Origin of the sequence: Sphingomonas sp. 2378, assembly GCF_038084995.1 — a bacterium.
GTDB lineage: Bacteria > Pseudomonadota > Alphaproteobacteria > Sphingomonadales > Sphingomonadaceae > Sphingomonas.
The window spans coordinates 1-56334 of sequence record NZ_JAXCMJ010000018.1; the positions used below are offsets into that span (position 1 = coordinate 1).

A 56334-nucleotide genomic window follows, 5' to 3' on the forward strand; every position below is an offset into this window, starting at 1 on the left:
CGCCCCCACCCCAAACGAAAAGGGCCCCGACTTCCGTCGAGACCCTCCCCAAAGACCCGGAAGCGATCACGCCGTCGCGTCGGCATCCTGGACCGCGGCCTGTTTCGACCGAGACCGCTCGGTGAACCAGATACCGATGATCGCCAGCTCGTACAGGATGATCAGCGGCACCGCGAGCAGCACCTGCGACATCAGGTCGGGCGGGGTCAGCACCGCCGCGACCGCCGTCGCCGCGACGATCGCATAGCGCCGCGCACCGATCAGTTGCTTGCGCGTCACGATCCCCGCGCGCTCCAACAGCATCAGCAGCACCGGCAGCAGGAACGCCAGGCCGAAGGCGAACAGGAACTGCATGATGAAGGACAGGTAATTGCCGATCGCGGGCAAGGCCTCCCGCCGCACGCCGCCGACCACGCCGTCAAAGCCCAGCAGGAAGTGCAGCGCCATCGGGATGGCGATGTAATAGGCCATCGCCGCGCCCATCAGGAACAGCACCGGCGTCGCCAGCAGGAAGGGCAACAGCGCGCGCTTTTCCTTGCGATACAGCCCCGGTGCCACGAACTGCCAAAGCTGGTTCGCGATCACCGGAAAGGCGATCATCACCGAGGCGAAGAAGGCGACCTTCACCTGGACGAAAAACGCCTCGAAAATCTCGGTATAGACCAGCTTGCCCTGCCCCGCCGCCAAGAGCGGCTTGGCCAGGAAGCCGAAGATCGATTCCGAAAAATACATCGACACGCCGAAGCCCAGCGCGATCGCGATGATGCAATAGAGCAGGCGGCGGCGCAGCTCGATCAGATGTTCGAGCAGGGGCGCGCGGCTGGCGTCGATCTCGTCATGATCCTCGCTCATGACGCCGCCCCCTCATTGGGACGCGGGCCATGAGGCGCGGGCTCGGCGGGTGCGGGAGCGACGACCGGCTTTTGGACCATGACCGGCTGGTCGCTATGGTCCTGATCCTGATGCCCCGCCTGGTCCCCGCCCGCCGCATGGGCCGCGGGTTCGGAACCGGCATGGGGGGCGTCGAGCGCAGGAGCGGGCGGCGCGTCGGCGGCATGTTCGCGCATGATGCGCTCATTCTCCGCCGCCCAGCGCTTCTCCATTTCCTCCAGCTCGGCTTCGCGCACCATATTGTCGAAGCCCTGCCGGAACTGGCGCGACACGCCACGCGCCTTGCCCACCCAATAGCCGACGACACGCATCGCCTTGGGCAAATCCTTGGGACCGATCACGACCAGCGCCACGATGGCGACCAGCAGGAACTCGCTCGAGTCGATGTTGAACATGGAAATCCGGTGTTAGAAGGCGAACCGGATCAACGATCGTCGCGCACGCGCTCGCCATCGCGGTCGAAGGCGGGCTCGGCGGACTTTTGCGCCTCGATCCGCGCCGACGGCTTGGCGGGCTTCTCGTCTTCCTCGGCCATGCCCTTCTTGAAGTTCTTCACACCCTTGGCGACGTCGCCCATCAGGTTGGAGAAGCGGCCACCGCCGAGCAGAAGGATCGCGACGATCGCGAGGACGAGAAGGTGAATCGGGCTGAAGCTGCCCATGGCACGTCTCCTAGGAATCTATCATCTATCTAGGCCTTGGCATCGCCAGCGGCAATGGTCGAGCGATGCGAACGGCACGATGAGGATGAGGTGGTGCCGTGGCGGAGCATTGTGACGCGGCCATGACGCAAAGGAAAGCGATCAATCGTCCTGGCCGTCATCGTCGCGCGCATCGGCGGGCCTGTCGTCCTCGCCCATCCGCTCCAGCGCCAGATCGACCGGATCGAGCAGCCCGGCGGCGCGCAGATCCTCGATCCCGGGCAGGTCGCGCCGGCTGGTCAGCCCGAAATGCTGGAGGAAGGCTGGCGTCGTCGCATAGAGGAGCGGCCGCCCCGGCACCTCGCGCCGCCCGGCGGGGCGGACCCAGCCCGCCTCCATCAGCACGTCGAGCGTTCCCTTGGAAATGGCGACGCCGCGAATCGCCTCGATCTCCGCGCGGCTGACGGGTTCGTGATAGGCGATGATCGCCAGCGTCTCGATCCCGGCACGAGACAGTCGCCGCGCCTCCTCGCGGTCGCGGCGGAGCAGATGCGCCAGATCGGGCGCGGTCTGGAAATGCCAGCGGTCGCCGCGACGGACCAACGTGATCCCCCGCCCGCGATACTGTTCTTCCAGCGTATCGAGCGCGGATCGGATGTCGCCGCCCTTGCCGGTGCCGACATAGGCGCGGATCGAATCGAGGCTCATCGGCTCGGGCGAGGCGAACAGCACCGCCTCCACCGCGCGGACGACCGGGTCGATCGGGCTCATGCGGGCTGACGGATCAGCAGCGGCGCGAAGGGGGCGGCCTGGCGCAGTTCGACCTTGCCCTGCCGCGCCAGTTCCAGAACCGCCAGGAAGCTCGACGCCAGCGCCGACCGACGCAGCCGCTCGCTGCCGTCCGGCAGGAAGGTCTCGATCGCCGACCAGTCGATGCGGCTGCCGACCAGCATCGACACCCGCTCCAGCGCGGCCTCCAGCGTCATCACCTGCCGGTCGGCGACGACATGCATCACCGGGCGGGTGCGGGCGTTGATCCGGCCATAGGCGGCAATCAGGTCATAGAGTTCGGCCTGCCACATCGCCTTGCGCTGCACCGCCAGCCCTTCGGGCGCGCCGCGCGGGAAGACGTCGCGGCCCAGCCGATCGCGCGCCATCAATCGCGCGCCCGCCTCGCGCATCGCCGCCAGCCGTTCGAGCCGGAGTTGCAGGCGCAGCGCCATCTCCTCGGGATCGGGCTCCTCTTCGGGCTGGCGCGGCAGCAGCAGCGCGGATTTGAGATAGGCGAGCCACGCCGCCATCACCAGATAATCGGCGGCCAGTTCCAGCTGCATCCGCCCCGCCCGATCGACGAAGCGCAGAAATTGCTCGACCAAGGCGAGGATGGAAATCTGTCGCAGATCGACCTTTTGCGACCGCGCGAGCGACAGCAACAGGTCCAACGGCCCTTCCCACCCGTCCAGATCGAGCGTCAGCTGTTCCCCCGTCATCGAACCGAACCTTAGCTCGGGCTGACCCTATTGGCGAGCCATGGTCGCTCCTTCCCTCTCCCCTGGATAGGGGAGAGGGAAAAGAAGGACCTATCTGAATGTCGATCGCTGCTAGTTGACGAGGGCCAAGAGCGCGTCGCGGCGGGCGATCAGCTCGTCGAAATCACCCTCGCCCGGTCCGACGCTCGCCATTGCGCGGTCCAGCCGGGCGCGGGCCTGTTCGGTGATCGGGGGCACGCGGCCCGCAATCTCGACCATCTCGTCCATCCGCGCCCAGCAATCCAGGACCAGATCGCACCCCGCCGACAGGGCTCCCGCCGCCTTCTCGCCTGCGGTGCCGGACAGCGCCTTCATGTCGATATCGTCGGTCATCAGCAGTCCGTCGAAACCGATCCGCTGGCGAATGACCTGCTCGACGATGACCGGCGACAGGGTCGCGGGGCGCTCGGCATCCCATGCCTGAAAGACGATATGGCTGGTCATGCCCATCGGCGCGGCGTTCAGGGTGCGGAAGGGTTCCAGATCGGCCTCCAGTTCCGTCTCGCTGGCGGTGACGGTGGGGAGCAGATGGTGGGAATCGACCAGCGCGCGGCCATGGCCCGGCATGTGCTTGACCACGCCGACCACGCCCCCCGCCGCCAGCCCCTCCAGCATCGCCCGGCCCAGCGCGGCGACCTGCATCGGCTCGGCCCCATAAGCGCGGCAGGCGATCGCCTCGGTCGTGTCGGCTTGCGCGACGTCGAGCAAGGGTGCGCAATCGACGGTGATCCCGACTTCGCGCAGCATTACGCCCAGTGCCTGGCCATTGGCGCGCATCGCCTGGATCGCCGACATGGGCGCGGTGCCATAGAGTCTGGCGAAGGCCGGTCCCGCCGGGAAAGCGGGCCATTCGGGCGGCCCCATCCGGGCGACGCGGCCCCCTTCCTGATCGATCAGGATCGCCAGATCCTCCCGTCCCGCCAGCACGCGCAGATCGTCGGTCAGCGCGCGGACCTGTGCGCGATCGACGATATTACGCTTGAACAGAATATAGCCCGCCGGTTCGGCCGAGGCAAAGAAGGCGCGCTCGTCGGGGGTCAGCACCGGGCCCGACAGGCCGAAGATAACGGGGATCATGGCAACAGGCTCCGGCCCCCCGCCCGGCATGGCGGGCGGAGGGCGTGATCGATCAGCTGGCGACGAAGCAGCTTTCGCCCGCCACGCGAAGGCGGCCGCAGATATTGGCGGCCTGGTTGGCCGAACCGGCATTCACCCGCAGACGGTACAGCGTCTTGCCGTTCGACTCGACGGGCTGGACCACCTTGCCCAGCGCCGCGACATAGGAGAAGCGCTTCGAGAAGCGGTCCCAGGCGGCGTTGGCCGAGGACTCGTTGGGATAGGCGCCCAGTTGCACCATCGCGCCGTTGGCGGTCGGTGCGGCGGCGGGGGCGCGGGCGGCGGTGACCGGCGCGGGGGCGACCAGCTTGCCGCCCGATTCGGGCACCTGTGCCACGGCATTGCGACCGCCATTGGGCTCGGCGGGCTTCTGGACGACGCGGGTGCCGTTCATCGGTGCCTCGGGCACGGCGCGCAAATCGATCGCCCCGTTGCCACCGGGCTTGCCCGCGCTGGTCGCGATGGCGGTATTGCCCTCGCCCTTCACCTTCAGCCCGCCCGGATCGGCCGGACGCACCTTGTAATCGCCCTCCGGCGCGGCGATCAGCGCACCGCCGCCGTCCGCCGCCGCGCTATGCGCCTGCCAATTGTACAGCCCGAAGCCGACCGCCGCGAGGAAGGCGAGGCCCAGTATGACCAGCGCCACCACCTTGCCGATGCCGACTCCCTCGGGCTCGTCCGGCTCGACGGTTTCCAGCCAGGGAAGGCGATCCTCTTCCCGGTCGCCGCCGCGCAGGTTCATCTCGTTCGCCATCACTTCATCTCCGAAACCGCTTCGACACCCATGAGCGCCAAACCGTTACGAATGATTTGCCCGATCCCGTCGCTGAGGAAAAGACGCGCGCGCGTGACCTCGGCATTCTCGGCGATCAGGAAGCGGCGATCGGGACGGTCGTTGCCGACATTCCACGCCGCATGGAAAGCCGCCGCCAGATCATAGAGGTAAAAGGCGATCCGGTGCGGCTCGCGCGCCGCCGCCGCCGTTTCGACGATGCGCGGGAACTGCGCCGCCAGCTTCACCAGCGCCAGGTCCTCCGTATCAAGCAGGGACAGGTCCGCCGAACCGCCCGCGATACCCGCCTCCACCGCGCGCCGCTTCAGCGAGGCGATGCGGGCATGGGCATATTGCACGTAGAAGACAGGATTGTCCTTCGACGCCTCGACCACCTTGGCGAAGTCGAAATCCATCTGCGCGTCCGAGCGCCGGGTCAGCATGGTGAAGCGCACCACGTCCTTGCCGACCTCGCGCACGACATCGGCGAGCGTCACGAAATTGCCCGCGCGCTTCGACATCTTCACCGGCTCGCCACCGCGCAGCAGGCGGACCATCTGGACCAGCTTCACGTCGAACTTGGTCTTGCCGCCGGTCAGCGCCTCGACCGCCGCCACGATCCGCTTGACGGTGCCCGCATGGTCCGCGCCCCAAATGTCGATCAACTGATCGGCCGTCTGCGCCTTCTGGTAATGATAGGCGAGATCGGCGCCGAAATAGGTCCATGCGCCGTTCGACTTCTTGATCGGGCGATCCTGATCGTCGCCGAACTGGCTGGAGCGGAACAGCGGCAGTTCGACCGGCTCCCAATCCTCGGGCGTCTCGCCCTTGGGAGCCTCCAGCACGCCGTCATAGACCAGGCCGCGCGCACGCAATTCGGCCTCGGCGGCTTCGGGCTTGCCCGCCGCCTGCAACTCTGCCTCGGAGGAAAACAGGTCGTGGTGGATGCCGAGCAGCGCCAGATCCTCGCGGATCATCCCCATCATCGCCGCCACCGCACGGGTGCGGAACAGGACCAGCCATTCGCTTTCCGGTGCGGAGACGTATTTCTCGCCGAACTCGGCGGCGAGCGCCTGACCCACCGGCTTCAGATATTCGCCCGGATAGAGGCCCTCGGGAATCTCGATCGTCTCGCCCAGCGCCTCGCGGTAACGCAGATGCGCCGAGCGGGCGAGAACGTCGACCTGCCCGCCCGCATCGTTGACATAATATTCGCGGATGACCTTGTGCCCCGCAAACTCCAGCAGGGTGGCGAGCGCGTCGCCCACCACCGCGCCGCGGCAATGGCCCATATGCATCGGGCCGGTCGGATTGGCCGAGACATATTCGATATTGACGGTCACGCCAGCCCCGCGCGTCGATCGGCCATAGTCGGCCCCCGCCTGCGGGATCGCAGCCAGCTCGTCGCGCCATGCCGCATCGGTCAGTCGCATGTTGAGAAAGCCCGGCCCCGCGACCGAGACGCTGTCCACTTCGTCCAGCTTGCCCAGTTCGGCCGCGATGGCCTCCGCCAGCGCGCGGGGGTTGGTTCCGGCAGGCTTGGCGAGCACCATCGCGGCGTTGGTGGCGAGGTCGCCATGGCTCGCGTCGCGCGGCGGCTCGACCGTGACGTTGCGGCGATCCAGCCCGCCGGGCAACGTGCCGGCGGCGACCAGCGTGTCCAGCGCCGCATCGATATGCGCGGCAAAGCGGGTGTAGAGCGTCATCACATCGTCCGATCGGGGTAGCAAAGCGTTGCGCTCTAGCGAAATCGGAGCCCGGCTTCAAATCATGCCTTGATGGCCTGATCGGACGATTGCATTTAGTGCATTCGAGCGGAAACCCTTTGCAGTTGCCGTCCATGCTGCAACGCAATATTTCGGTATACGAAAGTTAAGCGCGAAAACGCGCGAGAGGACCTGATCCGGCTCAACGCAAGCAAGCGGGAGTTTCGATCATGCGCAAGACCATCCTGACCCTGGCCGCCATCGCCGCGACCGCCATCCCCACCGTCGGTGCCGTCGCCGCCGAGGGCGAGAAGTCGTTCGTCCATGAAGGCAGCACCTATGTCTACACCCGCACCAACGAGAACGGCCAGGCCGTGATCGAAGGCCGCCGCTATCCGGGCAACGAGCCGTTCCGCTTCGTCGTCAAGGGCCACCGCGTGACCGGCACGACCGGCAACACCCAGGTTTCGTTCACCACCGACGAAGCCCGTGGCGCACTCGGCTCGGGCGTCGAGACCAGCGCTCGCTGATCCGACTTCCCTTTCTTGGGGAACGGCCCGCGTATCCGATGGGATGCGTGGGCCGTTTTCGTTTTAGGCTGCTTGCTTCCTTCTCGCCTCGATCAGGAAGGAAGACTGGGGGAGCCCGACAGGGTTCCGATCCAAGGGGGATCAGCATTCGTCAGCGTGAAGCTTCAAGCGAAGACGCCAACTTTTTTGCGCGCAGAGGCGCAGAGGACGCAGAGAAATCAGGCAGGCGCGGCACCGCGCCTCACTATTCGTCGTATGGCAAAGAAAATGGACTGCCATCGCCCCGGGCACCACATCTCTGCGCCCTCCGCGCCTCCGCGCGAACACATTCTTCGCGTCTTCGCGTCTTCGCGCGAAAATGAATGTCGATCCGCCTTAAAACCAGCTTCCGAAACGCTTCCAAAGCCGAGGGTAGCGCTTGGCGAGTTCCGCCGAATCCTCGCGAAACGGCTCGCCGACCGGCTGGCTCGGGTATGACCGGCCCTCCGCCCCCGGCATGCGCGTGACCGCCTGCCCGGTCTTTGCCGACCAGACCTCCCCCGCGACATAGGCGAAGGATTCGAACTCCAGATCGTCATCCACGTCCGGGATCGCCAGTTCGGCCAATCCATCGGGATCGGCGAGAACCTTGACATAGGCGCTGTGCCCCTGTGCGATCAGCCAGCTTCGGAAATATTCGAACCCGTCATCCGACGCCCCGCCCTTGGCGACATAGGCGGCACCCCATAGGTCCCAGCGATAGGCCCCGATCATCGCCTCGTCGAAATATCCCTGAAACGCGACGATCTGGGCAGGGGTCAGCCGATTGAGCGAGGCGCGAAGGTCCGACAGTTGCGCGTCCGCATCCGCGCCCCAACTGGCGGAGTGATCGACCAACGCCCAGAAATCGTCGCGGCTCAATGGTCCGGCGCCGATGCTGACGGGGCTGGGCTTGCCGCTTTTCGCCGCACGGGCGCCGCCTGCATAAGCGAAGAGCATCGCCAGCGCCGCTGCCACGATGCCCAAGACAAGAATTTCTCTCACCCCCATTACCCTGATCCACTCCCCGATACGCCCGTGATCGCGGCGTCAGAATCCCTCCGGCAGGTCGATGTCGCCCACCATCTGCTGATAGCATCGCACGGCATAGCGATCGGTCATGCCCGCAATGAAATCCGCGATATGCCGACTGCGCGCGGGCTCTTCCTCGGGCAAGCGCTCCCGCCATTCCTCGGGAAGTTGGGACGGGTCGGCGCGATAGGCCGCGAACAGCCCCTTCACGATGCCATGCGCCGCATCCGCCGCCGCCAACTGGCGCGGGTGGTGATAGAGATTGGCGTACATGAAGCGCTTCAGGTCGCGCTCCTCGACCCGCATCGCGTCGGAAAAGCCGACCAGCGCCCGGCCCGCCGCGCGAACGTCCGCCACGTCCCCCACCCCGCTCTCGGCGATGCGGGTGCGCGTTTCGGCCACCAGATCGTTGACCATCACCCCGATCTGCGACCGGATGAGTTCGCTCGCCAGTCGCTTGGGCGCGACATCGGGGAATTGCGCCCGCGCCGAATCCCAGCCACGCGCGACCAGGGGCACCGCCAGCAACTGGTCGAGCGTCAACAGCCCCGCGCGCAAGCCGTCATCGATATCGTGATTGTCATAGGCAATGTCGTCGGCCAGCGCCGCGACCTGCGCCTCCAGCGAGGCATGGCTTTCCAGATCGAGCGGAAAGCCCGCATCCGCCTCACGGAGTGCCCAGCCGGGATGGCGCACCGGGCCGTTATGCTTGGCCAACCCCTCCAGCGTCTCCCAACTGAGGTTCAGTCCATCCCAGCGCGGATAGGGCCGCTCGATCTCGGTCAGGGTGCGCAGCGTATGGCCGTTATGATCGAAGCCGCCATGATCGGCCAATGCCGCCTTCAACGCATCCTCACCCGCATGGCCGAAGGGCGGATGGCCGATATCATGCGCCAGGCATAGCGCCTCGGTCAGATCCTCGTTCAGCCCCAGGGTGCGGGCGATGGTGCGCCCGATCTGCGCCACCTCCAGGCTGTGGGTGAGGCGGACGCGGAAATGATCGCCATCGGGGGCCATGAACACCTGCGTCTTGTGGCGCAGGCGTCGAAAGCTGATCGAATGGATGATCCGGTCGCGGTCGCGCTGAAAGGCATCGCGCGGCCCGCGTTCCAGCCCTTGGGCCTCGCCATGGCGACGCCCCCGGCTCTGGTCGGGATAGGAGGCCCAGGGGGCGAAGCGGGTCATGACGATGCTTATTTCGCGTCGAGCCGAGTGACCGCCTGCCCCGCCTCGCTGGTCACCGGGAAGGCCGACACACCCTTTTTCGCCAGTTGGTTGACGAAGGCGCGGGCTTCCTCATCCGTCTTGAACGGTCCCGTCAGCACGCGGTGGGTGGCGCGAAGCGGGGTCTTGTACCCCTGTCGCCCGGCAAAGACGGTCGGCGCCTTTGCCTTGGTCGCAGCCCAGGCCTTGGGCAGGTCATCCTCATTCGCGCCGCCCGCGACCTGCACCCAGATCCGCTCGGGATTGGCACGCGCGCGCTTCTTCTCCTCCGCCTCGGCCTTGTCGGCGAGCGCCTTCTTGGCGGCTTCGGCCTTTTTGGCGGCCAGCGCCTTTTTATCGGCCGCGGCCTTGGCGACGGCGGCCTTGCGCTCGGCGGCGGTCGGCGTGCGGGGGGCCGGGTCGATGGTTTCGGCGGCCTTTTCGCGCGCCGCCTCGTCCCGTTCGGCCTTGGCCCGCGCCTCCGCCAGAACGCGCTGCGAGCCGCTGTTCAGCGGCACATTGGCGGCGACGGCGGCGGGACGCTCGGGCCCTTCCACACCGAGTTCGGACGCCGGGATGGACAGATTGGCGACGATCCGCGCCAGGACCGAATCCTCGCGGACCGCATGCGCCGCGGCGAGAGACGGGCGGCGGGTCGCGGTGCGCGTCGGACGCGGGGCGGGCGTGACGGTCTTTTCCGGTTCCGCCGCCGCGACGGCCACCGGCGCCGGGGTCGGCTCGCGGACGGCCACCGGCTCCGGCGCGGGCGACGCGGCTTCCGCCATGCGCACGGGTGCGGGGGTTTCGACCGTCGCGGGCAAGGGCTGCACCATAGCGGTCGAGCCACTGGTCGAGGGCGCCACGGTCGGCTGCGCAGCGGGCAGCGGCTGGATCACCCCACGCGGCGGCGTATTCGACGCCACGGTGACAGGCGGGCGATTCCCTGCGGTACCGCTAGGCGAAGGCGTGGTGGGCAGGGTGCTGACGAAGCCGGGCAAGGGCTGAACCATCTGCCTCGGTGGCGTCGCCGCGACCATGCGGGGTTCCGAAGTCGGCACGGGAGTGGGATTGGCCGCCGCCGGAGCCGGCAGCGCCGCCACCTGCGTGGGGGTCGCTGTCACGGACGGAGTCGGCGTCTGACTGGCCGTGACGGGGGTCGTGGGCTGCGGGGTTGCCGCCGCCATCGCGACGCCACGATTGCCGCGCGACGATCGCCCGCCCCGCCGCCGCTCTTCGCGCGTCGTCACGGGTGCCGCGACCGTTACCGGTGCCGCCGTCCGGGCCGATGCCAGCGCGACGGGTTCGGGGGTCAGCGCGGGCAGATTGGGGGCCAGCTTTGCATCCGCCAGCCGCTCCGGCGTGGCGCGGGTTTCGCCGAAATGCACGGCGAAGGCGCGATCGACGGCGGGCAGGCTCGGCAGGCGCTGGAAAAAGGGTTGCAGCCCCTGCGCGAGTTGCGGGGGCATCATGGTGCTGGCGATCCGCGTCGCTTCGGGCAGGTCGCCGCCCATCGCCAGGATGAAGGCACGTGCCCGCCATGCCGCGCGGTCGGTCTTGCGCAGCAGCGGATCGAGTTGTTCCAACGCCTGTTCGCGCTGCCCCGAAATACCCAACGACAGGGCATAGCGACGAATCACCTCATCATTCGCGCCATTGGCCAGCGCCAGCCGATAATCGCGCTGCGCCCGCCCCTGATCGCCGATCAGGTCATAGGCAAGGCCGCGGTCGGCGGCGAACTTCGCTGGCGCAAGCCCCGCCGCCTCCGCCTGGGCGAAATAGCGCAGCGCCTCGCCCGGTCGTTCCGACCGCACCAGGATCGAGGCCATGCCCGCCTTCACGCGCGGATCGCGAGCATCGACCTTCTCGGCGCGCGCCAGCAGGGACGCCGCGCCGGACAGGTCGTCGAGATGGATAGACAGCTCGGCCGCCTCGACCAGCGCATCGACATTGCGGGGGTTCTGCGCGACACGGCGCATCACGTCCCCCAGCTTGTCGGCATCGGTGGTGCCGGGGAGTGGCTGAACCACCTCCTGCGCGAGGAGGGGCGCGGGCGCGGCGGCAATGGCCAGCGCGAGCGCGAGCGAGGCGCGGGGAAAGATTGCGAACGTCATGGGACCATCACCCATAAAGCGCGTTTTCCCGCGCGCGGCAATGCCCATCGCATACCCCGCGCGCCCGAGCGCTCCGGGCAGTCGACCAACAGGCGGACCGGGTGGCAGACGGTTTGGGGCACGGACTGGCGATCGTCGGGATCATGGTCCGTTTCGAGTAGGCTGCGGTGCCGAGCGCCCCTTGGTCGTTGGTTCGATCGACGTTCGTGCCCTTCCCGCGCAAAACTGCCGCGACCGGGTCAGGTTGAATCGACATTCATCGCTCTGGAAACCCAAGCGAAGACGCCAAGCCCTTTTTTTGCGCGCAGAGGCGCGGAGAACGCGGAGAACGCGGAGAAAATCATGCTCGCGCGGCAGCGCGCCTCGTTAATGCTCAAGTGGTCAGGATGGACCACCGTAGCGTCGGGCCAGACACCTCTGCGTCCTCCGCGCCTCCGCGCGAACATATTCTTCGCGTCTTCGCGTGAGAATAAATGTCGATCCGCTTCGAAATTTTGGAGAACGTCCCCGATCTTAGGAATGCCTGTTCCAACGACCGGGACACCCCTCCGTCAGGCCTTCGGCCTGCCACCTTCCCTTCCAGGGGAGCAATGGGATGGTGTCGTGCGCGACGGATCACGACATTTGCGACGACAGCTTATTGGACCGCGTCCGTCCCAAGACAAACGAAGGGCCCGCGCGATCCGGTCGCGCGGGCCCCTGTCCGTCGTCCCTGCCCCCTCGCGGGTGCCGGGCAAGATCTTACTGGTTGTTCTGCCGATGCAGGAAGCGCGGAATGTCGAGCGACGAGTCCGAGCCGCCCTGGGCATTGTCATCCCGCTGCGCGCCGCGTGCGGCGTTCGACATACGCTCGAACAGCGTGCCGCCCAGTTTCACGCGCGGGGCGGGCTGCGCCGGAGCCTCGCCCGCTTCGCTGCCCGGAGCCAGCCAGCGACGGCGAGCCTCTTCGCTGCCCGGCGCGGGTTCGGCCGGAGCCTGGACCGGGGCCTCAGGCGCCTGCGCGGGAGCGGCGGGGACGATCGTGTCGGCGCCCAGCACCAGTTCGTCATCCTCGCTCGGGGCCGGAGCGGGCGCGGGCTTGGGCGCGGCGGCGGCCAGCGACGAAGCGATGGGCGCGACCAGCGGTGCGGACGGCGCCGGAGCGGCACCCTGCTCGACCGGCGCGGCGGGCGCCGGAGCCGGGGGCGTCACCGCCGCCGGTTCGCTGGGACGATAGCTGGGCGTCTCGTCCGCCTTGCGCGCCATGCCGCCCATGCTGAAGCTGCTGCGCTGCGTCTCGGTCGGGGCAGCGGCACCGGGCTTCACATCGGCGTCGATGCCGGTGGCGACCACCGACACGCGGATGCGGCCTTCCAGCTCGGGATTGAACGCCGAACCCCAGATTATGTTGGCGTCGGGATCGACCAGTTCGCGAATGTGATTCGCCGCCTCGTCCACTTCGAGCAGGCGCATGTCGTCGCCGCCGGTGATCGAGATGATGACGCCCTTTGCCCCCTGCATCGACACGCCGTCGAGCAGCGGGTTGGCGATCGCCTTCTGCGCCGCCTCGATCGCGCGATTGTCGCCGGTGGCTTCACCGGTGCCCATCATCGCCTTGCCCATCTCCTGCATCACCGAGCGGACGTCGGCGAAGTCGAGGTTGATCAGGCCCGGCATGACCATCAGGTCGGTGATGCCGCGCACGCCCTGCTGCAACACCTCGTCCGCCATCGCGAACGCTTCCTTGAAGGTGGTGTTGGCGTTGGCGATCAGGAACAGATTCTGGTTGGGGATGACGATCAGCGTATCGACGTACTTCTGCAACTCCTCGATGCCGCCGTCCGCCGACTTGGCGCGACGATTGCCCTCGAAGGCGAAGGGCTTGGTCACCACGCCGACGGTCAGGATGCCCATGTCGCGCGCCGCCTTGGCGATGACCGGGGCCGCACCGGTGCCGGTGCCGCCACCCATGCCCGCCGCGATGAAGCACATATGGCTGCCCTCGAGCAGGCGCGACAGATCCTCGATCGTCTCTTCCGCCGCCGCACGGCCGATTTCCGGACGGCTACCCGCGCCCAGCCCTTGCGTGATCTTGGCACCCAACTGGATACGCTGCGGCGCGATCGACTGTTTCAGCGCCTGCGCGTCGGTATTGGCGACGAGGAAATCCACGCCCTGCACCTCGGCGCGCATCATGTTCGCGATCGCGTTGCCGCCGGCACCGCCGACGCCGATCACCGCGATACGCGGCGTCAGTTCGTCGACCTCGGGTGCGATGAATTCGATGCTCATCCCAATTCTACTCCGCCGTTCCCGGTCGATACGCTAAGACCGGGCCCCTGAATGACTGTTAGTGCACCAGTCAAAGCCCTGGTGCCAACCCAAAACCGTCGAACATACGACGCTTTCGCTTAATAATTCGCCTTCGCCGCCTGAATCAGCCGCCGAAACAGCCCCATGCCGCTGGGCCGGTGGACCGTCTGGTTGGTCGGCGCGATGCTGCGCAGGTCGATCGGATCGGTCGCGGCATAGAATGCCAGCCCCGCCAGCGTCGCGAAAGCCGGGCCGCCATGCGCATCGGGCAGGCCGGACAGCCCGCGCGGTCGCCCGATCCGAACCGAGCGGCCCAGTGCCTGCTGTGCATAGTCGGCGATCCCCTTCAACTCCGCGCCGCCGCCGGTCAGCACCACCTGGCGCCCCACCGGCCCCTCGAACTTCAGATGCTGGAGCGCCTTGCGGATCTCACCCATCTGATGCTCCAGCCGCTGGCGGATCACGCCGATCAGTTGCGCCTTGGTGATCTGCATCGTGTCGCCACCATCCTCGGCAGAGATCGGCGTCACCTGTAGCATGTCGTGATTGTCGCGCGGGGAGGCGTTGGCCGAGCCGTGGAAGCACTTCATCCGCTCGGCCATCTGCCGCCGCGTTCCGAAGGCCGAGGCCACGTCGTCGGTGATGTCCGCCGCGCCCATCGGCAGCGAGCAGAGCCCGACCAGCATCCCGCCCGCGAACAGCGAGACATTGGTGATCCCCGCCCCCATCTCGACCAGCGCCACGCCCAGTTCGCGCTCCTCGTCGGACAGACAGGCCAGGCCCGTGGCGACGGGTGCCGCGATGATCGACTTCACCTCCAGATGCGCCGAGCGGACGCACAGATCGAGGTTGCGGACCGGCGATCCGTCGGCGGCGACGACATGGATATGGACGCCCAGCCGATCGGCATGGAGGCCCAGCGGCTTCTTGACCCCTGTCAGCCCGTCGAGCGTGTAGAGCGCAGGCTGCGCGTGCAGCACCATCCGCCCCTGCGGATCGATCGAGTTGCGCCCCGCCGCCAGCAGCGCGTCGATATCGCCCTGCTCGACCTGATGGCCGCCCAGCTCGAACTCGACCTCGGCCACGTCGGACACCAGGCCACCGGCGGAAAAGCCGACCCAGACATTCTCGATGTTCAGGCCCGCAATCCGCTCGGCCTGTTCGACCGCCTCGCGCACCGCCGCCTCCGTCGCGCCCATGTCGGCGATATAGCCGCGCTTGACGCCCCGGCTCTCGCGCTGGCCCGTGCCCAGCACGATCAGTTCGCCGCCATCGCCCTTGCGCGCGATCAGGGCGGACACCTTGGACGATCCGATGTCCAGGGCGGTGATCAGCCCTTCGGGTGCAATCTTTGCCATGCTCTTGCTACCCCTGTGATTCCCCGTCGTTGCGCGGCCCCTCCGCGCCACCGTCCGTTACAGGCTCGCCGGTTGCGGCTGCGCCCGCCTGTGCCGGTTCGGCCAGAGCGTGATTCTGATTCAATCCTGGCTTGCGCGCAACCAGCTTCGCGGGATCGCGCATGTCGAAGCGCAGCCAGCCGCGCCCCAATAGCGGGCGCGAACCGTCCATCGCCGCGAACTTCATCAACGCCGCCCCTGCCCCATCCTCCGGCAAGGCCAGCGTCTCGCCGCTGTCGAAGGTCAGGTCCCAGCGGCGATTGCCGATCCAGGTCGCCGCCTTCACGCGCGGCTTCAACGCGGGCGCGGCGGACAACAACGCCTGATAGGCGGGCTCCTGCAAATTCGCGCCCGGCCCGATGATCAGCGGCAGGTCGGGCATCGCCTCGGGCTGCACCGGCTCCAGCAACACGCCGCCCGCGTCGATCAGGGTGAGGTGGCCATTATCCTGCCACACCGCCGCCGGGGTCCGCTCCTCGATATCGACCAACAGCGTGTCGGGCAGGCGACGCGAGACATGCGCGTCCTTGATCCAGCCGTACCGCAGCAGCTTGGCGCGGACATCCTCCAGATTGACCAGCGGCATCGCCCGGCTCTGCTGGTCGAGCGCGACGGCATAGACGGTCATCCGGTCCATGCGCTTCAGGCCGGTCACTTCGATCTGCTGGACGCGAAAACCGGCATGGCCCGCCTGCTCGGCGATCGCCGTGCCGATCATGCCGGGCACGCCGACATAGGTCGCGACCGCCAGCGCCGCCGCGCCCGCGCCGCCCAATATGGCCCAGGTGACCGCCTTCTTGACCGCCTCCTCGCTGACCGGCAGCTTGGCCAGCACCCGTTCGGACAGCGTCGCGCGCTTCACCGGCTGGCGGCGGCGCGGCACCGGGCGGCGGGGGGACGGCCCGCGCTTGATCGTGCGGCTCATCCGGCGCGTTCCCGTTCGATCGGGTTGGCCTTATACCATTCGACCGCCTCATCGACGATGGCCTGGACCAACCTGTCGTAATCCATGCCGACATGACGCCCCTGTTCGGGCACCAGGCTGAGCGGGGTCATGCCCGGCTGGGTGTTGATCTCCAACAGGAACAGCCCGTCCACGCCGCGCTCATCGTCCCAGCGAAAGTCGGAGCGCGACGCGCCACGGCAACCGAGAATGCGGTGCGCCTCCAGCGCCAGCGACTTGCACGCCTCGGCGATGACGTCCGGGATCTGCGCGGGGCAGACATGCTCGGTCAGGCCGTCGGTATATTTGGCGTCGAAGTCGTACCAGCCGTTCTTGGGCTTGAGTTCGGTAACGCCCAGCGCACGACCGCCCAGCACGGCGGTGGTCAGTTCGCGGCCCCGGATATAGGGCTCGGCCAGCAGTTCCTCGAACTCCCCCCAGGGGCCCGCCGCATCGCGCGCGATCGGGTTGCCGTGGTTGCTGGTGTCGGTGACGATGGCCACGCCGACCGACGAGCCCTCGTTGACGGGCTTGAGCACATAGGGGCGCGGCAAGGGGTCGGCGGCGAACAAATCCTCCGACTTCACGATGCGACCGCCGGGCATGGGGATGCCGTGCGGGACCAAAGCCTGCTTGGTCAGCACCTTGTCGATCGCGATGACCGAGGTGGCGAGCCCCGAATGGGTGTACGCAATCCCCATCAGGTCGAGCATCCCCTGCACGGTGCCGTCCTCTCCGGGGGAGCCGTGCAGCGCGTTGAAGACGATATCGGGCTTGGCCGCGACCAGCTTGGCCGCGACGTCGCGGTCCATGTCGATCCGGGTGACGCGGTGGCCGTTCCGTTCCAGCGCATCGGCGACGCCCGCGCCCGACATCAGCGACACCGGCCGCTCCGCCGACCAGCCGCCCATCAGTACCGCGATATGCATCACCCGATCCTTGTTGTTTGCGTGGGGACCTTCTCAATCCTCCCCAAGCTCTGCTTGGGGAGGGGGACCATGGCGATAGCCATGGTGGAGGGGCAAGCCCCTCGCCCCTCCACCACCGCTTCGCCGCGGTCCCCCTCCCCATCGAAGATGGGGAGGAATGGGGAAGCGGCGCTCACTTCGCCACTCCGACGCGCTGGATTTCCCATTCGAGCGTCACGCCCGACTGGGCCTTTACCTTGTCCCGCACTTCCTCGCCCAGCGCCTCGATCTCCGCCGCCGTGGCGTTGCCCAGATTGAGGAGGAAATTACAATGTTTCTCCGACACCTGCGCATCGCCCAGCGTCAGCCCGCGACAGCCCGCCGCATCGACCAAGGCCCAGGCCTTGTGCCCCTCGGGGTTCTTGAAGGTCGAACCGCCGGTCTTCGAGCGCAACGGCTGCGACGCCTCGCGCGCGGCGGCGATTCGGTCCATCTCGGCCTGGATCACTTGCGGTTCGGCGGCATGGCCCCGGAAGACCGCCTCGACCACCACCGTCCCGTCGGTCAGGTTGGAGTGGCGATAGCTATAGTCGAGATCGGCGACGCCCAGCGTCTCGACCGTGCCGTCCCGGCGAACGACGGTGGCGGACACCAGCACATCGGCCACCTCACGCCCATAGGCCCCGCCATTCATCCGCACGAACCCGCCGACCGTACCGGGGATCGAACGCAGAAACTCCAGCCCACCGATCCCCGCATCGCGCGCATTGGATGACGCCAGAATGCCCGAAGTCCCGCCGCCGCAGGTGACGAGGTGCCCTTCCCCCGCCCGCGCATAGGAAAAGGGCTTGCCCAGCCGCACGACGACACCCGGCACGCCGCCGTCCCGCACGATCAGGTTGGAACCGAGGCCCAGCGCCATGACGGGCACGTCGGCTCCCAGCCTCTTCAGGAACGCCGACAGGTCGTCCACGTCCCTGGGCTCGAGCAGATATTCGGCCGGTCCGCCCGCCTTGAACCACACGAGCGGCGCCAGCGGCGCGTCCGGGGTCAATCGGCCGGCGGTGTCGGGCAAGGTCATCGGCGCGCCTCGATGGCGCTTGCCAGGCCCGCCGCCCATTTGGTGATGTCGCCCGCGCCCAGGCACACGACCATGTCGTCCGCGCGGATCGACCCCGCCAGTTCCTCGGCCAGCGTATCGGCGTCGGCGACCGTTGCGGTCGAGCGGTGCCCGCGCCGCTTCAGCCCCTCGACCAGCGCATCGGCATCGACACCCTCGATCGGCTGTTCGCCCGCCGCATAGACCGGCGTCACCAGCACGCGGTCGGCGTCGTTGAAGGCGGTCTGGAACTCCTCCATCAAATTGCCGAGCCGGGTGTAGCGATGCGGCTGCACCACCGCGATCACGCGACCGCGCGCGCCTTCGCGGGCGGCGGCCAGCACCGCGCGGATTTCGACCGGGTGGTGGCCGTAATCGTCGATGACGGTTGCCGTGCCGCCGTCCACCGCGATCTCGCCGACCTTGGTGAAGCGGCGCTTGACCCCGCCGAACTGGCCGAAGCCCTGCTGGATGGTCGCATCGTCGATGCCCAGTTCCAGCGCCACGCCGATAGCGGCCAGCGCGTTCTGGACATTGTGGCGGCCGGGCATGGGCAGTTCGATCCCCTCGATCGAGCGAACCGTGCCGTCGCGGTGACGGATGATCGCCTCGAACCGGTTGCCGCCGGGGATGGGCGTGACGTTGACGCCGCGCACGTCCGCCTGCGCGGAAAAGCCATAGGTCACGACACGCCGGTCGCGAACGCGCGGCAGGATATTCTGAACCTCGGGATGGTCGAGGCAGAGCAAAGCCGCGCCGTAGAAGGGCACATTCTCGACGAACTCGACAAAGGCGTCCTTCACCCGGTCGAACGAGCCGTAATGGTCCAGATGCTCAGGGTCGATATTGGTGACGACCGCGATCGTGCCGTCCAGCCGCAGGAAGCTGCCGTCGCTCTCGTCCGCCTCGACCACCATCCAGTCGCTCGCACCCAGACGCGCGTTGGAGCCATAGCTGTTGATGATGCCGCCGTTGATGACGGTCGGGTCCACCCCGCCCGCATCCAGCAGCGCCGCGACCATCGAGGTGGTCGTGGTCTTGCCATGCGTGCCCGCCACCGCGACGGTGGACTTGAGCCGCATCAACTCGGCCAGCATCTCGGCCCGGCGCACCACGGGGATGCGGCGTTCCAGCGCGGCTTCGACTTCGGGGTTGGACCGGGTGATCGCGGTCGAGGTGACGACCACCGCCGCATCGCCCAGATTGTCGGCGGCATGGCCGATCGCGACCGGAATGCCCTTGTCGCGCAGGCCCTGCACGACATAGCCCTCGGCCACATCGGAGCCTTGGACGCGGTAGCCGAGATTCTTCATCACCTCGGCAATGCCCGACATGCCGATGCCGCCGATGCCGACGAAGTGGATCGTGCCGATATCCGTGGCGACGCCCTTCATGCGCCTGCTCCCGCCAAATTCTGTCCCTTTCGTGCCGTCCCGACCGGCAAGACCATGCGCGGCGCATCCAGACTCTCGACCAGATCGGCGAGGTCGCTCGCCGCCTCGGGCCGTCCGCAGCCGCGCGCGCGTCCCGCCGCATTCTCCAGCGCCGCCGGGTCGAGGCCCAGCTTCTGCATCTGCTTGGCGAGTTCGACGGGCGTGAAATCCTTCTGCGCGATCGTCCGCGCGCCGCCCGCCCGGGTCATCTCGCGCGCGTTCACCGTCTGGTGATCGTCGGTCGCGGAGGGCAGCGGCACGAGGATCGCGGGCCGTCCCGCCACCGTCAATTCTGCCAGCGTCGAAGCCCCCGCCCGCGCAATCACCAGATGCGCCCAGGCCAGTTGCTCGGGCAGATCGGGGAGATAGGTGGCGAGTTCGGCCGGAATCTCATGCTCGGCATATTTGGCGCGGACTTCGTCGATATCCTCGATCCGCGCCTGATGCGTCACCTGCAACCGCCGCCGGAAGGTGATGGGCAACATGGCGAGGCCGTCGGGCACCACCTTGGACAAGATGCTCGCCCCCTGGCTGCCGCCGGTCACGAGGACGCGGAAGATGCCGTCCTCCTCCAGCAGCGGATAGGGGCGTGCACGAAGCGCCAGCACCTGATCGCGCACCGGATTGCCGATCAGCCGCGTCTTGTCGGCATGTTTGGCGCTCAGCCGCTGCGTATCCTCATAGGATAGCGCGATCGCATCGACCTTGCCCGCGACCAGCCGGTTCACCCGGCCCAGCACGGCATTCTGTTCGTGGATCGCGGTCGGGATGCCTTCCGCGAACGCCGCCAGCAGCGCGGGCATGGCGGGATAGCCACCGAAACCGATGACGGCAGCGGGGCGGAAGGTCTTGTAGAGTTCGCGCGCCATCGCCCGGCCGCGCCACATCTCACGCAACGCCTTGGCCCAGCCCATCGGCCCGCCCGCAAAACGCCCGGCGGGCAGGACATGGGTCTGGATATCCTCGAACAGCCCCGGAAAGCGCACGCCGCGCGCATCCGATACCAGCGCGACCCGGTGGCCGCGCCGGGTCAGCTCGGCCGCCAGCGCGGCGGCGGGGACCATATGGCCGCCGGTTCCTCCGGCGGCGAGGACGAAGTGACGGCTCATTGCCCGCTCCACCTGACTATATAGGGGCTGCGCGTCAGGAACGGGTTGCGCCGGGTGAACGCCAGCAACAACCCCATCCCGATCGACAGCGCGATCATCGACGAGCCGCCATAGCTGATGAACGGCAGGGTCATCCCCTTGGACGGGGCCAGCCCCGTGTTCACCGCCATCGAGATCAACGCCTGCGCGCCGAACTGCACGGCCAGCCCCGAGGCGGCGTAGAGCTTGAACTCGTCCTGTTCGTCAAGCAGCTTCACGAACACCCGCACCACGATCGCCAGGAAAACCAGCGCGATGATCGAACAGGCGATCAGCCCGAACTCTTCGCCGATCACCGAGAAGATATAGTCGGTATGCGCCTCGGGCAGTCCGAACTTGGCCGATCCCCCGCCGGGCCCGGTGCCGGTCCATCCACCCGCCGTCAGCGTGTTGTGCGCGGCATTGACCTGGAAATGGTCGGCCGCGCCCTCGCCATCGACATCGGGAAACAGGAAGGCGTTGATGCGGCTCCGCGCCACGCCATAGAACATATAGGCGGCGGTCAGCCCCACCGGCACCATCGCCGCCAGCCCCAGCAGAACGCGCATCGGCGTCCCCGAAATCATCAGCAGCGCCGCCCACACCATACAGAAGACGATGGTTTGCCCGAAATCGGGTTGCAGCATCAGCAGACCGGCCACCAACCCGGTCATCCCCATGGTGATGAGCGTCGCGGGCAGATCGCGCTCCTTGGCCTTGAGCGACAATATCCATGCGGTGGTGACGATGAACATCGGCTTCAGGAATTCGGACGGCTGGAACTGCGCGATGCCGAAGCCGATCCAGCGCCGCGCGCCATTGATCTCCACCCCGACAAAGGGCGTGACCGCCAGGATCGCGATCAGGATCCCCGTGCCCAGCACCGCCATCCGCCGCGCGGTGACGACCGGCAGCATCGAGACGACGAACAACACGGGCAGCGACACACCCACCCACATCACCTGTCGCCAGAAATAATAGAGCGGCGCGAACTTCCGATGCTCGCCGGAATAGCGCATGGCGGTGGCCGGGCTGGCGGCGGCGACCGCGATCAGGCCGATCGCGATCAGGAACAGGGTGAGCAACAGCAGCACCCGGTCGATATCCCAGAACCAGGTGCCCAGCGGCGAGCGGTCGCCACGCCCGCCACGTCCCTTGATCGATCCGATCAGGCCGGGACGCGGGCCGGGCTTTGCAGTGCGATCGTTCACGCCAGAGCCTCCACCGCCGCGCGAAAGGCATCGCCCCGCGCTTCATAATCGCGAAACTGGTCGAAGCTGGCACAGGCGGGCGACAGCAGCACCGTGTCCCCCGTCCGCGCCGCCGCCGCCGCATGGGCGACCGCCGCCTCCAGCGTGCCGGATTGCTCGACCACGGGCACCTTGTCCTTCAACAGGTCGAAGAACAACGGTGCCGCCTCACCGATGGTATAGGCCGCGACGACATGATCCAGATGCGCGGCGCAGGCGTCGAGATCGTCGCCCTTGCGCTTGCCGCCGACGATCCAGTGCACGCGCGGAAATGCGGCCAGCGCGGGCGCAGTGGACTCGGGGTTGGTCGCCTTGGAATCGTTGACGAAGGCCACGCCGTTCCGGGTCGCGACATGCTGCATCCGGTGCGGCAAGCTGGCGTAGCTGGCAAGGCCCGCCTCAATCGCGGCTTCGCTGAGGCCCAGCGCGCGGGTCACGGCAATCGCCGCCAGCGCATTCTGGGCGTTGTGCGGGCCTTGCAGCGCGGGCCAGCGGCTCTGGTCGATCACGGTGTCGGGCGTGATCGCCAACAGATCATCGGTGCGTCCGGCCAGACCTTGCGCGATATTGGCAGAGGCTTCGTCGCCCGTGCCGACGACCGCGACATGCCCCGCCGACTGCATCGCGAACAGCCGCGCCTTGGACGCGGCATAGCCCGCAAAGCCGTCATAGCGATCGAGATGATCGGGCGTGATGTTGAGCAGCACCGCCACGTCGCAATCCAGGGCTCGCGTCAGGTCGATCTGATAGCTGGACAGTTCCAGCACATAGACCCCACCCTCGGGCAGAGGCTCCTGCCCCAGGATCGGCAGGCCGATATTGCCGCCCATCAGGCTCGGCACACCCGCCGTCTTCAGGATATGGTGGACCAGCGCGGTCGTGGTCGACTTGCCATTGGTGCCGGTGATGCCGACGACCTTGTGCGGCGGCAGGTCTTTGCGCGCCTGGGCGAAGAGTTCGATGTCGCCGATCACCGGCACCCCCGCCGCCCGCGCCTTCGCGGCGAGAGGGTGGGTATTGAGGGGAACGCCCGGCGACACCACCAGCGCGTCGACGCCCGACAGATTTTCCAGCGGTGCCACGCCCAGCCGGTCGTGCGCGGCAAAGGCCTCGCGCTTGGCGGGATCGCTGTCCCACGCCACCACGCTCGCCCCGCCCGCCAGCAGCGCCGAAACGCTCGCGGCGCCGGAGCGTGCAAGCCCCAGCACCGCGTAACGTTTTCCCGCCCAGTCGCTGGCGACGATCATCGCAGCTTCAACGTCGACAGGCCCGCCAGCGCCAGCACGAAGGCGATGATCCAGAAGCGGATCACCACCGTCGGCTCCGACCAGCCGAGCTGTTCGAAATGATGGTGGATCGGCGCCATGCGGAACACGCGCTTGCCGGTCCGCTTGTAGAAGAAGACCTGGATGATGACCGACATCGCCTCGACGACGAACAGGCCGCCGATGATGCCCAGCACGATCTCGTGATGCGCGACGACCGCAATGGTGCCGAGCGCGCCGCCCAGCGCCAGGCTGCCCGTGTCGCCCATGAACACCGCCGCCGGGGGCGCGTTGAACCACAGGAAGGCGAGGCCGGCACCGACCACCGCGCCGCAGAAGATGGCAAGTTCCCCCGCCCCCGGCACATGCGGGATGCCGAGATAATCGGCGAATTTCACATTGCCCGCCAGATAGACGATGACCATGAACGCGACGCTGGCGATGATCACCGGCATGGTGGCCAGCCCGTCCAGCCCGTCGGTCAGGTTCACCGCATTGCCGAACGCGACGATCGTGAAGGCGGCGAACAGCGGGTAGAAATAGCCCAGGTCGATATACATGCGCGAGGTGAAGGGCAGGTAGAGATGCGGCCCGTTCTGCCCCATGATGATCCACGCCGCGACACCCGCAATGGCAAACTCCAGCAGCAGCCGGGTCTTGCCCGACACGCCCGCCGTGGAGGCCTTTCGGACCTTGTCGTAATCGTCGAGGAACCCGATCGCGCCGAACCCCAGCGTCACGAACAGACACGCCCAGACGAACGGGTTGAACACGTTCATCCAGATCAGGATGGACAGCGTCATGCTGGTCAGGATCATCAGGCCGCCCATGGTCGGCGTGCCGCGCTTGGCGAGGTGCGTCTGCGGCCCGTCAGCGCGGATCGGCTGCCCCTTGCCCTGGCGGACACGCAGCCAGCCGATGAAGCGCGGGCCAATGATCAGGCCGATCAGAAGCGCGGTCGCCACCGTCGCGCCCGTGCGGAACGACTGATAGCGGATGAGGTTGAAAAGCCCCGGAAAGCCCAGATGCTCCGCGATCCAGTACAGCATTAGTCTTGCGCCCCGCCCGTTCGCGTTTCGTCACGAAGAGCCGCCACCACGCGCGACAGCCCCACTCCGTTCGATCCCTTGATCAGCACCACATCGTCGGGCGTCATGATCGAAGCCAGCGCCTCGCGCGCGGCCTTAGCATCGGACACATGGACGAAATCCACCCGCCCCTCAAGCGCGGCCGCCAGCGGGGCCATCGACTCGCCGACCAACAGCGCCCGTTCGACGCGCGCGGCCAGGATCGGTTCGGCCAGCCCCGCATGATAGTCGGCGGAGTCCTCGCCCAGTTCGCGCATCTCGCCCAGCACCGCGACATGCCGCCCCGGCTCCTCGGCCAGCACCGCCAGCGTCGCGCGCATCGAGGCGGGATTGGCGTTGTAGCTTTCGTCGATGACGAGCGCGCCGTTGCCGGCCCGGAATCGCAAGCCACGCCCCGCCAGTCCGCCCAGTTCGGCCAGCGCCAGCCCGGCCAGCCCCAGGTCACCGCCCGCCGCATCGACCGCCGCCAGCACGGCGAGCGCGTTGGAAACCCAATGCTGCCCCGGCTGCGACAGGGTGAAGTTCAGATCACGCTCGCCCAGCCGCGCGGTCACGAAGCTGCCCCCGGTCGGTCCGCGCATCGCCTCGACCGCGCGGACATCGGCGGCGGGATCGAAACCGAAGGTGACGATGCGGTCCGCATGGGGCCGCGCCGCCGCGATCAGGCGGTCGCGATGCGGGCTGTCATAGGGGACGATGGCGGTGCCGCCGGGCTGAAGCCCCTGGAATATCTCGCCCTTGGCATCGGCGATGGCGGATTCGTCGGGGAAGAATTCCGTGTGCGCGGGCGCGATCGCGGTGACGATGGCGATATGCGGGCGCACCATCGCGGTCAGCGCGGACAGTTCGCCCGCATGGTTCATCCCCATCTCGAACACGCCCGCCCGCACGTCACGCGGCATCCGGGCGAGACTCAAGGGCACGCCGGTATGGTTGTTGTAGCTCTTGACCGAGCGATGCACAGCGCCCCGCCAGCCGCGATCCAGCGCGGCGTAAAGTGCTTCCTTGGCGCTGGTCTTGCCGACCGATCCGGTGACGCCGATGATCGTCGCATCGGTCCGGGCACGGCTCGCGCGACCCAGATCCTCCAGCGCGCGGAAACTGTCGGCGACGCGAACATGGGGGTGGTCGGTATCGTCGCTGACCAGCGCCCCCCCCGCCCCTTGCGCAAAGGCCTGGTCCAGAAAGCGGTGACCATCGGTCGCATCGCCCCGCATCGCGACGAACAGGTCGCCGGAGCCGACCTCGCGGCTATCGAAGGCGACGCCCGACACGGCGAAGTCGGCGGACGCGGTCCCACCGGTCGCCTGGGCGATCTCCTGCGCGGTCCACAGGGTCATTTGCGCTCCTCGGCCGTCCTGGCGCCATAATGCAGCGACAGCTTGGGACGCACCCGGACGGGCGTTTCCGGCTGTTCGGCTTCGGCCTTCTGCACCGGGGGCGTCTTCGTCGTGGGCTTGGCCGTCATGCCGCGCACTCCCGCGCGACGGTCACATCATCGAAGGGCAGGACGAGGTCGCCGACGATCTGGCCCTGTTCATGCCCCTTGCCCGCGATCAGAACGATATCCTGCTCGCCCGCCTCGGCGATGGCGGCGGCAATGGCCTGGCGGCGGTCGCCGATCTCGATCGCGCCGGTCGCCCCGCGCATCACCTGCGCGCGAATCGCGGCGGGGTCTTCGGTACGGGGATTGTCGTCGGTCACGATCACCCGATCGGCATGCATCGAGGCGACCTGGCCCATGACCTCGCGCTTGCCCGCATCGCGGTCGCCCCCTGCGCCGAACACCACGATCAGCCGCCCGCCCGCGTGGGGCTTGAGCGCCGCGATCGCGGCTTCCAGCGCGTCAGGGGTATGCGCATAGTCGACATAGATGGGCGCGCCACTGCGCGCGATGGCGGCGCGCTCCAGCCGCCCGCGCACCGGCTGCAACCGGGCGAGATCGGCGATGGTCCTTGCGACATCGCCGCCGGTGGCGATCACCAGCCCCGCCGAAACCAGCGCATTGGCCGCCTGATAGGCCCCGATCAGCGGCAACTGGACCTTGTGGATCGTGCCCCCCTCGTCCTCGATCACCAGCCCCTGCCCCAGCAGCGTCGGATGCCGCTCGACCAGCTTCAGCGTCGACCCCCGCTCGCCGACCGTCACCAGCCTGTTGCCACGCGCCCGCGCCAGATCGATGACGCGTCCGCTCTCCACATCGTCGGCCCAGACGACCGCCGTGCCGGTGGGCGACAACACCTCGGAGAAAAGCCGCATCTTGGCCGCCAGATAAGCTCCCATGTCGCCATGATAGTCCAGATGATCGCGCGACAAATTGGTGAAGGCCGCCGCCGACACCTCCAGCCCCTCGGTGCGATACTGGGTCAGGCCGTGGCTCGACGCCTCGAACGCCAGATGGGTGACACCCTCGCGCGCCAGCCCTGCGACGTTGGACAGGAAGGTCACGACATCGGGTGTGGTCAGCCCCGTATAGGTGCGCTCGTCGGCGGTGGTCACGCCCAGCGTCCCGATCGAGGCGGCGTGATGCCCCGCCATCCGCCAGAGCTGGCGCGTCATCTCCACGGTCGAGGTCTTGCCGTTGGTCCCCGTCACCGCCACCGCCGTTTCGGGGAAGGGCGCGAAGAAGGCCGCCGCCAGCCGGGCGAAGGCCGCGCGCGGCTCGTCCGAGGCGATGTGGACCGCCCCCTCCACCGTCACGCCGGGCCGCGCGACGACCGCGACCGCGCCGCTGCGCACCGCATCGGCGATGAAGTCCTCGCCGTTCACCCGTGCGCCCTGGAAGGCGCCGAAGATGGTGCCCGGTGCGACCTTGCGGTGGTCGATCGCGAAACCGGAAACGAGGGCGTCACCGCCCTCGCCCATATCTTGCCCGGTCAACTGGTTCAGCTTCATGCCGCCACCCTCATCGTCCATCCACCGGCGGCGCCTTGGGATCCTGCCACAAGGTCGGCAGGATGTCGGACACATCGACGTCCTTGTTCGCATCCGGCACGACGCCCAGCATCGCGCCCACCCGCGTGATCGTTCGCCCGACCACGGGGGCGGCGTTCCAGGCTGCGGTCTTCCACCCGAACGTCTCCTTCGTCCCCTTCGGCGAGTCGAGCATCGCCAGCACGACATAGCGCGGCGCATCCATCGGAAAGGCCGCCGCGAAGGTCGCCACGTTGCGCGAGCGATCATAGCCCCCCGCCACTGCCGCTTCGGCCGTACCAGTCTTGCCGCCGACGCGATAGCCCGGCGCATCGCCCTTGCGGCCCGTACCGCGCATCACGACCAGACGCAGCATCTGGCGCATCCGTGCACTCGTCGCCTCGCTCAGCACGCGCCGCCCCTCCGGCGCATGACCGGGCGCGACCTTCAACAGGGTCGCGGGCCGCCAGATGCCGCCATTGACCAGCGCGGCATAGGCCGATGCGAGGTGCAGCGGCGTCACCGCGATGCCATGCCCATAAGCGGTCGTCATCGTCGTGGTACGCGCCCAATAGGTGGGCAGCAGCGGACGGCCCTTTTCGCGCAACTCGATATCGGGCTTGGTGTCGAAGCCCAGCTTCTTGAACATCGCCTGCATACGCTGCGGCCCGATCTCGTCGGCGACACGCGCGGTGGCGATGTTGGAGGAGTAGATCAGCGTCTCGGCCATGTTCAGCCAGCGCTTCGGATCGCCTTGTTCGTCATGGATCGTATAGCCGCCGACCTTGAGCGGATGGGTCGCGTCGAAGCGCCGCTGCATCGAGGTGACGACGCCATTCTCCATCGCGGTGGCCATGGTGATCGGCTTGAAGGTCGAACCCAGTTCGAACACGCTCTGCGTCGTGATGTTGCGCAGTTCCTCGGTGCCCGCCATGCCCACGCGATTGGGGTTGAAGGTAGGCAGCGAGACCATCGCGATCACCTCACCGGTGTTCACGTCCAGCACGATGCCGCCGCCGCCGCGCGCCGAGAAGGTGTTCATCGCACGGCCCAGTTCGCTCTCCAGCGCCGCCTGCACCCGCGTGTCGAGCGACAGCGCGACCGGCTTGCCTGTCTCGGCGGGGTTCAGCAGCCGCTCGTCGAGCACCCGCTCCATCCCGCTCATCCCGTGGCCGTCGGTGGACAGGAAACCCAGCGCATGCGCGGCCAGGTTGGATTGCGGATAGAGCCGCTGCGTCTCGCGATCGAAGACCAGGCCCGGTTCGCCGATCGCATTGACCTGCTCGACCAGCGCGGGGCTGGCGCGGCGTTGCAGATAGACGAAATTGGCCTTGCGGGTCAGCTGGTTGTAAAACCAGGCCTGGTCGCCGCGATCGGGCATCAGCGCGGCGAGGCGCGCGGCGATCTCCATCGGATCGCCGATCAGCTTCTTCGGGTGGACCGCGATGGTCCAGCTGTCGATGGTGCGGGCCAGCGGCGCGCCGTTGCGGTCGACGATGTCGCCGCGCGCGGCCAGCGTCGCGGTCCGCGCCGCCGCATCGGCGGGCCCCGCGAACACCGCCAGCATCATCAGACGCCCGATCACGACGAGCACCGCCGCGCCGAACAGCATCATCAGCATCATCAGACGCATATGCGTCGTCGCGACCAGCGCGTGGCGCTGGCCGGCGGTACGTTGGGTTCCGGCGGGACGGGCGACGAGTACGCTCAACGCCGCCGCCGCGATTCGCTCTTGGCCCCCTTCAGGATGTCGCCCAGCGTCGTGTCGGACAGAAGCTGGCGGTCGAGCATCGCCACGGCCTGCGGACGCACCTTGGCGACGGCGGCGGCGGTGCGGACGGTGGCGATCGGGGCGGTCTTGGCGGCCTTGGGCGCGACGATCCGCTCGGCTACGGCCTTCACCACCTGCGGCTGGGGCAGTTCGACCTTGGCCAGACGCACGACGGAGGCGGGCGCGACGGGCTTGGCGGGGGCAAGCTGGGCGGGGGCAAGCTGGGCGGGAGCGGCCGTGGTCACGACCGGCTGGGTGACCGGAACCGACTGGGCGGGAACGAGCAGCGCGGCGGTCTGGACGGCACCGGCGGCGGGCCCGCGCGTCACGTCCAGCGAGGCGAGCTGGGCCTCGTCACCGACGAACTGCCCCGCGACCGGCGCGGTCAGCGCCAGCGTGTCGCCGTTCCACTTTTCCAGCTGGACCAGATTGGCGCGAGTATCGAACTCGGTCTCCAGCGCGCGGATGTCGCGCTCGGCGGTGCGGATGCGCGCATTGACGTCGTCGAGCTTCTTGCGCTCGGCCGCCACCTGCAAGGACACCAGGTAAAAGCCCAGGACGACCGCGACGCAGCTCCCGAACCAACCGATCCCCTTCAACCGATACGCCGCCGTCATACGCCCAACTCCTGACCCAACTCGCCCCCCGGCGCCCGTCCCAAACCCGTTCCGTGTCCCGCCGACCAGGCGGGCGATTCCGTTCGTGTCGCAAACCGCAACGTCGCCGATCGCGCGCGCGGATTGCGAGCCAGCTCGACCTCGCCCGCGCGGATCGCCTTGCCGACATTGGTAAAGCTGGGCGCGCGCGCCGCCGCCTGTTCGGGCAGGTGGCGCGAGCCGCCCGGCATCTGCCCGGCGCGTTCGCGGAAGAAGCGCTTGACCATGCGATCTTCCAGGCTGTGAAAGGTCACGACCGCCAGCCGCCCACCGGGCTTCAACGCCCGCTCCGCCGCCGCCAGACCGTCCGCCAGTTCGTCCAGCTCCCGATTCACATGGATGCGGATCGCCTGGAAGGTCCGCGTCGCCGGGTCCTTCTTGTCATGCGGGCGATAGCCGAGCGCGCGGCGGACCACGGCGGCCAGTTCGCCGGTGCGGGTCAGCGGACGCGCCGCGACGATCGCCTGCGCCACCCGGCGCGAGCGCGGCTCCTCGCCATAATGATAGAGGACGTCGGCGATCGCGGCCTCGTCGGCGGTGTTGAGGAAGTCCGCCGCCGATTCGCCGGCCTGCGCCATGCGCATGTCGAGCGGGCCGTCGCCCTGGAACGAAAAGCCGCGCTCCGCCTGGTCGAGCTGCATCGAGGATACGCCGATGTCGAGCACGACGCCGTCGACCGGCGCGGCCAGTTCCTGGTCCAGACCCGAAAATTCGCGGTGGACCAGGGTCAGCCCCGGCTGGGCGGCGACCAGCGCCTGGCCATTGGCGATGGCGTCGGGATCGCGGTCGAAGGCGATGACCTTCGCCCCCTGCCCCAGCATCGCACGGGTATAGCCGCCCGCGCCGAACGTGCCGTCGACATGCGTCTCGCCGGGGGCGATGGCGAGCGCGTCGAGCACTTCGTCGAGCAGGACCGGGATATGGGGCGCGTCGGGCGTCACGCTCACAGCGCGATCCCCTTTTCCTGGCAATGGAAACGCGCGGCCGAGATCATCTTCGGGGGCAGGCCCGGCGTCTCGACCAGCGTCTTGGGGTCCCAGATTTCGATATAGTCGAACGTGCCCCAGAAAAAGGCATGGCCCGCGATCCCGGCATGAAAGCGGGGAAATCCCGGCATGATGAACCGGCCCGACCCGTCGAACGGCACCGCCTCGCCATTGGCGAGGTCGCGCTTGATATTGTAATCGATCCGGCCATCGGGCCCGCGCGACATTTCGGTCCGCGCGTCGAGTTCCTTCTTCAGCACGGCGACATAACCCGGATCATAAGCGATCAGACAACGCTCGGTTTCGTGGACCGCGATGATGATGGTCCCGCCATCCTTTCCGTCGGGGCGCGGCGCGTTCTGAGCCAGCGTGGAGCGGAGTGCATTGGGGATGGCGACACGGCCCTTGTCGTCGACAAGGCCGATGCCACTTCCCTGATACAAACCCCTTTCGGACACGCCAACCTCGCCCATGGCGCGCATGCCCCACCGTTTCGGAACCCGACCCGCGCCGCATCCCGACCATTTCTGGATAACAGTGAGCCTGCCCCTCTGTTGGAAACGGGTTTACCTATAGCATAGCCGGGAGGCAACGGGATTTTTGGGGATAACCGGGGAAAGCGCTCCTGAAACATGGAATATGCGACGAACGGCTGGGCGACGGGCGGGATCACACCATCGGCAAAGTATCGGCAGAGTGACGGAATTACGCCTTGGAGGCAGGCTTTCCCCGGTTTTCCCGGCTTTTTCGGAGCTGAGAAGAAAATATGCATCTTGATGTGCATTAACCATGAATGGAGCACGGAGGGGTGGCGTTCGGTCAGGAATCGAGCCCGTCATGCGGTCGAAAGCGCCGCCGCGCATCATCGACTTCACCGAACCTCAGTGAGTCCCGCTGGCCCTGTCGCGCTTCGGACGGCCCTCACATTTTGGATCACCCATGACCCCGGCGGGGGCCGGTCGTAGACAGGTCTCGAAAAAATCGTCCCGCGTCAGCGAGCGGAATCGGCGGGGGCCTGGGCGTTGACCGGCGCGGGGGCGATGCCCAGTTCGGCGAGCGGCTCGTTGGTGGGCGTAGCGGTGCTGTTGGTCATGGCCATGTCAGCGACCATGTTGGATTGGGCTGCGCCGGCGGCGGCGACCGGCGGCTCGTCACGATTGAGCGAGCCGAGAATCGTGCTGGCAATCGCGATCAGCAGGATAACCGAAGCCAGGCCGATCATACCGACTTTCACGCGCTGCATGATATGATGATGGTCGGGTGATTTCATGAATGCGATATTGTAACCCGCGTCGGGCCTTCTGTCGACCTTTGGGCCGAGGCGACCATCGCCTACAGACCCTTTTCGGCCCGCCACGCCGGATTATGAAGCGTGGAGAGGTAGCGAAACCCCGTATCGCACAAAATGGTTGCAATACGGTTATCGGGCCCCAGCGCGCGCGCCAGGGCGACCGCTCCGGCCACGTTGATCCCCGATGACAGGCCCAGACACAGCCCCTCCTCGGTCAGCAGGCGGTGCACCCAATACCAGCCCTCGGCATCCGAGATGCGGAACTGGGTATCGACCGGCGCGCCTTCCAGATTGGCGGTGATCCGCCCCTGCCCGATCCCCTCGGCGACCGATGACCCTTCCGACTTCAGCTCGCCATGCGCGTAATAGTCGTACAGCGCCGCGCCATGCGGGTCGCTGAGCGCGATGGTGATCGATTCGTCATGCGCCTTCAGCCCCAGGCCGACGCCCGCCAGCGTGCCGCCCGTGCCCGCCGCACAGGTGAAGCCGTCGACCCTCCCGCCCATCTGGTTCCAGATTTCCTCGGCGGTACCCACGATATGCGCGCGGCGGTTGGCGATATTGTCGAACTGGTTGGCCCAGATCGCATTGTCCGTCTCCTCGGCGATCCGGCGCGAGGTGTGGACGAAGTGACAGGGGCTGGAATAGGGCGCGGCGGGCACCAGCACCAGTTCCGCACCCAGCGCGCGCAGCGTGTCCATCTTCTCGCGGCTCTGCGTCTCGGGCATCACGATGATCGTGCGATAGCCCTTGGCATTGGCGACCAGCGCCAGACCGATCCCGGTATTGCCCGCCGTCCCCTCGACGATGGTGCCGCCGGGACGCAGCAGCCCGCGCGCCTCGGCATCCTCGACGATGAACAGCGCCGCGCGGTCCTTCACGCTGGCGCCCGGATTGGCGAATTCGCACTTGCCGTAAATGTCGCAGCCGGTGGCTTCGCTGGGGCCCTTCAGGCGAACGAGCGGGGTGTTGCCGATCAGGGCCAGGGTGTCGGGGGTCACGTCCATAGCCGCTAGATGGCCCCTGCCCCGCGACACGGCAAGCAAAGCCTTGCTTGGGCACGGGCAAGCGCGAGCCATAGCCATGCGAAATGTTGGACATTCGGTGGCAGAAGCGCATGTGACGCTTGACGCCGGGTTGCTGCATTTGCGAAGCAATGCCCCGCTATGAAAAGCCTCCTCCCCGTTTTCGTCGCCGCACCGCTGCTCGCACTCGCAGCGTGCAATTCCAAGCCCAGCCAGCCCGAGGTCGTCGATACCAATCCCGACCCCATGGCCAACATCCTCGCCAACCGCGCGCCGGTCGAACTGCCGCCCGCGATCAAGGCGGACAAGAGCTTTCGCTGCAAGGACAACAGCCTGGTCTTCGTCACCTTCTTCCAGGGCGACAAGCAGGCCAATGTCCGCCTGAAGGAAGGCGAGACGCCGGTGGTGCTGAAGGCGCCTGCCGCCGGTGAGCCGCTGACCGCCGAAGGCGGCTGGAAGATGACGGGTGACGAAAAGGCCATCACCCTGACGACGCCCAAGAAGGCGGCGCAGATCTGCCATATCTGATCCCATCGTCGGTTAACCGACGATAGGGTCTTGATCGAAAGCCGGCCGGCGGGGATATCTCCGTCGGCCTTTTTCATGGCCTGTCATCAGGGAGGTCGGGACGAACCGTGGCCGCGATCGCGATCTACAGCCTGAAGGGCGGCGTGGGTAAGACCAGTATGGCCGTCAATCTGGGCTGGTGCGCGGCGATGCTGGCGGCGCGCCGGACGCTGTTATGGGATCTCGACCCGCAAGCCGCCTCGACCTGGCTGCTGGGCGGGGCCGCGCCGGGCGATCGGGCGCAGGCGATTTTTTCCCGCGACGTCGCGGTCGACCGGCTGATCCGCCCGACCGCCATTCCCCGCCTCTCGCTGATCGGTGCGGACGAGTCGCTGCGCGGCCTCGACCTGTTGTTCCACCAGATCGACAAGAAGAAGCGGCTGGGCAAGCTGATCGAGCGGCTCGACGGATATGACCGGGTCATTCTCGACTGTCCGCCGGGGCTGACCGAGACCACCGAGCAGGTGTTACGCGCGGTCGACCTGATCGTCGTGCCGGTCGTCCCCTCGGCCCTCGCCACCCGCGCTCTGGAGGTGGTGGACGGGCATGTCCGGGGGCGGGTGCCGTTGATGCCGGTGCATGTCATGGCCGACCGCCGCCGCAGGCTCCATGCCGATGCGCTGGCCGCCCATCCCGACTGGCCCGTCATCCCGATGGCCAGCCTGGTCGAGGCGATGGGGCAGCACCGCGCCCCCGTCGCCAGCTTCGCCCCCCGCAGCACCGCGGCCAAGGCCTATGCCCAATTGTGGCAGGCGATCGAACGGCGACTGGCCGGGGCATGAGCCGCCGCGCGGGATCCGGCGCCACCGAGCGACTGACCCCCCATCTGGTGCTGGGCGCCTATGCCGTCGGGGTGTTCCCGATGGCCGACACCCGCGATACCGAGCATGTCTATTGGGTCGAGCCGCGCAAGCGGGCCATCCTGCCGCTCGACGGATTTCATCTGTCGCGCTCGCTACGCAAGACGGTGGCGAAGGATCGTTTCCGGGTGACGGCGGACACCGCGTTCGAATCGATCATCCGCCTCTGCGCCGAAAGCGTCGACGACCGACCCGAAACCTGGATCAACTATGCCATCGAACGGGTGTTCATCGACCTGTTCGACATGGGGTTCGCCCATTCGATCGAATGCTGGGACGGCGACGAGCTGGTCGGCGGGCTCTATGGCCTCAGCCTGGGGCGCGCCTTTTTCGGCGAATCGATGGTCAGCCGACGGACCGATGCGTCGAAGGTCGCGCTGGTCTGGCTGATCGCGCGGCTGCGGGCCGGGGGCTATAGCCTGCTCGACTGCCAGTTCCAGACCCCGCATCTGTCGACCATGGGCGCGGTCGAGATCGGGCGCGACGATTATGTCGCGCTATTGTCCGATGCATTGGCCGGGGTCGTCGCGCCTGGTGCATCCGCTTCCGGCGTGTCCGCGCCGGGCGACTTCGCCGCGCTCGACCGCTTGGGGGCCGCGCCGGGCGTCGCCGCCGGGACCGTATCGGGGCCGGTTTCGGGCCAGGACATCGTGCAGCTCTTGGCCCAGACGTCATAGACCGGGTGCTGCACGACGTTGAGCGCGGGGCGTTCCTTGTACAGCCAGCCAGAGAAGACACGCTGCCACCGCTGATCCGCCCCGCGCACGTCGAGCTGGACGAAGGCGCCGGTCAGTTGCTCGGGCTCCCAGGAGGCGGTCTTTTCGCAGGCGCGCAGGCGGACGACGACATCGCCGACCCGGATCGCCTGGCCGGGCTTCAACGTCAGGTCGCGGGACACGCCGTTACGCTTGTTGAGCAGGCCGATCACCGCGGCCCGCTGCGCCATCGGCGTGCCGCCGGTGGGGAGGGTCGCCTGTCCGGCATCGACCGATTCGATTCCCGAACCGCCACCGGGGCGATCGGGCAGGATCTGGCTGACCGCCGAATCGTCTCCGGCGGTCGTGTCCTTATGGGTCAGCGACTGGTATCCGAACCAGCCCCCGACACCCAGTGCGGCGGCCAGCACAGCACCGGCCAGCCAGCGAGCCGTCTTCACCCCTCGGGCGTCCAGGCTTCATAGTCGCCGGTCGCGGCCTGACGCTGGCCACCCTTTTCCAGCGCACCCGACGGGCGATAGGCCAAGGCGGTGCCGGTCATGTTCGGCAAGGCGGGCTTCTGCCACGCGCGACGCGGCGGCAGGGAGCGATCGGGCACGTCCTCGACCTGATGATGCAGCCAGCTGAACCATTCGGCCGGAACCCGGCTGGCATCGTTCGGGCCGTTATAGATCACCCAGCGGCGCGGTCGACCGGCGGTGTCGCGGCCGCCCTCGTAATAGACGTTGCCGTGCGCATCCTCGCCCACCTGCGCCTTGCCGCGCAGACCGAACCAGGTGCCGATGGTGGCGCCGTTCCACCAGGTGAAGGGATTGAGGTTGATGCCCATGACGCGCCGTGTAGCCCGCCTGTCGCCGCCCTTCAACCGCGTTCGTATGTGGTGGGCGGGACGTGGGGGGTGAGAGCAACTTCTGTTCGTCGCCTGCAACGGGAGGTGGCAGGGCGATGCCACAGGCAGGATCGCCTGGGGCCGGGCCCTCCCCCATCCCCTCCCGCCTGCGGGAGGGGAGCGGTTTGGGGCGGCGGTGTCGTCTTATCCACAGAGCGTCCGTCGCTCGCGTCAGCGCGGCCAGGAGACCGAATCGCCCTCCGAAATGCCCAGTTCCGCCGCGCGGCCGCCGACCAGTTCCAGGACCGCCGCCACCGGCTCGCCCGAGGGGATCTTGCCCTCGCTGAACGGAGGCGTATTCTCGGCGATGCGCGCGATCGTGCCGTCCGCGCGGATGAACAGGATGTCGAGCGAGGTCGGCGTGTTCTTCATCCAGAATTCCGCCATGCGCGGGCCCCCGCCCTCCGGCGGATAGGGTGCGAACAACATGCCGCCATCGGGCTTCAGGTCGGTGCGGTACATCAGCCCCTGCGCCTGTTCGGCGGTGGTGCGGGCCGGTTCGACCTGAAAGACATGCTTGCCCTGCGCGGTGGTCACGGTGACCGGCACCGTCGCGGCCTTCTGCGCCGCCGCAGCCGAGGAGGAGGCGTCCTTGGAACAGCCGCTGAGCGCCGCACCCGCCAGCATCAGCGCCAGCGCCGCCGCACCGCCAGCCCGCTTCATCCGTGTCATTCCCGATGTCTTTCCGTCACGACGACCGCCAGCGGCCCCTTGGGCCCCTCGACGATGCGCGCGGCCAGCGACTGGCCCGGCTCGACATCGACGATGCCGCCGCGCCGCAGCGTTTCCATATGCACGAAGATATCCGCCCCGTCACGGTCGCGCAGCAGAAAGCCATAGCCCTTCAGCCGGTTGAACCATTTGACCGCGACCGGTTCGGGCTCCCCCGCCTCCGTCACCAGCGCGACGGGGTCGACCCGGTCGGTCGCGCGCGGGCGCTTCGCCGGCTCGGGCACGGCATGGGTCAGGTCGATCGAGAGCACCTGGCGCGCCTGATAGCCTCGCCCGCCGCGCACCGCCTGCACCTCCACCCGCGCCCCTTCGGGCAGGCTGCGGCGGCCATGCGGCTGCAACACGGAAAAATGGACCAGCACGTCCCCGTATAGCGGATCGTCCGCCACGACGAAGCCGAAGCCCCGCGTCACGTCGAACCATTTGACGACTCCCGCCAGCCCTACGGCCGTATCCGCCGTCTCGCCGTCGATGCCGCCCCCGTTGATTGGCGTTTCATCCAGCATCATCGCACCCTTGATGCTATTGCTAGCACCATTGTTCGCGCCTGCAATGCGATGCCGTCACTTTTGCTGGTCCGGACTGGGATGAACTGCGTCTTTCGGACCTCAGAAAGATGCCATCTTGTTGTGGATCAATAACAATCGTCGTCGATAACCTCGCCGGGGGCCGCCGCGACGATCCGGCGGGACAGCGCACTGCCATGGCCAGCCCGCATCATCGCGGCGAACTGCTTCTCCCGCGTCGCCCGATCCGCCTCGCCCTGGCCGAAGGGGCCGATTCGCTTGCGTCGGGCAAAGGCGAGTGCCGCGTCGCGCGCGGCCTCGGCCAGTTGCGGGGCGATCGCTTCGTGATCCTCCGCCCCCACGCGCGCCGCCTGCAACGCCTGTCGCACCCGCCGCGCGCCCAACCCGCGCCGCGCCAGCGACGCCGCCTTCGCCTCGGCATAGGCGCGATCGTCGATATAGCCGAGCGACACCATCCGCGCCGCCAACTCGCCCGGGGCGGGCGAATCCGCCCCCGCCCAGCCCCGTTCGCGCAGCTTTCGCACCAGATAATCGACCAGCTTGCCCTCGGTCGTCGCAAATCGCTCGACATAGCGCAGCGCGAGATGCTCCAGGGATTTGGGATCAAGGGGCTTTGGCGGGCGACGATCGGCGGACACGCCTTGTTTGTGCCACAGTGACACCGGATTTAGAACGCGGGAAGCCGCTATCCGCGGCGGAAAAGATTCATTCGTCCTCGCCACGTGCGATGCGGGGATGCAAAAGCATAAGGAACGAAGGCAAGGCCATGACGATCGAGCACCATCAGGACGACGCGCGCGCCATCATCGCGACGCCGACCGAGGATGCGCGCCCCCGCCGCTTCGCCGACTTCGACACGCTGGGCGAGGCGCTGGACTATGCCGCTTCGGGCGCGCGTGGCCTGAATTTCCACGACGCGCGTGGGGTGTTGGCCCGCGCCTATCCGTTCGCCGAACTGCGCGAGGACGCGCTGGCCTGTGCCCGCCGCCTGATCGCCAGCGGCATCGCCCCCGAGGACCGGATCGCGTTGGTCGCCGAGACGGGGCCCGAATTCGCCGCGCTGTTCTTCGGCGTCATCTATGCGGGCGCGTGGCCGGTGCCGCTGCCGCTGCCGACCTCGTTCGGCGGGCGCGACAGCTATATCGAACAGCTTCGCGTACAGCTCGCCAGCTGCGACCCCAAGATGCTGATCTATCCGCCCGAACTCGCCCAGATGGCGGGTGCGGCGGCGGAAGCGGCGGGCTGCGAGGGCGTCGACTGGGACAGCTTCGCCACCCGCGCCGCGCCCGAGACGGAACTGCCCAAGGCCGATCCGCAGGCGATCGCCTATCTGCAATATTCCAGCGGCTCGACCCGCTTCCCGCATGGCGTGGCGATCACCCACCATGCGCTGCTCAACAATCTGGCCGCGCACAGCCATGGCATGAAGATCCAGGAGAGCGACCGCTGCATCTCCTGGCTGCCCTGGTATCACGACATGGGTCTGGTCGGCTGCTTCCTGTCGCCGATCGCCAACCAGGTCTCGACCGATTACCTGAAGACCGAGGATTTCGCGCGCCGCCCGCTCGCCTGGCTCGACATGATCAGCCGCAATCCGGGCACCTCGGTCAGCTATTCGCCGACCTTCGGCTATGACATCTGCGCGCGCCGCATCTCGTCGCAGACCAAGGCGTCGGACCGGTTCGACCTGTCGCGCTGGCGGCTGGCGGGCAATGGCGCGGACATGATCCGTCCCGACGTGATGCAGTCCTTCGTCGACGCCTTCGCCGATGCGGGTTTCCAGGCAACGGCCTTCCTGCCGTCTTATGGTCTGGCCGAGGCGACGCTGGCCGTGTCGATCATGCCGCCGGGCGAAGGCATTCGCGTCGAACTGGTCGAGGAAACGCAGTTGTCGGGCGGCGCATGCGGCACCGACCGGCCCCAGCGTTTCCGCGCCATCGTCAATTGCGGCAAGCCGGCGCGCGACATGGTGATCGAAATCCGCGAGGAGGACGGCACGCCCCTGCCCGATGGCGCCATCGGCAAGGTGTGGTGCAAGGGCCCGTCGGTGATGGTCGGCTATTTCCGCGATCAGGCCGCGACCGACGCCTGCCTGGTCGATGGCTGGCTCGACACCGGCGACATGGGCTATATGTCCAAGGGCTATATCTACATCGTCGGCCGCGCCAAGGACATGATCATCGTCAACGGCCGCAACCACTGGCCGCAGGACATCGAATGGGCGGTCGAGCAGCTGCCGGGCTTCAAGGCGGGCGACATCGCCGCCTTCGCCATCACCACGCCGGGCGGCGAGGAAACCCCCGCCGTGCTGGTCCAGTGCCGCAGCTCGGACGATGAGGAGCGGCTGCGCCTGCGCGACGAAATCCGCGAGCGGGTGCGCGCCGTGACCGGCATGAACTGCGTGATCGAACTGATCCCGCCGCGCACCCTGCCCCGCACCAGCTCGGGCAAGCTGAGCCGCGCCAAGGCCCGCAACCTCTATCTGGCGGGGGAGATCAAGCCGTACGACGTCGCGGCGTGATTTTCCCATCGGGATTTGAGAGGGGCTCGGTCGAAAGACCGGGCCCTTTTTCTATGCCCATCACCTCGGAGCCAGCATCCCCATCCCCCGTTCAGCCTGAGCGAAGTCGAAGGCCACGCCCCGTCCTCACCCCACGCCGCTGCCACCCCGGCGAAGGCCGGGGTCCCGTTGGGGTGCGCTATCGAGCGCGCCACGGATTTGATGGCCACTGGACCCCGGCCTTCGCCGGAGTGGTGGTTGGAGTTGCGGCGACAGGATTCCCTTGGCCTTCGACTTCGCTCAGGCTGAACGGCGTTCTGGACATCTCAATCCTTCAACGGATCATGCCCCCAGTTCATCAGCGAGTACCGCCACGGCGAATGCTCGACATCCTTGTCGGGCCCGCCCTGCTTCAAATGCCGGTGCACATAGCCGACGACCTTCTTCATATGCGCATAATCGTCGTCGGTCAGATCGGCCTTCTTCTTGCGCTTGATCGCGATGATCTTGCCGCCGGATTCATGCCCGACGCTTTCGTCCGACCCGCCCTTCTTCTGGCCGACCTGCCGGGATTCGTCGGTATCCAGGAATTTCTCCAGCTCGGCGGGGGCCATGTTCACGGCCTCCTTGAAATCGGCGTATACCTGCTCGTGATCCTCGGCCATGCGCGGCTCCTTTCGGGCGGGTCAACGCCGCGCTCGTGCTTTCGGGTTCAGCCGAGCATCCCCTCATAGCTTTGCGGCGGTACGGGCAGCGTCGCCCGCGCGATCCCGCCGATCAGCAGGACGAGCCCCAGCGCACCGAGCGTCGCACCGACGATCCGCCGGTCGCCCCGCCACGGCTTGGCCAGCACCATGCCCAGCGCACAGGCGACGACCGGCCACAGATGATAGCGGAAGTCGGAAGCGACGCTGATCACCAGAAAACTCGCCTCCAGCCCCAGCGCCGAGCCGAACAGCGCCCCCGCCAGCCCCCGCCCCCGTGTCACCGCCAGCCCGCCGATGGACAGGATCACCCAGACGATCGGCCACATGACGGGCACATCCACCCACTGCCCCGCCATGCGCTGCCACGTCAGGGCGACACGCCCCGGCTGCGTCAGGCCGAGATCATTGGGTTCGCTCGCCTCGGGCGGACTGGCACTGGGCCAGCGCGCGGGCACCCAGAGGCGCCATGTCGAATTTCCATGCGCCAGCCTTTGTTCGGCATAGGCGACCGGATGATGCATGATGGCGGGGGCCAGCCGGGCATAGATGCGGCCCGGCGACATGATCTCGAACCGCTGGAGCAAGGTGCCGCACCGGGTCCGCTCGCCCAACGGGTCCCAGAAGAACGGCTTCACGCATCGCTTCGCGGCGATCTCCGCAATCTCCGCGGCGCTGAGGCCCAGTCTCGGATCGTCCCCCACCCGAACCGCGATCCCCGCCAGGTCGTAGAGCGCCTGGGTCCGCGCGACGCCGCTGTCCTTCGCCCCCAGCAGGCGATGGTTCACGACCGGCGACAGAATGAGCGTCGCCAAAGTCAGCCCGATGACGATCGCGATCCGGCTCCGCCAGCGCGCAGGCATGAGAAGCGCGACCAGCGGCGCGATGGCGAAGATCGCATTGGCCCGGACCAGCGCGGCATAGGTCAGCAGCAGCCCCGCCGCCACCCAGGCCGCGGGCGGGACGCTTCGCTCGCGCAATCGCCACCAGCCGATGATTCCGACGGCGGCGAGTGCCGCGCCGGTCATCTGCGCGTCCTTCAGGACGGTGACCTGCCAGCCCAGCCAGGGCGGCACCAGCCCGATCGCCAGCACCATCAGCGCGGCGCGCGGCCGCCGGTCGACGATCGCCGCCGCCACGCCGCCCAGCCCCAGCCACCAGCCCGCCAGTTGCAGCGCCAGCATCGGTCCGGCACCATGGCCGACGAACAGCGACCAGAGCCGTGCCATGACCGGCGGATGCCAGTCGTCATATCGACCGCTCAGCGCCTGACCATATTGGCCGACGCTGTCATATTCGAGATAGCCGGGCGCGAAGATCAGCATGCTGAGCGCGAACAGGACCAGCGTGGCGATGACAATGCGCAGGCGGTGGCTAAAGGCTCGGGTCATGACGGACGCGACCGATGCGGGCAAAAGCGGATGTTTCGCAAGCGGAATGCGGTGCATTGCGGCATGGCGATGCCGATCGGCGGGCATGGGCCTTGCATCATGGGCTGGTCCGGACGCCCCGCTCCGCCTAGCATCGCTCGGCCAATGGGGGGACAGGCCTTGGACAACGACACCGCGCTTTTGATCATCGACATGCAAATGGTGATGCAACAGCGGATCGAGGATGGGCGACCGCACGTCAATGGGCGCGCGCCCGCCGCCATCGAAGCGCTGGCCGCCGCTTTTCGCGACGCGGGACGCCCGGTGATCCATATCCGCCATGCCGAGGCCGATCCCGCTTCGCCCCTGCACCCCGATGCGCCGGGATATCCGCCGATGGCCTGTGCGCGGGAAAGGCCGGGCGAGACGGTGCTGGTGAAGACCACCTCCTCCGCCTTCCCCAGCACGTCACTGGAAACCCATTTGCGCCAGCGGGGCATCGCGCGCCTGTTCGTCGTCGGTGCCGTGGCGGGGTTCTGCGTCAACTCGACCGTGCGCTCGGCGAGCGATCTGGGCTTTGCGGTGACGGTCGTGACCGATGCGGTGATCGGCTTCGACCTTCCCTCGGCGGGATTGGATGCGCGGACCATCTTCGATGTGACGATGGGGTTGCTGGCGGCGGATTTCGCGACATTGCGGGAGAGTGTTGCAGTGATCGCGGGGCTTTGACGGCTTGCTCTTGGGAGGGCGACGGACGTGGCCTTCGACTTCGCTCAGGCTGGACGGAGGCTGGGGATTACAGAGCCCATTCCCTCGTTCCGTTCAGCCTGAGCGAAGTCGAAGGCCAAGGGAATTCCCCAAACGAAAAGAGGCCCGCCACCGCGAGCCCCTTTCCCAAATCCGACAGGCACAAAATCAGATGTGCAGCGCGCGCCCGTAAGCGGCCAGCACCGACTCATGCATCGATTCCGAGATGGTCGGATGCGCGAACACCGTCTCTATCAGTTCGGCCTCGGTCGTCTCCAACTGGCGGGCGACGACATAGCCCTGGATCATCTCGGTCACTTCCGCGCCGACCATGTGCGCGCCCAGCAATTCGCCGGTCTTGGCGTCGAACACGGTCTTCACAAAGCCTTCCGCCTCGCCCAGCGCGATCGCCTTGCCGTTGCCGATGAAGGGGAACTTGCCGACCTTCACGCTGTAACCGGCTTCCTTGGCCTTGGCCTCGGTCAGACCAACCGACGCGACCTGCGGACGCGAATAGGTGCAGCCGGGGATGTTGCCCTTGTCCATCGCGTGCGGGTGGACATCCTTGTTGCCCAGCGCCTGCGCAATGGCCTCGGCGGCGATCACGCCCTCATGGCTCGCCTTGTGTGCCAGCCACGGGGCGCCGGTCACGTCGCCGATCGCCCACAGCCCGTCGACATTAGTGCGGCCATAGCCGTCGGTCTTGATGTGACCGCGATCCGTCTCGATGCCCAGCTTCTCAAGGCCGATATTCTCGGTGTTGGGGACGATGCCGATGGCGACGATCGCATGGCTGAACTCGGCGGTTTCGACCTTGCCGTCCGGCCCCTTGATCTGGGCCTTCACGCCGGACGCGGTCGCTTCCAGCTTCTCGAGGCCCGTCTTGGTCTTGATGGTCATGCCGAACTTGGTCAGTTGCTTGGTCATGAAATCGCTGACTTCGGCGTCCTCGACGGGCATGATCCGGTCGAGCATCTCGACGATGGTCACTTCCGCACCCATGTCGTTGTAGAAGCTGGCGAACTCCACCCCGATCGCGCCCGAGCCGATGACCAGCAGCTTGGTCGGCATGGCAGGCGGCACCATCGCGTGGCGATAGGTCCAGATGCGCTCGCCGTCCGCCTTGGCGAAGGGCAGGTCGCGGGCGCGCGCGCCGGTGGCGACGATGATGTGCCTGGCGGTCAACTCGGTGGTCTTGTCGCCCTGCACGACCGACAGCTTGCCCTTACCCGTGATGGTGCCGACGCCCTCATGGACGGCGACCTTGTTCTTCTTCATCAGGCCCTTGACGCCCGCGTTGAGCTGGCCCGCGACCTTGCGGCTGCGGTCGACGACCTTCTCCAGGCTGAACGAGGGCTTCTCGACCGACAGGCCATATTGCGCAGCATGGGTCATGTAATGATAGACCTCGGCCGAGCGCAGCAGCGCCTTGGTCGGGATACAGCCCCAGTTGAGGCAGATGCCGCCCAGCCGCTCGCGCTCGACGATGGCGACCTTCAGGCCAAGCTGGCTCGCGCGGATCGCCGCGACATAGCCGCCGGGGCCGGAGCCGAGGACGATAAGGTCGTAAGTGTCAGCCACTTTGCTCTTCCTTCTGAACGCGCGCCTTGGCGGTGCGTGGGGTGCAACCCCGAGATAGTTTTCAGTTGTCTTCGGCCGGGGCCATCGGCGGAACGGTGCGCGGCTTGCGGTCCTTGTCGGTCGCGACGAAGACGAAGCGCGCCTGCGTCACCTTGGTCGCCTCTTCCATATGGCGGGCGCGGCGCCAGGCCTCGACCTCGATGGTCATCGACGTATTGCCGACCCGGACCAGCGTGGCATAGACCGACACTTCGTCGCCGACGAGCACGGGGGCGTGGAACTTCATCCCCTCCGCCGCGATCGTCACCGCGCGGCCGCCCGAATGGCGCGACGCCACCGAACCCGCCGCCAGATCCATCTGGCCCATCAGCCAGCCGCCGAAGATATCGCCGTACGGATTGGCGTCCGATGGCATGGCGGTGACGCGGATGGTCGGGTTCTGTTCGGGCAGCGTACTCATTGCTCGGCGTGCCTCCGGGCCATGCGGTCGGCAATGCGGGCACGGTGGAGCGGGCCGATGCCCATCACCACCGTCGCCACCATCGCGCCGATGCCGCACCACCAGATCTCGGTACGCGCCAGCGGATAGGCCCATGCGGCGGCCCAGGTCATGACGAGCGCCGCCACCAGCCCCAGGCCGATATAGAATAGTTCGATCAGAACCCGCACGGCCCCCGCCCTCGTATCGATCAGGCCAGCATCGCCAGCGGACGCTCGACCAGTTCCTTGAACACCTTCATCAACTCGGCGCCATCGGCCCCGTCGATGGCGCGGTGGTCGAAGCTGCCGGTCGCCGACATGACGGTCGCTACGCCAAGCTGGTCGTCCACGATATAGGGGCGCTTCTCCCCTGCGCCGATGGCCAGGATCATGCCCTGGGGCGGGTTGATGACCGCCTCGAACTGCTTGATGCCGAACATGCCCATGTTCGAGATCGAGGCCGTGCCGCCCTGGAATTCATGCGGTTGCAACTTGTTGTCGCGCGCGCGGGTGGCAAGGTCCTTCATCGTGGTCGAGATGGACGACAGCGAGCGCGTGTCCGCCTCCGACACGATCGGGGTGATCAGGCCCGCCGGGGTCGACACCGCGACCGAGATGTCGGCGCGCTTGAAGCTGATCAACTGATCGGGCGTGAACATGACGTTGCACTTCGGCACCGCCATCAGCGCGACGCCCAGCGCCTTGATCAGCATGTCGTTGACCGACAGCTTCACGCCGCGCGATTCGAGCCCGGCGTTCAACTCGCCACGCAGCTTGAGCAGCGCGTCGAGGCGCACGTCCACCGTCAGGTAGATATGCGGCACCTGCTGCTTCGATTCGGTCAGGCGACGTGCGATCGTCTTGCGCATGTTCGACAGCTTCGACGCCTCGTGCGGGATGTCCGGCACCTGCGCGGGCTTGGGCGCGGCGGCGGGCGCCGAGGCGGTTTCCGCGGGAGCCGAAGCCGCCGGGGCCGACTTGGCCTGACCCGGCTGCGCATTCTCGACGTCCGCCTTGACGATGCGGCCATTGGGGCCCGAGCCCGTCAGCGCGGACAGGTCGAGGCCCTTTTGCGAGGCGATGCGGCGCGCCAGCGGGCTGGCGATCGCGCGGCCGTTGCCAGCCTTGCTGCCCGAATCGGCGGGCTTGCCGTGATCCTCGGCCTGCTCGATGGTGCGCTCGGCGGGCTTGGCCTCGCTGCCGGTCTTGTTGGGATCGGTCGGGTCGGTCGGCATCGGCTTGGCCGGAGCCGGGGTTTCCGACTTGGTCGGGGCCTGGACCGACGAAGCATCCTCGCCCTCTTCGGCCAGGATCGCGATGACGGTGCCGACCTTCACATTGTCCGAACCTTCGGACACGAGAATCTTGGCGATCACGCCCTCGTCGACGGCTTCGAATTCCATCGTCGCCTTGTCGGTTTCGATCTCGGCCATGATATCGCCGGATTTCACCGTGTCCCCTTCCTTCACCAGCCATTTGGCCAGCGTGCCTTCCTCCATGGTCGGCGACAGCGCGGGCATCTTGATCTCGATCGACATGGAGGTCCTCTCGGGGCAAACCAATTCCGTAGCGGCCCGTCTCTTGCGCCCGAATGGCGCTTGGTCAAGTCATGGCCTTGCACGAAATACTATGTCACGGCATCGGTCCGAGACAAAAAGGGGGTCGCCATGCGTATCTATCTGGTCGTGATCGACGATAGCCCGGAGTCGAAAATCGCCCTGCGCTTCGCGGCACGGCGAGCGGTGAAGACCGGCGGCGGGGTGGAAATCCTGACGATGCTGCCGCCACAGGAGTTCATCGCGTTCGGCGGGGTGCAGGCGACGATCGAGGACGAGGCGCGCCAGCAGGCCGAAGCGCTGCTCGCCAGTGCGGCGGGAACGATCGTGGACGAATCGGGACTGCGCCCGTCGATCACGGTGCGCGACGGCGATGGCCCCAAGGTGATCCGCGAGATGATCGCGGCCAATCCCGACATCGCCGCGCTGGTGCTGGGTGCCGCCGCGAGCGGCGCGCCGGGCAAGCTGGTCAGCCACTTCTCGGGCACCGACGCGGGCGCGCTGCCGGTGCCTGTGATGATCATTCCGGGATCGCTGACGCCCGAGGCGATCGACAGACTCAGCTAAATCCTCCCCTGCAAGGGGAGGGGGACCGCCGCGAAGCGGTGGTGGAGGGGTATCTCCGCGAGGGATTTCCTTTGTGGAAGCCCCCCTCCACCATGCTCCGCATGGTCCCCCTCCCCGTTCCGGGGAGGATTTACTCCGCCGCCTTGGCCATGTCCTCGAACTCCGCCGCCGCGAGGAAGCGTTCGGCATCCAGCGCCGCCATGCAGCCGGTGCCCGCCGCCGTCACCGCCTGGCGATAGACCTTGTCCGCCACGTCGCCGCAGGCGAACACGCCCGGCACGCTGGTCCGGGTCGAACCCGTCTCGACCGCGATATAGCCATCCGAATCGAGTTCGAGATGCCCCCGGAACAGCTCGGTCGCCGGATGGTGGCCGATCGCAACGAAGCCACCTTCCACGTCCAGGCGGCTATGCTCTCCGGTCACGGTGTCGAGCAGGTCTAGCGCGACCAGACCCGCATTGCCCCCGCCATCGACGAACTCGCGCACTTCCTTGTTCCACAGCACCTTGACGTTGGGATGCGCGAAAAGCCGCTCCTGAAGAATCCGTTCGGCGCGCAAGGAATCGCGGCGGTGGATCAGCGTCACGTCGTCCGAATGGTTGGTGAGGTACAGCGCCTCCTCTACCGCGGTGTTGCCGCCGCCGATCACCGCCACCTTCTTGCCGCGATAGAAGAAGCCGTCGCAGGTGGCGCAGGCCGAGACACCCTTGCCCTTCATCGCGTCCTCGCTGTCGAGGCCCAGCCACTTGGCCTGCGCGCCCGTCGCGATGACGAGTACCTCGCCCTCGTACACGTCGCCGCCATCACCGATCAGGCGAAACGGACGGCTGGTCAGATCGACCTGGGTGATGGTGTCCCACATCATCCGCGCGCCGACATGCTCGGCCTGTTTCTGCATCTGCTCCATCAGCCAGGGGCCCTGGATGACGTCGGCGAAACCGGGATAATTCTCCACGTCCGTCGTGGTGGTGAGTTGCCCGCCCGGCTGGATGCCCTGCACCACGATGGGCTGCATCCCCGCCCGCGCGCCGTAAATGGCGGCGGAGAGGCCGGCGGGCCCCGAACCGAGGATGAGCATGCGGGTGGCGTGGGTGGTCATGTCCGGCTTCCTGTGAAACGATTTGTCTCCAGATAAGCGCTGCGCGTCGAAAAATGAACCGCTTCTCATGCGGCCAATCCGCGCTTGCTTCGTTGGCCTTGCGAGTGGAGATTTGTCCGATGCGCGACGACGACGATGTGAAGATCACCGAATATACCGCCCCCGCCGGCGGCTGGGGTTCGATGAAGGGCATGGCGAAGATCCTGCCCAAGGAAGGGCTCGGCCCCGACACGCTCGACACGCTACGCCGCCAGAACAAGCCCGGCGGGGTGATGTGCGTCAGTTGCGCCTGGGGCAAACCGGCCAAGCCGCATATCGCCGAGTTCTGCGAGAATGGCGCGAAGGCGACGGCCTGGGAACTCAGCAGCCTGCGCGTCACGCCGGACTTCTTCGCCAAGCATAGTGTGACCGAATTGGAGGCCTGGCCCGACCACGACCTGGAACAGGCGGGCCGCCTCACCCATCCGATGCGCTATGACCGGGCGACCGACAAATATGTCGCGATCAGTTGGGAGGACGCCTTCGCCGCGATCGGGCGAAAGCTGAAGGCGTGCGATCCGACCAAGGTCGTGCTCTACGCCTCGGGCCGCGCCAGCCTCGAAACCTCGTTCATGTATTCGCTGTTCGCGCGGATGTGGGGGCAGCAGAACCTGCCCGACAGTTCGAACATGTGCCATGAGACGACTTCGGTCGGCCTCAAATCCGCCATCGGCTCACCCGTCGCGACGATCCAGATGGAGGATTACGACAAGTGCGACGCGATCTTCGCCTTTGGCCAGAATGTCGCGACCAACTCGCCGCGCATGCTCCACAATCTGCAAGCCTGCGCCAAGCGCGGCGTGGAGATCGTGACCTTCAACCCGCTTCGCGAGCGCGGCTGGGAGCGTTTCGCCTCGCCGCAGAACCCGGTGCAAATGCTGACCGGCAGTTCGACCGAGATTTCCAGCCAATATCATCAGGTGAAGGCAGGCGGCGACATCGCCGCGCTGACCGGCATCTGCAAGCTGGTGATCGAGGAGGATGACCGCGCGGTGGCCAAGGGCACGAAACGCATCCTCGACCATCACTTCATCGAACAGCACACGACGCGGTTCGAGGACTTCGCCCATTACTGCCGCAATGCCGCGTGGAGCGAGATCATCCGCGATAGCGGCCTGACCCGCGACGCCATCGAGCAGGCCGCGCGCGTCTATATGAAGTCCGAACGCGTGATCGCGGTCTATGGCATGGGCATCACCCAGCATCGCTATGGCATCGACGCGCTGCACATGATCGTCAACCTGCTGTTGCTGCGCGGCAATATCGGGCGCGAGGGGGCCGGGCCGGGGCCGGTGCGCGGGCACAGCAACGTGCAGGGCCAGCGCACCGTCGGCATCACCGAAAAGACCGAACTCGCCCCTGTCGAACGACTGAAGGAATTGTTCGAGTTCGAGCCGCCGACCGAAAAGGGCTGGGACACGGTGGAGGCGTGCCGCCAGATCATCGCGGGAACGGCGCAGGGCTTCGTCCAGCTTGGCGGCAACTTCCTGCGTGCCACGCCCGAACATGCCAAGATGAAGGCGGCCTGGGGCAAGCTACCCATCACCGTCCATATCGCAACCAAGCTCAACAAGAGCCATCTGGTCCCCGGCGAGGAAAGCTACATCCTCCCCTGCCTCGGCCGGTTGGAAACCGACATGCAGAAGGGCGGTCGCCAGGCGGTGTCGATGGAGGACTCGTTCAGCCATATCTATGGCTCTGTCGGCAAGGCGACGCCCGCCGCCGACACGCTTCTGTCCGAACCCGCCATCGTCGCGGGCATCGCCAAGGCGGTACTGGAGCCCAACCCCAATGTGCCCTGGGACGAATGGGTCGGCGATTACGGACTGGTCCGTAGCGCGATCGAGAATGTCTATCCGGACAAGTTCGCCAATTTCAACGAACGCCTGTTCGAACCCGGCGGCTTCTGGAAGGGCAATCCCGCCTCGCATCGCAAATGGGAGACGGAGAGCGGCAAGGCCGAGTTCAACGTGCCGCGCGCGATGGACGCCTCCGGGATAGAGCCCGCCGAGGGCCGGATGCGCCTCATCACCTTGCGCTCCAACGATCAGTTCAACACGACCATCTATGGCTATGACGATCGCTTCCGCGGGATCAGCGGAACCCGGATGGTCGCGATGATGAACAAGGCCGATATCGCGCGGCTGGGCCTGACCGACGGCCAGACCATCGCGCTGGAGGGGGACGCGGATGACGGCGAGCAACGCGTGGTCGAGGGGCTGCGGGTGGTCGAGTACAACATCCCCGAAGGCTGCATCGGCGGCTATTACCCCGAGCTCAACTATCTGATCCCGCTGGAACATCATGCGCTGGACAGCCATGTCCCCGCAGGCAAGTCGGTGCCGGTGAAGGTGCGCGTCCCCGCATGAGCATATTGGGGGCCATACTGGCCGGAGGGCGATCGTCGCGCTTCGGTTCGAACAAGGCGGTCGCGATGTTCGGCGACCGGACATTGGTGGCGCATGCCCGCGCCACCATCGCGCCGTATTGCGCGCAGGTCGTGCAGGCGGGCGGGGATGATGGCGTACCGGACATGCCGGAGCCGGGGCTGGGCCCCTTGGGCGGCATCGCCGGAGCGCTGGATTATGCCGCCGCCAATGGCTTTCGCTGCGTGCTGACTATCGGGTGCGACATGCCGCGCCTGCCGGACGGGTTGATCGACGCGATATTGCGACGCGAGCCCAGCTATTGCCGGGATGCGCCGGTACTGGGGCTGTGGCCCGCCGCGCTGGGCGCGCATCTGATGGCGCATCTGTCGCTGGGGCAGGATCGGTCGGTGCGCGGCTGGACCCGCGCGATCGGGGCGATTCCGGTCGCCTCGCCCGAGCCGATCGCCAATGTGAACACCCCCGCCGATCTCGCCGCCCTATGAGCGTTCCTGTGAGCGTCGATGCCGAGCTGACCCGGCCGCTGACATTGCTGCGCCTATCCCCGGACGGGCAGGCGTCACCGATCGAGCGCGCCGTCGCGGTGGAATGCCCCGTCGCGATCGAGGTGGACGGCTTCGGCTATGCGGTGATGATGATGACGCCGGAGCGGCTGGAGGATTTCGCCATCGGCTTCCTCCTGACCGAGCGGCTGATCGATGCACCCCGCGACATTCTTGCCATCGAGCCCTTTGCGGCGGAGGCGGGGTGGATCGTCCGCGTCACCCTTGCCGAGCATCTGCGCGGCCGGATGCGGGATCGGGTGCGCCACCGGACCAGCGACACGAGTTGCGGGCTATGCGGCCTGTCGGGACTGGAGCAGATCGCCCGTCCGGTGACGAAGCGCCCCCCTGCCCCACGGGTCCCCACCGCGACCCTGTTCGCCGCGCTGGACGATATTCGCGCGCATCAGCCGCTCAACGCCCGGACCGGCGCGATCCATGCCGCCGTCGCTTGCGACGCGACCGGCCAGGTGCTGGCGGCGGCGGAGGATGTCGGGCGGCACAATGCCCTCGACAAGCTGGTGGGACGGCTGGCCGTCGAGCCGGATCGCCAGGCGGACTTCATCCTGGTCACCTCGCGCATCAGCTATGAGATGGTGGACAAGGCGCTGGTGGCGGGGGTCGGACTGCTGATCGGCATTTCCGCCCCGACCAGCCTGGCGATCGACCATGCCCGCGCGCACGGACTGACCCTGATCGCCTTGGCCCGCGCCGACGCGATGTTGGTCGCGCACGATCCCCATCGATTGTTCGACTGATATCTATCCCGCGACGAGGCGCGCGGTTTCGGGCCAGACGATGTTGCGCTCGGGCACGACATCGCTGCGGTCGTGCAGAATACGGTCGCGCCCGGCCCGCTTGGCGCGATAGGCCAGTTGATCGGCGCGCGCGACCAGCCCGTCCAGCGCCTCCCCCTTGATATAGCGGACGACCCCGCCGCTGACCGTCAGGCGCGGCATGCCCGGGTCCATGAACGACTCCAGCGCGACGCGGATCGACCGCCCCAATCGGGTCGCGCGGTTGTCGATCGCGTCCGGCGCGCTTTCCCCATCGGGAACCAGCAGCGCGAACTCCTCGCCCCCCATGCGCACGGTCAGGACATCGCGCGTCGCCAGCGTCTCCAGCAGGCGGGCAAAGGCGACCAGCACCGCGTCGCCGGTCGCATGGCCATAGTCGTCGTTGATCCGCTTGAAGTGATCGAGGTCGAGCACCAGCACATACAGGCCCCGCCCGTCCCGCTCCGCCTCGGCCATCAGGCGGGGCGCGATCCGGTTCAATCCACGCCGGTTGGTCAATTTGGTCAGCGGATCGGTCTCGGCATCGAGGATGCTCTCCTCCAGGGCCTTTTGGATGACCAGCAGCATCAGGCACAGCCCCGCCGCGACCAGCAGCACGCCGGTCGAAACCTGCGACGCCACGGCGTAGACACTGTTGGCATAGACCTTGGCCGAAGCGCCCGAGCCCAGCGATATGGCGAGGAACGGCTTTGCCAGAAAATGGCCGCAGATGATGCCGAAAATGCCCATCAGCAGACCACGGATCGGCCCCTTCTGCCCGATCCGTCGCACCGCCAGCAGCACCAGGAACGACGCGATGGCGAAGGGCAGCTGGAACAGCAGCTCATAGGGCATGGTGCCGCGCCCGCCGCCCCAGATCGCCAGCCGCAGCGCGATCCCGACGATCCAGACCAGCAGCGCGAATCGCCAAGCAGGGCGTCGTCCGGCAAAAGCCTGCACCCCCACCGACATCATCAGGATGCCGCCCAGGAACACCGCATAGCCCAGCAGCGAAAAGATCGGGACATGATCGGTGAAGCGGATCATCAACTCGCAGACCGGGGTCAGGAACCCCAGAAAGTAGCTGCCCATGAACCACGCCGCCGCCCGCTGGCGCGGATAGGACACCGCCACCACGCCATAGGTCATGACGAAGAGCGCTGCCATGCAGCTATTGGCTATCAGGGCGTAGACTGCAGCGTTCACGGCGTAAGAACCAAAGCCCCTCTGAAATCTTTGGGATTTCCTATCCTTCAGATGCGAAGGAGCGGTTAAAATGCATGTCGATTCGTAACCTTACATGCCATCCGTCTAGGTCGGCGCGATATACCAATCTGGATCAAGATTCCACGCCGCACTCAACGGCACGACCGTAAAATATCGGAATAGCACATTTATCTTAAGGCTCATTGCGGCAGGTTGGTTTCCGAACCGATTTGGTCGGCCAAATCATCCGATTTGCCGACCATGCGAAGGGCGCGGACGTGCAAGCCACGTGCCGACGGAACCCGCTAAAGTGGGCGACATATCGCGGAAACTTGATCCGCTTCGGGTCAAGTCTTCGGAGCGACAAGGACGATCTCGGGAACGACCGGCGCACCATGACAGGACGGGAGTCGCCAGGGCATCCCCATCGGTGATCCACGCGCCAGAATATGGGTGAGCCCATTCACGGACGGAAAGCCACGACACGCGCGGAGAGCGTGACATGCTTAAAATGTTGAGAAAATACACCGGGTGGTAGCGAAGGAGCGCAACCACCTGGGCAGACTTTCCAGAACCATTAAGGTTTGACGCGACGGGCCGCGATCCGCGGCCCGCCCCTCCCCCATCATAGGATCAGAGGACCGCCGGGAGCGGCCTCGATCAGCGATTCTGCCCTGCGGAACCGCCCTCATCCTGCACGCGCGCACGGCTGAAAACTGCGATTCAGCCGGCGCTTTCGTGCATCCTGACTACTTCGGTTTGGGGAAGCCGAAATGACGTTCGTGGCCGCGCGGGAAGCGCACCAACTGACCAAGGCGTTCACTGCAAAATTGAGCGGAAAGCGGCGAGGCGACGACCGCACGGTTCGCCGCGACAGCTATGACGTCGACGACAGGCGCGCGAATGTCTGGCGTCCGATCGGCGACGGCACGGTCGCCGGGGCGATGGACTGGCGCGATTCGCTACTTCAGACGGCCCGCGAATATGACGATCATCACCGCGGCGATCGGGGGGTTCGTCCGCTCGGCTGGACCGCGATTCGCATCCTCGAAATTCTGCTCGGCGTCCGGGGGGTGCCGATCTGCTTCAAGACGGGGCGACTGGAGCCGGCGATCGACACGATGGCGCGGATCGCCCGGTTCTCCCGCACGACCGTTATCAGGGCGCTCGCCCGGCTGAAGGAGCACAATTTCCTGCGCTGGGTTCGCCGATCCCAAAAGACCGACCGGAAAGGCGAGTTCGCACCCCAGCGCGTCCAGGTCACCAACGCCTATTTCTTCGACATCGCCGCCCTGCCCCGGAACGTCCGCCAGCGCTTCCGCTATCTCCTGAACCGTCGCCAGCAGCGCCGCGCCGCCGACGCCGCCCGGATGCAGTCACCGCCTCCGTCGCCCCCGCCGCCACCCCAGGCCCCGTCCACCCCGGCCCTGCGAGACGCCTTGGCGCGCCTCGGCGCGCGGGTCGAAAGCGCGAGTACACCTAACGGTCAGTATCCGGCTCAAGGGGTTAGATGAAAAGGAATGGACCCGCTTTGGGCGGGTCCATGCGCAGTTTGTCAGGTCCCCCCCCCAGGTCTGAGCGGCCTACCCCAAGCACCCGACCGCCAAGAGGCGACCGTCGGGACCGGGCGGCTGTGCCGCCCGTGGGCTATCGAGGGGGGACGGCACGAACCGTGCCATCCTCATTCCGGCCGATCGCCCGGCGCGGGCGTATCGAGCAGGATCTCCGCCCACCGATCGAACAGCCACCGACGACGGGGGAGATGCTGCGACCGGTTGTACGCGGCCTCGACCGGACCGCCCTGGGCATGGCCGAGGGTGCGATCGATGGCGAAGCGGTCGTCCGGATACCGCTCGTTCAGCGCCGTCGCGAAAGTGGCGCGCCAACCGTGCGGCACATGCCGCCCGCCGAAACCGCAGCGATCATAGAGCGCGCCGATCGCGCCCTCGCCGATCGGGCGACCGCCGCGATGAAAGACCAGATCCGCAACGCCCAGCGCCCGTGCCTGGCGAAGCACCGCCACCGCCGCCGCCGACAAGGGCACGAGGTGGTCATTGGCCGCGTCCGCCTTCTTCGCGCGCGCCATTTTCATCCGCGCCGCCGGTATCCGCCACAGCGCGGCGGGCGCGGGCGCGTCGGTCGACCAGTCGACGCCCTCGATCTCGTCCCACCGCGCGCCCCGCACCGCCGCGAGGCGGACGGCGGTCAGCGCCAGGAATCGCGAGGCGAGCCGGATCGCCGGGGCGACGCGCGCGCGATCGGCGGCATCGAGGAGCGCCCGCGCCTCGCCCAGGTCCTGCAGCGCGGGCTGGCGCCGAACGGGCGCGCCGGTCGCCAGCTCGGCGACCAGGCCCTCGGCGGGATTGGCATCGACGATACTCCGGGCGCGCGCGAACTTGTAGATCGCCGAGAGGCGCTGCGCGATCCGCCGCGCCGTCTCGGCCGCGCCGGTCCGCGCGATCTGGCCGAGCAGGCGCAGCAGCTGCGGCGTCGTGATGGCCGTCGCCAGATCCTCGCCGATCGCCGGGAAGACGTGGCGCTCGAGGCTGGTCAGGACGTCGGCCGCGTGGACAGCGGTCCAGCGATCGCGGCGATGTGCGTGCCAATCGCGGGCCAGCTGCTCGAAGCTGATCGCCGACTGGGCCAGGCGCTCGGCCAGCTTTGCGGATACGGCCTTCGGCGTCGAGCCCTGGACGATCATGCCGCGCGCCAGAATCGCCGCCTCGCGCGCGTCGTCGAGCGACACGTCGGGCCAGGTGCCCAGTGAAATGACCGCCTCGCGGCGATCGGCCCTGATCCGGACGCGCCAGGCGCGAAGCCCGGTGGGAGCGACGAACAGGTGCAGGCCCTGCGCGTCCCACAATTTATAGGCGCGCGGCTTCGGCCGCGCGCTCTTGAGAGCAGCGTTAGATAGCATATGTCGTTCCCTTGGAAGGAAGCGGGGATGGATGATGGGATCGGGGCCGCTTTGGAGACGGCGTTCCGCATATGCGTCAGTCACGGGCGGCGATCGGGGCGCACCTCCCGAATGATCGAGCGCGCGCTCCCCGGCGAAATCATCGTCACCGTATCGGTGCGTGAACAGCGCCGTCTGTCGTCACTGCTGGAGCGTGCGGGTAAGAAGGAAGTGCGGGTTGTGGTGTTCGAGCCCCGCAAGCTCGATCAGCATCGGCACCGGCTGAGGAATGCGGTCGTTCACTTCGATCACCAGTGGGTCCGCGACTGGTATCAATGGCGCCTGGATCAGATCCACGCGGAGATGACCGAACTGGGCAAGCTCGGTATTCATACCCGAAAGCACGAAACGGATATCCGCCACGCGGACCTATATGGCGCGATCACTTGGCTCTCGGGCGAACGCCCGATACGATACGATCCATAACCCCCCCGAGCGCGGGAGCCGGGACACGACCTGGTCAGCTCGCAAGGCCCCCGGCTTGATCGTTATAGGGCGATCTAACCGGCTCCATTCCGCTTGGTAACGAACCTTTCACGCC

At 67.3% G+C, this 56334-nt stretch carries 55 protein-coding genes and 1 pseudogene; 12 read left to right on the top strand and 44 right to left on the bottom strand.

The window, feature by feature from the left end:
* Positions 1–66: 66 nt before the first annotated feature.
* The 8 genes from tatC to argS form a co-directional block, all read right to left on the bottom strand.
* Positions 67–852 (bottom strand): twin-arginine translocase subunit TatC, encoded by a 786-nt coding sequence (gene tatC, locus SM191_RS10545; RefSeq protein WP_341506164.1) that lies wholly within the window; start codon positions 850–852, stop codon positions 67–69.
* Positions 849–1286, bottom strand: a complete 438-nt coding sequence (tatB, locus tag SM191_RS10550) for a Sec-independent protein translocase protein TatB (protein ID WP_341506165.1) — start codon at positions 1284–1286, stop codon at positions 849–851. The genes tatC and tatB overlap by 4 nt, the downstream gene beginning before the upstream one ends.
* A gap of 29 nt (positions 1287–1315) precedes the next feature.
* Positions 1316–1552, bottom strand: coding sequence for a Sec-independent protein translocase subunit TatA (locus SM191_RS10555; RefSeq protein WP_007405493.1), 237 nt, complete (start codon positions 1550–1552; stop codon positions 1316–1318).
* A gap of 141 nt (positions 1553–1693) precedes the next feature.
* Complete coding sequence (scpB, locus tag SM191_RS10560; RefSeq protein WP_306999366.1) at positions 1694–2302, bottom strand: SMC-Scp complex subunit ScpB; 609 nt, start codon at positions 2300–2302, stop codon at positions 1694–1696.
* Positions 2299–3021 (bottom strand): segregation and condensation protein A, encoded by a 723-nt coding sequence (locus SM191_RS10565; protein ID WP_341506166.1) that lies wholly within the window; start codon positions 3019–3021, stop codon positions 2299–2301. The genes scpB and SM191_RS10565 overlap by 4 nt, the downstream gene beginning before the upstream one ends.
* A gap of 111 nt (positions 3022–3132) precedes the next feature.
* Positions 3133–4137, bottom strand: a complete 1005-nt coding sequence (gene nagZ / locus SM191_RS10570) for a beta-N-acetylhexosaminidase (protein ID WP_341506167.1) — start codon at positions 4135–4137, stop codon at positions 3133–3135.
* A gap of 52 nt (positions 4138–4189) precedes the next feature.
* The gene (locus SM191_RS10575; RefSeq protein WP_341506168.1) at positions 4190–4930 is read right to left on the bottom strand and encodes an SPOR domain-containing protein; all 741 of its coding nucleotides are present in this window, start codon (positions 4928–4930) and stop codon (positions 4190–4192) included.
* A complete protein-coding gene (gene argS, locus SM191_RS10580) occupies positions 4930–6654 on the bottom strand; it encodes an arginine--tRNA ligase (protein WP_341506169.1) in 1725 nt (574 codons plus the stop codon). The genes SM191_RS10575 and argS overlap by 1 nt, the downstream gene beginning before the upstream one ends.
* A gap of 230 nt (positions 6655–6884) precedes the next feature.
* On the opposite strand from argS, the gene SM191_RS10585 reads away from it, so the two are divergent.
* Positions 6885–7184 (top strand): hypothetical protein, encoded by a 300-nt coding sequence (locus SM191_RS10585; RefSeq protein WP_341506170.1) that lies wholly within the window; start codon positions 6885–6887, stop codon positions 7182–7184.
* A gap of 375 nt (positions 7185–7559) precedes the next feature.
* On the opposite strand, the gene SM191_RS10590 is transcribed toward SM191_RS10585, so the two are convergent.
* The 22 genes from SM191_RS10590 to SM191_RS10695 form a co-directional block, all read right to left on the bottom strand.
* Positions 7560–8180, bottom strand: a complete 621-nt coding sequence (locus SM191_RS10590; RefSeq protein ID WP_341506224.1) for a DUF4240 domain-containing protein — start codon at positions 8178–8180, stop codon at positions 7560–7562.
* A gap of 72 nt (positions 8181–8252) precedes the next feature.
* Complete coding sequence (locus SM191_RS10595; protein WP_341506171.1) at positions 8253–9419, bottom strand: deoxyguanosinetriphosphate triphosphohydrolase; 1167 nt, start codon at positions 9417–9419, stop codon at positions 8253–8255.
* A gap of 8 nt (positions 9420–9427) precedes the next feature.
* Positions 9428–11548 carry an SPOR domain-containing protein gene (locus SM191_RS10600; protein WP_341506172.1) on the bottom strand — a complete coding sequence of 707 codons (2121 nt, stop codon included), beginning with the start codon at positions 11546–11548 and terminating at the stop codon, positions 9428–9430.
* 741 nt (positions 11549–12289) lie between these two features.
* A complete protein-coding gene (gene ftsZ / locus SM191_RS10605; RefSeq protein WP_341506173.1) occupies positions 12290–13819 on the bottom strand; it encodes a cell division protein FtsZ in 1530 nt (509 codons plus the stop codon).
* A 119-nt stretch (positions 13820–13938) separates the two neighbouring features.
* Positions 13939–15198, bottom strand: coding sequence for a cell division protein FtsA (ftsA, locus tag SM191_RS10610; protein ID WP_306999347.1), 1260 nt, complete (start codon positions 15196–15198; stop codon positions 13939–13941).
* Positions 15199–15205: 7 nt separating this feature from the next.
* A complete protein-coding gene (locus SM191_RS10615; RefSeq protein WP_341506174.1) occupies positions 15206–16162 on the bottom strand; it encodes a cell division protein FtsQ/DivIB in 957 nt (318 codons plus the stop codon).
* Complete coding sequence (locus SM191_RS10620; RefSeq protein WP_341506175.1) at positions 16159–17109, bottom strand: D-alanine--D-alanine ligase; 951 nt, start codon at positions 17107–17109, stop codon at positions 16159–16161. The genes SM191_RS10615 and SM191_RS10620 overlap by 4 nt, the downstream gene beginning before the upstream one ends.
* A 172-nt stretch (positions 17110–17281) precedes the next feature.
* Positions 17282–18169, bottom strand: coding sequence for a UDP-N-acetylmuramate dehydrogenase (gene murB / locus SM191_RS10625; RefSeq protein WP_341506176.1), 888 nt, complete (start codon positions 18167–18169; stop codon positions 17282–17284).
* Complete coding sequence (gene murC / locus SM191_RS10630; protein WP_341506177.1) at positions 18166–19581, bottom strand: UDP-N-acetylmuramate--L-alanine ligase; 1416 nt, start codon at positions 19579–19581, stop codon at positions 18166–18168. Before murC ends, murB begins: the two co-directional genes overlap by 4 nt.
* Positions 19578–20729 carry an undecaprenyldiphospho-muramoylpentapeptide beta-N-acetylglucosaminyltransferase gene (murG, locus tag SM191_RS10635; protein ID WP_341506178.1) on the bottom strand — a complete coding sequence of 384 codons (1152 nt, stop codon included), beginning with the start codon at positions 20727–20729 and terminating at the stop codon, positions 19578–19580. Before murG ends, murC begins: the two co-directional genes overlap by 4 nt.
* Complete coding sequence (locus SM191_RS10640) at positions 20726–21958, bottom strand: FtsW/RodA/SpoVE family cell cycle protein (protein ID WP_373461741.1); 1233 nt, start codon at positions 21956–21958, stop codon at positions 20726–20728. The genes murG and SM191_RS10640 overlap by 4 nt, the downstream gene beginning before the upstream one ends.
* A complete protein-coding gene (gene murD / locus SM191_RS10645) occupies positions 21955–23244 on the bottom strand; it encodes a UDP-N-acetylmuramoyl-L-alanine--D-glutamate ligase (protein ID WP_341506179.1) in 1290 nt (429 codons plus the stop codon). The genes SM191_RS10640 and murD overlap by 4 nt, the downstream gene beginning before the upstream one ends.
* A complete protein-coding gene (mraY, locus tag SM191_RS10650) occupies positions 23241–24311 on the bottom strand; it encodes a phospho-N-acetylmuramoyl-pentapeptide-transferase (RefSeq protein WP_341506180.1) in 1071 nt (356 codons plus the stop codon). Before mraY ends, murD begins: the two co-directional genes overlap by 4 nt.
* A complete protein-coding gene (locus SM191_RS10655) occupies positions 24311–25690 on the bottom strand; it encodes a UDP-N-acetylmuramoyl-tripeptide--D-alanyl-D-alanine ligase (protein ID WP_341506181.1) in 1380 nt (459 codons plus the stop codon). The genes mraY and SM191_RS10655 overlap by 1 nt, the downstream gene beginning before the upstream one ends.
* Positions 25687–25818: a hypothetical protein gene (locus tag SM191_RS10660; protein WP_341506182.1), complete on the bottom strand. Its 132-nt coding sequence runs from the start codon at positions 25816–25818 to the stop codon at positions 25687–25689. The genes SM191_RS10655 and SM191_RS10660 overlap by 4 nt, the downstream gene beginning before the upstream one ends.
* Positions 25815–27245, bottom strand: a complete 1431-nt coding sequence (locus SM191_RS10665) for a UDP-N-acetylmuramoyl-L-alanyl-D-glutamate--2,6-diaminopimelate ligase (RefSeq protein WP_341506225.1) — start codon at positions 27243–27245, stop codon at positions 25815–25817. The genes SM191_RS10660 and SM191_RS10665 overlap by 4 nt, the downstream gene beginning before the upstream one ends.
* A gap of 10 nt (positions 27246–27255) precedes the next feature.
* The gene (locus SM191_RS10670) at positions 27256–28974 is read right to left on the bottom strand and encodes a peptidoglycan D,D-transpeptidase FtsI family protein (protein WP_341506183.1); all 1719 of its coding nucleotides are present in this window, start codon (positions 28972–28974) and stop codon (positions 27256–27258) included.
* Positions 28971–29651: a hypothetical protein gene (locus tag SM191_RS10675; protein ID WP_341506184.1), complete on the bottom strand. Its 681-nt coding sequence runs from the start codon at positions 29649–29651 to the stop codon at positions 28971–28973. The genes SM191_RS10670 and SM191_RS10675 overlap by 4 nt, the downstream gene beginning before the upstream one ends.
* Complete coding sequence (gene rsmH, locus SM191_RS10680) at positions 29648–30637, bottom strand: 16S rRNA (cytosine(1402)-N(4))-methyltransferase RsmH (protein WP_445949844.1); 990 nt, start codon at positions 30635–30637, stop codon at positions 29648–29650. The genes SM191_RS10675 and rsmH overlap by 4 nt, the downstream gene beginning before the upstream one ends.
* Positions 30634–31158 (bottom strand): division/cell wall cluster transcriptional repressor MraZ, encoded by a 525-nt coding sequence (locus SM191_RS10685; protein ID WP_341506185.1) that lies wholly within the window; start codon positions 31156–31158, stop codon positions 30634–30636. Before SM191_RS10685 ends, rsmH begins: the two co-directional genes overlap by 4 nt.
* 509 nt (positions 31159–31667) lie before the next feature.
* Positions 31668–31946: a hypothetical protein gene (locus SM191_RS10690; protein ID WP_341506186.1), complete on the bottom strand. Its 279-nt coding sequence runs from the start codon at positions 31944–31946 to the stop codon at positions 31668–31670.
* A 62-nt stretch (positions 31947–32008) separates the two neighbouring features.
* Positions 32009–32974: a cysteine synthase A gene (locus tag SM191_RS10695; protein WP_341506187.1), complete on the bottom strand. Its 966-nt coding sequence runs from the start codon at positions 32972–32974 to the stop codon at positions 32009–32011.
* Positions 32975–33133: 159 nt separating this feature from the next.
* On the opposite strand from SM191_RS10695, the gene SM191_RS10700 reads away from it, so the two are divergent.
* The 3 genes from SM191_RS10700 (at position 33134) to aat (ending at position 35096) form a co-directional block, all read left to right on the top strand.
* The gene (locus tag SM191_RS10700) at positions 33134–33520 is read left to right on the top strand and encodes a hypothetical protein (RefSeq protein ID WP_306999313.1); all 387 of its coding nucleotides are present in this window, start codon (positions 33134–33136) and stop codon (positions 33518–33520) included.
* Positions 33521–33627: 107 nt separating this feature from the next.
* Positions 33628–34341 (top strand): ParA family protein, encoded by a 714-nt coding sequence (locus tag SM191_RS10705; protein WP_306999311.1) that lies wholly within the window; start codon positions 33628–33630, stop codon positions 34339–34341.
* Entirely contained in the window at positions 34338–35096 is a 759-nt protein-coding gene (gene aat / locus SM191_RS10710; RefSeq protein ID WP_306999309.1) for a leucyl/phenylalanyl-tRNA--protein transferase, read from the top strand. Before SM191_RS10705 ends, aat begins: the two co-directional genes overlap by 4 nt.
* Before the next feature lie 35 nt (positions 35097–35131).
* On the opposite strand, the pseudogene SM191_RS10715 reads toward aat, so the two are convergent.
* The 5 genes and pseudogenes from SM191_RS10715 to SM191_RS10735 all read right to left on the bottom strand — a co-directional run.
* Positions 35132–35365: pseudogene (locus SM191_RS10715) on the bottom strand (DUF2155 domain-containing protein); the annotation flags it as partial.
* Between the two features lie 206 nt (positions 35366–35571).
* Complete coding sequence (locus tag SM191_RS10720; protein ID WP_267434845.1) at positions 35572–35964, bottom strand: NADH:ubiquinone oxidoreductase subunit NDUFA12; 393 nt, start codon at positions 35962–35964, stop codon at positions 35572–35574.
* Between the two features lie 231 nt (positions 35965–36195).
* Entirely contained in the window at positions 36196–36696 is a 501-nt protein-coding gene (locus SM191_RS10725) for a DUF192 domain-containing protein (RefSeq protein ID WP_445949845.1), read from the bottom strand.
* Positions 36693–37262, bottom strand: coding sequence for a cold-shock protein (locus SM191_RS10730; RefSeq protein ID WP_341506228.1), 570 nt, complete (start codon positions 37260–37262; stop codon positions 36693–36695). Before SM191_RS10730 ends, SM191_RS10725 begins: the two co-directional genes overlap by 4 nt.
* Positions 37263–37390: 128 nt before the next feature.
* Positions 37391–37921: a regulatory protein RecX gene (locus SM191_RS10735; protein ID WP_306999306.1), complete on the bottom strand. Its 531-nt coding sequence runs from the start codon at positions 37919–37921 to the stop codon at positions 37391–37393.
* Between the two features lie 128 nt (positions 37922–38049).
* Here SM191_RS10735 and SM191_RS10740 point away from each other — a divergent pair, with 128 nt between their 5' ends.
* A complete protein-coding gene (locus SM191_RS10740; RefSeq protein ID WP_341506188.1) occupies positions 38050–39804 on the top strand; it encodes a fatty acyl-AMP ligase in 1755 nt (584 codons plus the stop codon).
* 305 nt (positions 39805–40109) lie between these two features.
* Here SM191_RS10740 and SM191_RS10745 read toward each other — a convergent pair whose 3' ends face one another.
* Positions 40110–40448, bottom strand: a complete 339-nt coding sequence (locus SM191_RS10745) for a DUF3140 domain-containing protein (RefSeq protein WP_341506189.1) — start codon at positions 40446–40448, stop codon at positions 40110–40112.
* A 47-nt stretch (positions 40449–40495) separates the two neighbouring features.
* A complete protein-coding gene (locus SM191_RS10750) occupies positions 40496–41878 on the bottom strand; it encodes a hypothetical protein (protein WP_341506190.1) in 1383 nt (460 codons plus the stop codon).
* Between the two features lie 159 nt (positions 41879–42037).
* Between SM191_RS10750 and SM191_RS10755 the strand changes: the two genes are divergently transcribed.
* Positions 42038–42586, top strand: coding sequence for an isochorismatase family protein (locus SM191_RS10755; protein WP_306999300.1), 549 nt, complete (start codon positions 42038–42040; stop codon positions 42584–42586).
* Between the two features lie 186 nt (positions 42587–42772).
* Here the strand turns inward: SM191_RS10755 and lpdA are convergent, their stop codons facing one another.
* The 4 genes from lpdA to SM191_RS10775 form a co-directional block, all read right to left on the bottom strand.
* Positions 42773–44185 (bottom strand): dihydrolipoyl dehydrogenase, encoded by a 1413-nt coding sequence (gene lpdA / locus SM191_RS10760; RefSeq protein WP_341506191.1) that lies wholly within the window; start codon positions 44183–44185, stop codon positions 42773–42775.
* A gap of 61 nt (positions 44186–44246) precedes the next feature.
* Complete coding sequence (locus SM191_RS10765; RefSeq protein ID WP_341506192.1) at positions 44247–44645, bottom strand: acyl-CoA thioesterase; 399 nt, start codon at positions 44643–44645, stop codon at positions 44247–44249.
* Positions 44642–44854 carry a hypothetical protein gene (locus SM191_RS10770; RefSeq protein WP_341506193.1) on the bottom strand — a complete coding sequence of 71 codons (213 nt, stop codon included), beginning with the start codon at positions 44852–44854 and terminating at the stop codon, positions 44642–44644. Before SM191_RS10770 ends, SM191_RS10765 begins: the two co-directional genes overlap by 4 nt.
* Before the next feature lie 20 nt (positions 44855–44874).
* Complete coding sequence (locus tag SM191_RS10775; protein WP_341506194.1) at positions 44875–46203, bottom strand: pyruvate dehydrogenase complex dihydrolipoamide acetyltransferase; 1329 nt, start codon at positions 46201–46203, stop codon at positions 44875–44877.
* Positions 46204–46332: 129 nt separating this feature from the next.
* On the opposite strand from SM191_RS10775, the gene SM191_RS10780 reads away from it, so the two are divergent.
* On the top strand, positions 46333–46788 hold the full coding sequence (locus tag SM191_RS10780; protein WP_341506195.1) for a universal stress protein: 456 nt from the start codon (positions 46333–46335) through the stop codon (positions 46786–46788).
* Between the two features lie 130 nt (positions 46789–46918).
* Here the strand turns inward: SM191_RS10780 and trxB are convergent, their stop codons facing one another.
* Positions 46919–47887, bottom strand: a complete 969-nt coding sequence (gene trxB / locus SM191_RS10785; protein WP_341506196.1) for a thioredoxin-disulfide reductase — start codon at positions 47885–47887, stop codon at positions 46919–46921.
* 119 nt (positions 47888–48006) lie between these two features.
* On the opposite strand from trxB, the gene SM191_RS10790 reads away from it, so the two are divergent.
* The 3 genes from SM191_RS10790 to fdhD are packed head-to-tail and all read left to right on the top strand — an operon-like array spanning position 48007 to position 51613.
* Positions 48007–50295 (top strand): FdhF/YdeP family oxidoreductase, encoded by a 2289-nt coding sequence (locus SM191_RS10790; RefSeq protein WP_341506197.1) that lies wholly within the window; start codon positions 48007–48009, stop codon positions 50293–50295.
* Positions 50292–50798, top strand: a complete 507-nt coding sequence (gene mobA, locus SM191_RS10795) for a molybdenum cofactor guanylyltransferase (protein WP_341506198.1) — start codon at positions 50292–50294, stop codon at positions 50796–50798. Before SM191_RS10790 ends, mobA begins: the two co-directional genes overlap by 4 nt.
* An 8-nt stretch (positions 50799–50806) precedes the next feature.
* Positions 50807–51613, top strand: a complete 807-nt coding sequence (gene fdhD, locus SM191_RS10800) for a formate dehydrogenase accessory sulfurtransferase FdhD (protein ID WP_341506199.1) — start codon at positions 50807–50809, stop codon at positions 51611–51613.
* A 3-nt stretch (positions 51614–51616) separates the two neighbouring features.
* Here fdhD and SM191_RS10805 read toward each other — a convergent pair whose 3' ends face one another.
* Positions 51617–52798: a GGDEF domain-containing protein gene (locus tag SM191_RS10805; RefSeq protein ID WP_341506200.1), complete on the bottom strand. Its 1182-nt coding sequence runs from the start codon at positions 52796–52798 to the stop codon at positions 51617–51619.
* 812 nt (positions 52799–53610) lie between these two features.
* Here SM191_RS10805 and SM191_RS10810 point away from each other — a divergent pair.
* A complete protein-coding gene (locus SM191_RS10810) occupies positions 53611–54351 on the top strand; it encodes a hypothetical protein (protein WP_341506201.1) in 741 nt (246 codons plus the stop codon).
* Positions 54352–54518: 167 nt separating this feature from the next.
* Here SM191_RS10810 and SM191_RS10815 read toward each other — a convergent pair whose 3' ends face one another.
* Complete coding sequence (locus SM191_RS10815) at positions 54519–55754, bottom strand: tyrosine-type recombinase/integrase (protein ID WP_341506202.1); 1236 nt, start codon at positions 55752–55754, stop codon at positions 54519–54521.
* Positions 55755–55865: 111 nt separating this feature from the next.
* Between SM191_RS10815 and SM191_RS10820 the strand changes: the two genes are divergently transcribed.
* Positions 55866–56219, top strand: a complete 354-nt coding sequence (locus SM191_RS10820; protein WP_341506203.1) for a hypothetical protein — start codon at positions 55866–55868, stop codon at positions 56217–56219.
* The last annotated feature ends 115 nt before the right edge of the window (positions 56220–56334 follow it).

Bases quoted from the DNA above. Each gene is read 5' to 3' on its own strand.
- tatC (WP_341506164.1), bottom strand. From the start codon at position 852: ATGAGCGAGGATCATGACGAGATCGACGCCAGCCGCGCGCCCCTGCTC.
- SM191_RS10740 (WP_341506188.1), top strand. From the start codon at position 38,050: ATGACGATCGAGCACCATCAGGACGACGCGCGCGCCATCATCGCGACG.
- SM191_RS10725 (WP_445949845.1), bottom strand. From the start codon at position 36,696: ATGACACGGATGAAGCGGGCTGGCGGTGCGGCGGCGCTGGCGCTGATG.
- SM191_RS10685 (WP_341506185.1), bottom strand. From the start codon at position 31,158: ATGCGCGCCATGGGCGAGGTTGGCGTGTCCGAAAGGGGTTTGTATCAG.
- SM191_RS10555 (WP_007405493.1), bottom strand. From the start codon at position 1,552: ATGGGCAGCTTCAGCCCGATTCACCTTCTCGTCCTCGCGATCGTCGCG.
- ftsA (WP_306999347.1), bottom strand. From the start codon at position 15,198: ATGGCAAAGATTGCACCCGAAGGGCTGATCACCGCCCTGGACATCGGA.
- murB (WP_341506176.1), bottom strand. From the start codon at position 18,169: ATGACCTTGCCCGACACCGCCGGCCGATTGACCCCGGACGCGCCGCTG.
- aat (WP_306999309.1), top strand. From the start codon at position 34,338: ATGAGCCGCCGCGCGGGATCCGGCGCCACCGAGCGACTGACCCCCCAT.
- mraY (WP_341506180.1), bottom strand. From the start codon at position 24,311: ATGCTGTACTGGATCGCGGAGCATCTGGGCTTTCCGGGGCTTTTCAAC.
- mobA (WP_341506198.1), top strand. From the start codon at position 50,292: ATGAGCATATTGGGGGCCATACTGGCCGGAGGGCGATCGTCGCGCTTC.
- murG (WP_341506178.1), bottom strand. From the start codon at position 20,729: ATGAGCCGTCACTTCGTCCTCGCCGCCGGAGGAACCGGCGGCCATATG.
- SM191_RS10585 (WP_341506170.1), top strand. From the start codon at position 6,885: ATGCGCAAGACCATCCTGACCCTGGCCGCCATCGCCGCGACCGCCATC.
- SM191_RS10620 (WP_341506175.1), bottom strand. From the start codon at position 17,109: ATGCATATCGCGGTACTGATGGGCGGCTGGTCGGCGGAGCGGCCGGTG.
- argS (WP_341506169.1), bottom strand. From the start codon at position 6,654: ATGACGCTCTACACCCGCTTTGCCGCGCATATCGATGCGGCGCTGGAC.
- ftsZ (WP_341506173.1), bottom strand. From the start codon at position 13,819: ATGAGCATCGAATTCATCGCACCCGAGGTCGACGAACTGACGCCGCGT.
- SM191_RS10695 (WP_341506187.1), bottom strand. From the start codon at position 32,974: ATGGACGTGACCCCCGACACCCTGGCCCTGATCGGCAACACCCCGCTC.
- SM191_RS10810 (WP_341506201.1), top strand. From the start codon at position 53,611: ATGACGTTCGTGGCCGCGCGGGAAGCGCACCAACTGACCAAGGCGTTC.
- SM191_RS10815 (WP_341506202.1), bottom strand. From the start codon at position 55,754: ATGCTATCTAACGCTGCTCTCAAGAGCGCGCGGCCGAAGCCGCGCGCC.
- SM191_RS10820 (WP_341506203.1), top strand. From the start codon at position 55,866: ATGATCGAGCGCGCGCTCCCCGGCGAAATCATCGTCACCGTATCGGTG.
- SM191_RS10730 (WP_341506228.1), bottom strand. From the start codon at position 37,262: ATGCTGGATGAAACGCCAATCAACGGGGGCGGCATCGACGGCGAGACG.
- scpB (WP_306999366.1), bottom strand. From the start codon at position 2,302: ATGAGCCCGATCGACCCGGTCGTCCGCGCGGTGGAGGCGGTGCTGTTC.
- SM191_RS10655 (WP_341506181.1), bottom strand. From the start codon at position 25,690: ATGACCCTGTGGACCGCGCAGGAGATCGCCCAGGCGACCGGTGGGACC.
- SM191_RS10660 (WP_341506182.1), bottom strand. From the start codon at position 25,818: ATGACGGCCAAGCCCACGACGAAGACGCCCCCGGTGCAGAAGGCCGAA.
- SM191_RS10575 (WP_341506168.1), bottom strand. From the start codon at position 4,930: ATGGCGAACGAGATGAACCTGCGCGGCGGCGACCGGGAAGAGGATCGC.
- SM191_RS10690 (WP_341506186.1), bottom strand. From the start codon at position 31,946: ATGAAATCACCCGACCATCATCATATCATGCAGCGCGTGAAAGTCGGT.
- SM191_RS10765 (WP_341506192.1), bottom strand. From the start codon at position 44,645: ATGAGTACGCTGCCCGAACAGAACCCGACCATCCGCGTCACCGCCATG.
- SM191_RS10615 (WP_341506174.1), bottom strand. From the start codon at position 16,162: ATGAGCCGCACGATCAAGCGCGGGCCGTCCCCCCGCCGCCCGGTGCCG.
- SM191_RS10805 (WP_341506200.1), bottom strand. From the start codon at position 52,798: ATGGCAGCGCTCTTCGTCATGACCTATGGCGTGGTGGCGGTGTCCTAT.
- nagZ (WP_341506167.1), bottom strand. From the start codon at position 4,137: ATGATCCCCGTTATCTTCGGCCTGTCGGGCCCGGTGCTGACCCCCGAC.
- SM191_RS10775 (WP_341506194.1), bottom strand. From the start codon at position 46,203: ATGTCGATCGAGATCAAGATGCCCGCGCTGTCGCCGACCATGGAGGAA.
- SM191_RS10790 (WP_341506197.1), top strand. From the start codon at position 48,007: ATGCGCGACGACGACGATGTGAAGATCACCGAATATACCGCCCCCGCC.
- SM191_RS10750 (WP_341506190.1), bottom strand. From the start codon at position 41,878: ATGACCCGAGCCTTTAGCCACCGCCTGCGCATTGTCATCGCCACGCTG.
- SM191_RS10745 (WP_341506189.1), bottom strand. From the start codon at position 40,448: ATGGCCGAGGATCACGAGCAGGTATACGCCGATTTCAAGGAGGCCGTG.
- SM191_RS10780 (WP_341506195.1), top strand. From the start codon at position 46,333: ATGCGTATCTATCTGGTCGTGATCGACGATAGCCCGGAGTCGAAAATC.
- trxB (WP_341506196.1), bottom strand. From the start codon at position 47,887: ATGACCACCCACGCCACCCGCATGCTCATCCTCGGTTCGGGGCCCGCC.
- SM191_RS10700 (WP_306999313.1), top strand. From the start codon at position 33,134: ATGAAAAGCCTCCTCCCCGTTTTCGTCGCCGCACCGCTGCTCGCACTC.
- SM191_RS10665 (WP_341506225.1), bottom strand. From the start codon at position 27,245: ATGAAGCTGAACCAGTTGACCGGGCAAGATATGGGCGAGGGCGGTGAC.
- tatB (WP_341506165.1), bottom strand. From the start codon at position 1,286: ATGTTCAACATCGACTCGAGCGAGTTCCTGCTGGTCGCCATCGTGGCG.
- SM191_RS10600 (WP_341506172.1), bottom strand. From the start codon at position 11,548: ATGACGTTCGCAATCTTTCCCCGCGCCTCGCTCGCGCTCGCGCTGGCC.
- murC (WP_341506177.1), bottom strand. From the start codon at position 19,581: ATGAAGGGCGTCGCCACGGATATCGGCACGATCCACTTCGTCGGCATC.
- SM191_RS10720 (WP_267434845.1), bottom strand. From the start codon at position 35,964: ATGGGCATCAACCTCAATCCCTTCACCTGGTGGAACGGCGCCACCATC.
- SM191_RS10565 (WP_341506166.1), bottom strand. From the start codon at position 3,021: ATGACGGGGGAACAGCTGACGCTCGATCTGGACGGGTGGGAAGGGCCG.
- murD (WP_341506179.1), bottom strand. From the start codon at position 23,244: ATGATCGTCGCCAGCGACTGGGCGGGAAAACGTTACGCGGTGCTGGGG.
- SM191_RS10595 (WP_341506171.1), bottom strand. From the start codon at position 9,419: ATGACCCGCTTCGCCCCCTGGGCCTCCTATCCCGACCAGAGCCGGGGG.
- SM191_RS10675 (WP_341506184.1), bottom strand. From the start codon at position 29,651: ATGACGGCGGCGTATCGGTTGAAGGGGATCGGTTGGTTCGGGAGCTGC.